Origin of the sequence: Caballeronia sp. NCF2, assembly GCF_023631205.1 — a bacterium.
Taxonomy (GTDB): Bacteria; Pseudomonadota; Gammaproteobacteria; order Burkholderiales; family Burkholderiaceae; genus Caballeronia; species Caballeronia zhejiangensis.
Genome location: NZ_JALQDN010000079.1, coordinates 1 through 57,007 on the forward strand (window position 1 = coordinate 1; position 57,007 = coordinate 57,007).

The window sequence follows — 57,007 nt, forward strand, 5'->3', positions numbered from 1 at the left end:
GAAACGGCCGGTCACGTTGCCGAAATCGCCGGTCACGATCCCGAAACGGCCGGTCACCTTCGTCCGAAATACGCAGCTTACCGTGGCGCGACCGTAGCGGCGCGGCGACTCCCTGCTGCGTCAGCCGCAACTTCAAATCGCAGGCCATGACTGATGACCATGTGCTGGAGCTTGCTTATGCGAGGCGACCGCGGATACTTTCGTGTGGTGCTAATCTGCTCCGTCGCATGATCAATGCGCAATACTATTCTTTCGCTCGAATGTGGCCGGTCGATGACTTCCTCGACATTGTCCGCAGCAGCGGCGGCGGCTACGGCGCGCGTCAACCGGCCAATACTTCAGCCTACCTTGTTCGGCTTTGCCGGACATACGCTCAAAAAAGAGCCCACTCTCGAAGGGCGGGCCTAAAGTCCACGCTCCCCGAGAGAGACGGGAACGGAGCAGACGCCTTCGTGCTCGCAATCGTCGTGCCCATAGCTAAGGGCGGTCAAAAGGTCAACGCCGGCAGCAGGCGACGCAAAGTTGCGCATCTCTCGGAGCTCGGTCCACACACATAGTCGGCGCAGTAACGCCTAATCATGCGCCGGGCGAGTTTTAAACACCGGAACCCTTGGCGCCCGACGCGCGATACTGCGATGCTCCGTATTCCTTGCCTCCTTTTTTGCAGCCGGGTATCGATCTGCATCCCGGTTTCCTGGCGAAAGATTGCGCCGCAGGGTTGGAAGCGCTTGCCCTACGGTACTTGGAGAAGAGAACGACCGCGAAGCCTCGCAACATGACGACACTGGAGGGTTGGCGTCGATTGACATGCGATAAGTGCCCCACCTCCGTGCCGGGGCGCGTCCCTTTCTGTGCGGCGAGTTACCGGGAACGACTGCGAATGCGCGCGCGGGATACGAGTGAATCTATCGTGGCCTTCGCCTCTGCGCGCCGATTGTCAGATTCCATGTTTTTCAACCGGATCGGGCTGTCTGGGTGTAACGCCCAATAGAGCGCCGCGAACCAGCCTACAATCGTCCATCCCAGTAGCACGTTGAACAATGCGAGCGGAAGAACTGAATGTCGTTTGGTCCGATCCGCGAGGATCGCAGGCAGCAGGTAGACTGCAATGACCGCGACGGCCAGCAGGATTTCCCGAAGTAGTAAAAGTCTCATCATTTTCATCCACCCCGGCGGTGGCCTTTGCGCCTTGAGCGCGTCAAGTCAACGACGATGCGGACACTGAGCTATTGTGAAGAGCAATTGGACGTCTTCATTACTATGAACACACGGCACGACTAAAAAACGGAGCGCCGGCCATCAGCCAAGGTGTCCGGTTTGCGACCGTTTTCGATCACCGAGCTTCATCGCCCGCCGCAGACGGCCAAGAGCAGATCGGACTGAGTGAGCATTCCGACCAACTCCGCGTCATTGCGTACGACAGGAATGTGATGATGTCCGTTTGCCATGAAGCGCGGAATCACCTCGGAGATGGGTGTATCGACATCGACTGTACTGACGTCTGATTGCATGACCGTCTGAACCCGTTGCCCTTTGTCTTCTAACTCGCCGCCCGGCCGGTCTTCCTTGAGTTCAGAGGTAACGCGAAGGTCGCGCTTAGGCGGCGAAAAATCTTCCCGCGTAACGACACCGACAAGCCGCCCTTCGCGATCAGTCACAGGAAGCAGTTTATACCCCGTTTTATCCAGTAATGCGCGTGCCTGGTGAATGGTCGCATCTGCAGTGATGGTCGTTACGGGCGCGTGCATGACCTGTGCGCACCTCATGTCCAAAAGCATCCGGAAGCGTGCTTGCTGTTCCAGTTGCTCAAGAAGCGCATCACTCCGGCCTCTCGGATTCGGTGACGTGAAGGCGTTTCTGATGCGCGGATACCGGAAACGAAAGCGGAAAACCGCACTGTGGAGAAGCGCTCGCCATCTTGCAAAAATGAGGGTCGACATATTTACCTCGTACTCGTCGGCGTGTAGGCCGCTAATAGCGGTAACTGAATCCCAACTGTGGAGCGCCGGACCTCTTTCAGGCTGAGCGATACAGCGCCCGTCCGTCGCAGTGTCGTGACACGCGTGACGGCCATCGCTGCCATCCCACGACGAAGATCGTCTGCAGACCTGCGCACCCTTCAGAGGATTAGTCGCGTCAACTACGACAATATTGAACGCCCGGCCGTAGCTCGGTCGACATGGGGCGGTAAATATCAGCTGGGTCAACACGGCGATCCGTCTTCCACTCTTATATCACATCGTGATATATTTAGGTTGCGTCACAAAGAACAGGAGGGGCTATGTTGATTAACAGCGATTTCGAGATTGGCTACCTGATCGTCGTTTCTGCGCTGCTCGGTATCGTCCTTTTCGGCGCGCTCCTGAACGCCTTGCATCTCGACGGCTGGCACCCCAAGATTGTCAGCGCAGTGGTGGGCGCATTAATAGGTGTGGCGTTGATCGAAGCGGTACCGGCGATCACATAGCGAGCACAGCTTCTGACGCACTGGCGGCTTTGAAGGGCGCAAGCCGTCTTCGGACGGGCGGACGGATCGAACGCTCGTCGAAAGTAGTCGCAATGCGTTCAAGCCACTGGCGCGAACTTCTTTGCGGAAGCGTTCTGCCCGAGATGCTGAGCACAGATCGTTGTCGCGCCACTAGTAGCCGTCGCCGTCAACACGCTTGAGAGGCGGCACCTTCATTGCTGAACGCTTTGGCGGGGTTTCTGAGCTGCACGGTCGCGTAACGGTCTCAGCTTAGATAGTTTTTCGGGCCGAACTGCCTTGGGGCCAGCGCGATGCAAACTATCGACGTTGCGGAAACCGGATTCGAAATTGGTTGGGATTTCGCTCGATTTGGCCGTGCATTGGATCGCGCGTCCAGCGAACAGAGCCTACTGGCCGGATACCGGGCAGGTCGTGAGCATTTTCGCGTTCCGCAGCATTTGCCCGATCGCTTCGTGTCGAAATGGTTGCAACTTCGGCTCAACGCATTTCGACGCCGCCGGATTCTCGACCGGGAAGTCACTCCTGCCTACTTAAGAAAGATCGACTGCGCCATGTGTCCGATCACGCTGATCTCCATGACGCATGCCGCCTTGACCGAAAGCGACTGGTCGGTCGATAGGATCAACAATAACGGAGCCTATGCGCTCGGCAATCTCATGGTGATGTCCGTCAAAGCGAACCGAGCCAAGGGAGCAAAGAGCTTTGAAGAGGTCATTGAACTGGCGTCCACGAGGGCCGAAGGCGCAGTGCTCGGTCTTTCGAAGCGCGAGTGGGCACGCCTTGCTTGCGTAATGGTGGGCGCGACGAGTTGGAGCAGAGGTAGTCCCCCTCTTCTCCCGCTTCTCACTCGGCTTCCGGAGGATTCACGGGCGCCGTTGTACTTCGTTTTCCAGCAAATGCTCCTGCTTACAGCGCGTTGCGCGGCGGAGCGCAATCGGATCATGAAGGCACTGTGTAGATTGCACCCCTCCGGTGAGCGATCCGCTGTCTTGAGATGTGCAGTGGAAAGGCTGGCAGTGAACATGAGGGATGCCGCCTACCCGTACGACGCATTGGCTGACGAAGGCGTGCAGCGTCCGATGAGAAACTGGTTCACCACTGTGCCGTCAGCGAGCGTCCCCGGATTGCTCCAAGTTTGTTTCCACTACGGCGCCGGGCGATGCGAAACGACGCCTCCAGTTGCGTGGGCGCTAGAAACAAGCGGCCGCTTCTAACACCATTTGAAGACCCGCGGGACGCCGTCACTCGAAAAGTATCTGCCCAACAATAGATGGAAGGGCATCGACGATCCTCGTGTGAGTAAACGCGCCCGTGATACAGATCGAGCGCGCCGTAGCCGCTGCACCATGCGCACTGGCCTGTCTGATAACGACGGCGCAAGCGCACTGGTCGTCCCGGCGACATCGCGATGCGCCGCTATTATGAGCAAGGCGCGAGCAGGGCGAGTTATACCGCTGACGGACCTAACCGGCTGGTAAGCAGAATGATCATCAAACCGGGTTAGACAATGATGACTAATTTTTGACGAGCGCGCCACTCGGCCGCGTCAGCGCACGCCTCCGGACAATGTTGCCGACGCACAGTTGTTCCCACATGCCGATGCGACTGCAGAAGGATAACCGTGCCGAAAGCGTGGCGAGTGCCGTGTCCCTATGGCGCGAAGTTTGCGTCCCTGCATGCACAGGCGATCCGGACGCAAGTTGCTACCCAGCGGAACCCGGAGTACTAGATTGGAGGACATGATGAAGACGCTAAAAATCGATCAGCTCCGTCCAACCCAACTGACGCATGGCTTACGAGAAGTTTTGAAAAAAGCCGAGACTTATCGGAAGCTCAAGGGTCACGAACTTGAAATGGCCATCGCGGAGAAGCCTGTTCCGATTGTATATGGTCCGAGAGGCGACGCGTATGCCATCGACCACCACCATGTCGCGGCCGCGCTTTGGCGGGCGGACGTTAAGCGCGTTCCTGTCGTTCTTGTCCGAGACTTCTCGACGCTTTCGCCGGCCGAGTTCTGGCTCACGCTCGAGAACAATCGTTGGGCCTACCCCTACAACGCTCTCGGTCAGCGCATGACGTTCGTTGACGTCAACGCGTGAAGGCCGAGCGGCTTCTCCCGATATTGATTGCCGGTGCGCAGCCGATCGGCACTGAGCCCTTGCATGCAATCAGATCGCACGCCAGGTGCGCTTACTGCGCCACGTCGAAGGCGCTCCTCATCTGAAAGGACAGCCGCCCGCTGCAGACAATCGCTGTGCTTCGGGAGCTAGGCTGCGACGCCTGTATATTCGGCGATCTTGTCAACATCCAGCAGATGTTCGTGCGGAATTTCACCGACGAGCCGACCTCGCCGGATGACCAGCACGCGCTGCGACACGGCCGCAATGAAGTCGAGATTCTGCTCGACGAGCACGATGGTAAGGCCGCGCCTTTCGCGTAACGCGACGAGGGTTTCTCCGATCTCCTCGATGATAGAAGGCTGGATGCCTTCCGTCGGTTCGTCGAGCAGCAACAGCGACGGCTCCCCCGCGAGCGCACGCGCGAGTGCGAGCAATTGCTGCTCGCCGCCCGACAGCGATCCTCCGGCGCGGTCCAGCAAGGGCTTGAGACGCGGAAAGTCTTCGAGCAGCGCGCCCAGCGCATCGTCGGGCTTGCGGCCGGTCTTGACGAGTCCGAGCCGCAGATTGTCGTAGGCCGTGAGCGTCGGAAAAATCTCGCGCCCCTGCGGCACATAGGCCATGCCGCGCCAGGCACGTGCGTGCGGCGGCAGCCTGGTTATGTCCTCACCTTTGAACTTCAGCGTGCCCGCGGTCGCCGGCAACGCGCCGATCAGCGTGCGCAGCAGTGTCGTCTTGCCCATGCCGTTGTGCCCCAGGATGCCGACGGACTCCCCGCTGCCCGCCGTCAGCGTGACGTTGAAGAGCACCGGTATCGCACCGTATCCGGCGCACAGGCCTGTTGCATCGAGCATCGCGACTCCCCTTCAGTGCGGCTTTTTGCCGAGATAGATCTGCTGAATGAACGGATCGTTCATAATCCGCTCGGGCGTATCTTCGCGAACGATCGCGCCCTGATGCAGCACCGTCACCGTCTTGGCGATGCGTCGGATGAAACTCATGTCGTGCTCCACCACGACGAGCGCATGCCGCCGGTTGATTTCTAGGATGAGGTCCGCCGTGCGCGCAACTTCCGCATCGCTCATACCGGCAGCGGGTTCGTCGAGGAGAATGAGCGGCGGGTCCGCTGCAATGACGACGGCCAACTCCACCCACTGCCGTTCGCCGTGCGCCAGCAGCCCGGTAATCGCATCGCGATGCGACAGCATGCCGACGCGCTCCAAGACCTCGCGCGTTACACGTTCGGTTTGCCTGGGCGTATTCACGCGCCGCGCCGCGAGCCAGACGTTTTCCCATACGGACAGCCCGTTGAAGAGACTCGGCACCTGCGTCTTGATGCCGATGCCGAGACGCGCCGGCTCGTGCGGCTGCATGCCCGCGATATTGTTGCCGCGAAAGAGAATCTCTCCCGATGTCGGTCTGACCTGACCCGTCAGCAGCTTGAAGAACGTGCTCTTTCCTGCGCCGTTCGGGCCGATAACGCAGCGCAGTTCCGCTTCCGCCAGCGAGAAGTTGATATCGCGCGTCGCATGGACACCGCCAAAGCGGACATTCAGTTGCCGCGTTTCTAGCAGGGGCGTCGTCATGCGGCTCCCTTGTGCGTCTCGCGCTGCTCGTTCGCCTCACGCGCCGTGTTCGACGCGGTCCGCTTGCGCCGTGCCGCACCGAACAGCTTCATGCCGATATCGCCGATGCTGGGGACAATGCCCTTGGGCACCATCAGCACGAACACGACGAGGATCGCGCCGAGCACCAGATTGGAGTTGACGGTCTGCTGCGTGCCGATCTGCGTGGTGAGCCATTGGATGGCCACGCATCCGACAACCGGCCCGACGAGCGTGCCCAGCCCGCCGACGATCACCCAGATGATGATCTGCGCAGACTGCGCGAGTCCAAAGATGCCTGGACTCGTGAATGCCCCCCAGTTCGCAAAGAGACACCCCGCCAGGCCGGCGATGGCCGCGCCCAGCACGAAGGTGAAGAGCTTGTAGAGGCGTGAGTCGTAGCCGAGCAGCAAGAGCCGCTGTTCGTTCTCCTTGCTCGCCACGATCACCCGCCCGATCTTGAACGCGATCAGTACGCGCAACAGCAGGTACACCCCGAGCAGCGCGCCGAGCGACAATTCGAACAGGCCGCGCGGGCTGATGACATCGTCGATATTGCCGGGCGTGTTGAGCGGTGCAATGTTCGGAATGCCGTTGAAACCGCCGAGCGGCGCGTTGCCGATCTTCCATTCGGGACCGGCGGTCGAATTAATCACGTTGAAGAGAATCAGCGTGACGGTGAGCGTGATGACGCCCATGTACACGTCCGACAGACGCCCGTAGAAAATCAGATAGCCGAGCACCGCCGCGAACGCCGCAGGCAGCATGATCGCAAGCATGAACGGCACGGTGCTGTCGCCCATGTTCGTCACGGCGATGGCATACGTATAGGCGCCGAGACCGAAGAACGCCGACTGGCCAAAGCACAGGATGCCCCCGAAGCCCCACACGAAGCCGAGGCTCAGTGCGAGGATCGCCATGACGGCGTAGACCGTGGCCTGAACGAGCGAGAAGTCATCGAGCACGCGCGGCAACACGATCAGCATGACGAGGCCGATAGCGAGCGAAACCGCAGCGCTCTTCCACGACTTGGAGAAACGCGAGAGCGCGTCGTGCACGGGGATGGCGCGGCTTGCCTTAACGGGCATCATTACAACGCTCCCTTGAAGAAGCGGCCGGTGATACCGCGTGGCAGCAGCCGCAGCATGACGATTGCGCCGATGAGCAACGCCACTTCACCGAACACAGGAGTTGAAGCGAACGTCGCGATCTGGTTGATGGCACCGAACAGCGCCGACGAACTGACGAGTCCAGCCACGATCGCCGGGCCGCCGCCGATCACCGTAATGAACGCTTTCGCCACGAAGGCGCCGCCCATCGTGGGGACCACACCGGTCATAGGCGCGAGCAGGCCGCCCGCGAGACCCGACAACGCCGCGCCGACAGCGAAGGTGATCGAGTACACGCGGCCCGGCGCGATGCCGAGCGCATCGGCCATTTGCGGGTTCTGCATGGTGCCCCGCGCGATAAGCCCGAGGGACGTATGCAGCAGCACGCCACGCAGCGCCACGCCAATCAAAACCGCCACCGTGATGATGACCAGCGTATAACTGCTGACCGAATAGCTTCCGATGGCGAAGTTACCGAGCGGCGCGGAGATGCCCGCCGTTGTGTTGCCAGCGATTGACGTGACGATGCCGATGAGCAGCAACGAGAGGCCCCATGTCGCGAGCATGGTGTCGATCATGCGGCCATACAGACGCCGGATGACCACGCGCTCCAGTATTACCCCGATGATCGCGACCACGCACGGCGCGACGACGAGAATCGCGATCCACAGATTCACCCCAAACCGGATCGCCGCGATCGCAGCGTAGGCGCCCAGCATCATGAATTCGCCATGCGCCAGATTGATCACCTTCATCATGCCGAAGATGACCGCGAGGCCCGACGAGATCACGACTAGGCTTGCTACCGCATAAAGCACTTGTATCAGGATGATAGCGATCAGATCCATCGTCGCCCCTCTGAATGACGGCGCACGGCGCGCCTCACAGTTTGATCACATACTGCTGGTTGTCGCGCGGGTTCTTGATGAGATTGCATACCGCGCTCGTGTCGACCGGCGGCTGATTCTGGAACGTCTGCACGATCTCGAGCTTGTGATTCTTTACCTGCGCGATGCTGACATTGAGCACGCAATGATGTGTGGCCGGATCGATGGACACCTTTCCGCTCGGCGCATCGATGCTGATACCGGATTCGAGCGCCTCAATAACCTTCGTGCGTTCGATGGCGCCCGCCTTCTTGACACCCTGCGCCCAGAGATTGAAGCCCTGATACGTGCCCATCGCAAGCTCGGTGATGTTCGGGTAGTTCGCACCGAAGCGCTTGTGAAAGCGCTCCTTGAATGCCCTGTTGACCGGGTTGTCGAGGTTTTCGAAGTAGTTGTATGACACGAGGAAGCCGTCGCATTCCTCCGGCGACAGAATGATCTGCTCGTTGCCGCCGGCGAAGGTCGTCGAGGCGAGCGGAATCTTCTTGTGCAAGCCTGCCGCCGCCCATTGCCGGTAGAACGAGACATGCGACCCGCCGACGAGCGCGGACACGAGCATGTCTGGCTTGGCCGCTTCGATCTTGGAGATGGTCGAGCCGAAGTTGGTGACATCGAGCGGAAAGAAGTCGATGGACGTCACCGAGCCGCCGTTGTCCTGAACGAACTTCTTCACCCATTGCGAAGTAATCTGCCCATAATTGTAGTCGGCCGCGACGACGTAGACTTTCTTGCCCCACTGCTTCATTGCATAGGGAATCAGCTTGGCGACGGTCTGCCCCGGCGTGACGCCCGTGCAGAACGTATTCCGGTCGCACACGCCGCCTTCGTATTGCGTGTTGTAGAAATAGAGCGTGCGATAACGGTCCAGCACCGGCCGCATGACTTCTCGGGAAGCGGACGTGATGCCGCCATGCACGACCGCAACCTTGTCTTTCAGCGCCGACTGCTGCGCGAACTGTGTGTAAAGCTGCATGCTCGACTGCGGATCGTAGTTGAGCAGCTTGATCTGCTTGCCGAGCAGACCGCCCTGCGCATTCCATTCCTCGACGGCGATACTCAGGCAATCCGCCATTGGCTTGCCGTAGATGTCGAGACCACCCGACTGATCGGTGATGCCGCCGACGAGGATTTCGTCGGCGGCTTCGGCGATGAACGGGAACAATCCCGCCATGCCCGCGGTTACCGATGCCGCGGACGACTTCAGAAACGAACGTCGGTCCATATTGAGTTCCGAAAAGAGAGGCGAGAGAAAGCGCGGAGCATTCCGTTCACAGCGATGATTCAGAGCTTCATCCAGTCGACGGATTGCTCGAATGCGTAGGCGCCGCGATAGATCGTGGCTTCGTCCCAGTGCTTGCCAACCAGCATCATGCCGACGGGCAGGCCATCCACCATGCCGCATGGCACACTCATGGCGGGATGGCCGGTGCAATCGAAGGGACACGTGTTCGGCAGCATCTCGAACGCGCGCGCGATGACCTCTTCCACGCTCGCGCCCGGCTTCGGCAGCGGCGTGGCGACGAGCGGAAGCGTGGGCATCAACAGAAGATCGCAGTCGGCGAAGGCGGCGTCGTACGCTGCTTGGAGCTGACGCGACAGGTTCTGCGACTTCGCATAGAAATGACCGCGATAATGTTGGATGAAGTACTCGCCGAGCACCATCGTGATTTTGAGCGTTTCCGACAGTTCGTCCGCGCGCTCGCGCCATCCGGCGTGATAATCGACCAAGCCGGTCACGTACAGACCCTTCCAGTTGAAGCCGTGGCCGTTGTTCTTCATCATCTGCTGCGTGGCGCCCTCGGCAGCGATAGGCATCCAGATCGCCGGGCCGATCCGATGCATCGGTATTGAAACCTCGCTGACCTTCGCGCCGAGTTCGGCGAGATGATCGGCAGCAGCGCGCACCTTCGCGTCCGACACTTCGAGCGATTGCGGCCAGCCGAAACCTTCCTTCACCACGCCGATGCGCAGGCCGCGAACGCCTTCCTTCATCAGCTCCGAATAAGGCTTCGCGACCTGCCCCGCATGCTGACGCGGATCCAGCCCATCGGGGCCGGCCAGCACTTCCAGCATCAGCGCGTTGTCAGTCACGTTGGCGGTCATCGGCCCGGTGTGATCGATCGTCAGTTCGATCGGCATGACGCCCGTGTAAGGCACGAGGCCATGCGTGGCCTTCATGCCGTAGATGCCGCAATACGAAGCAGGCATTCGAATCGAGCCGCCCTGATCGCCGCCGATGGCGAGGTCGACTTCGCCGGAGGCCACGAGCGCTGCGCTGCCCGATGACGATCCGCCCGCCGAGTAACCTATCTTGCGCGGGTTGTGCACCGGTGTCGGCGAACTGGTATGCGAGCCGCCCGAGAAGCAGAAGTATTCGCACGTCGCCTTCCCGACGATAGTCGCGCCAGCATCGAGCAGGCGCGTGACGATGGTGGCGTCGACATCGGGCACGTAGCCTTCGAGCGTGGATGCGCCGTTCATCATCGGCACGCCCGCGAGGCACACGTTGTCCTTAAGCGCTACGGACTTGCCCGCGAGCTTGCCGGTCGGCGCGCCCTTGACTTCGGTCTTCACATACCACGCGCCGTAGCGATTCTCCTCGGCCGAGGGGCGGTAGCCAGGCGTGCGCGGATACGTCACGCGCGGAAGGTAGTCCGGGAGGGAATCGATCACATCGTAGGCGTCGAAATTCGCCTGCAACAGCGTGTGATAAGTGGCGAGTTGCTCCTCGGACAGATGCATGCCGAGACTGGAGGCGACTTGGTCAAGCTGGGCCGGCGTGGGACGTTTCACTGCCATGACTCTTCCTCACTCGAACGGATTCATAACGGACGCGCGCCTGTGCTCCCGTGTTCAAGCGACGCGCGTCGAAGGTAACCGGGGTGCGCCGCAAGGCAAGGCCCCGATCTGCGAACCATGGTAGGAACACATATTTTCCACGTCAACTATTTATTTTCCGTGGAAACTAGATGGGAACATGAAGACACATCGGCGTCGATCGCCTCACATCCGCGAGATCACTTCGAAATGGTGTCCTTCTGCACGCGCAAGATAGATCGGTACGCGATTCACGCGGCCGCCTGCATAAGCCGCATCCCGCGCGCTGCGGTACGCCAGCGGCGCGATGCCGAATTGCGCGAGACCGGCATCGCAAGAGAGGCGACGGCGCTTTGCATCGTCGATGAGCGCAGCAAGAAAATGCACCCCCTCATAAGTGGACTGGCCGAAGGTGTCAAGCGTCGGCGCGCGTGCGCCGTAGCGCCCGCGATAGCGCTCCTTGAAAGCGAGATTCGCATCGGTTCGCAACGACGCAAAATAACCCGATGCAACATAAAGCGAAGCTGTGTTGCGCGCGCCTATACCGAGCAGTTCGTTCTCGCCCAGTGCACACGAGAGACGCAGGATGCTCCCCGCCAGACCTGCTTCGCCGAACGCGCGGTTGAACTCGATCGTATCCTGACCGATCAGCGACAGCAGTACCGCATCCGCACGATGCTTACGGATCGTGTCGAGAATCTCGCTGTAATCGCCCGTGCCAAACGGCACGAGGCGCTCGCCAACGACCCGGCCGCCCGCATCGTCGACGATGCGATGCGCGAGCCGATGCGTCGCGCGTGGCCACACATAATCGTTGCCGACAAAGAACCAGCGCTTCGGCCGGTGCCGCGCATGCAGCCAGTGAATGGCTGGATGAAGCTGCCGGCCCGTGGTCTCGCCGATGGCGAATACACCCGGCGTGCGCTCGCCTCCTTCGTACAGCGGCGTATAGACGAATGGGAGCTGGCCGGCGACGGCCCTGATGAGATCGAGCCGCACCGCGCTCGTGTGCATGCCGACCAGGGCGTCGATAGCATCGTCTGCGATCAGCGCGTCGAGCGCGGACTGAAGATCGCGTGCGTCGTCGCCCGCGTTGATGGTGAGCAGCCGGCAGGGGCGCCCTGCAATGCCCGCTGCGGCGTTGAGTTCGTCCACGGCGAGTTGCGCCGATGCAAGCGCGCAAGGTCCCCACAAACCGGCGGAACCGCCCAGGGGGACGCACAATGCGATGGTCAACTCCTGCCTGGAGCGGCAGAGCCGGTTGCGATGCTTCATCGAATGGTCCGCCGCCGGGTCGAGATGGTTCGGAATGCACCAAAGCATGGCGCGCACGCACCATCACTTGCCGGAGCCGACGTCTCCGGTGCACCGATACTTTCCGAAGAAAATTTAATTGGGTAAGATTTGATTCGTTCGCCCTAGCCAAAGCATCTACCATGCCGGAATCCGATCTGTCTTCTTACCTCGCCTGGCTCATCGCGTCCGCGCACCGGCAGATGAAGTTGGGCCTCGCACAACTCACCGCTGAGGAGGGCGTCAATGAAGAGCACTGGCGTATCCTGCACGCGGTGTCGGATGAAGCCGGCCATTCGATGAGCGAGCTCGCCGAACTTGTACTGATGAACCTGCCCGCGCTCACTAAGAATGTAGACAAGCTCGTAAGTCGTGGACTCGTGCTGCGCGCCGCCGACGACGCCGACAGCCGCAAGGTGCTCGTCTACATCACGGACCGGGGCATCACGTTACTGGACCGCCTTCAACCCGGCGTGGACGCGCATCATGCCGCAATCGAGGACGCGCTCGGCCAGCGCAACGCCAAACAACTGAAGCGCCTGCTCGAGCGATTCATTGAAGAGACGCGACCGCGCTGATCATGCACATCTGGCCGAGTATCCGGCCCGTCTAGACCGCCTATGTCATCGCCATCAAGCAGTAAGGATCGGCCAAAATGAGTACCCGATACCGTGTCATTCGTGAGCCGATCGCAGACGGTCTGGTAATCGCACACACCTCGTTAGAGGCCAACAGCGGTGCCAAAGCTCCTCTATCCGTTCGCATTTTCGTTCGACCACGACCTGAGCGGCGACGACTCCGCAATGATTGTGTTGAAGAAGCTGTATCGATGAAGCTCAATGTTGGCGGCGGATTCATCGCTGCTGATTTCGCCTACTCAGTTCATAGCGCGAATCGCATCGGCAACGCCAATATCCAGGGCTCGAGGCTCACCGGCAACGGCGAAGACCGCTTCCGGGTGTGGCTGCGAAAAGTTGGCGATTTCCAGCGGGTGCAAGCCCTTCCGCCGCAGTTTCACGAGTGGTTCGTCGGTAACCACGCGTGGAATTTGGTACTGGCAGGGCTCCACTCGGTCGCGGCGGACGTTGAACAGGTCCTATCAGGTCGCAGAGTTGATGTTTTTTGAGGCCCTCACACGTCTCGTAGGTTTGCAATGTGGACTTTGCTGAGGCGATGTCAAAGGAGAGCTCGACGGTCGTTCGCAGCTCGACACGTGCTCGAACTCATTGCGCCGCGTGCCTTACTAGAGCGGAGGCTTTTTAATCTGTTCGTGTTGCAGAGCTTGGTTCAAGAGCCTTATTTCGAGCAGGCTCCAACGCCGTCATACCCGCTGGTTAGACAGCATGCGCCTTTCGCTTAGGGCTATCACCCGCTTTTTGCGGGTGCTTACGTTTTCCCTCCGATTCGCTGTTTGGATGTGCAGTATCCGCCGACATCGCGAAGAGATTTCGAAAATAGACGTCAACGCCCTTGATGTGCTGCCGAAGGAGGGCCTCGCCAGCATCTGCATCGCGAGCAGCGATTGCCGCGAGGAGCTTGCGATGATCGCTAATTGAATTCCGTCGGTGTTCATCCGCCGAGAAATAGATCTCGCGCCTTTTCCTGGACATCAGATAGAAGACGTTCACAAAGCGAACGAATACCTCGTTTTGGGTCGCAGAAACGATAGCTAAATGAAAGTCCGCATCGAGTGCTGCAAGCGCTTTATGATCGCCTCGGGCATCGGCGCAACGCTTCACAATGCTCGACAGCCGTTCGAGATCGGAGTCTGTTCGACGCTCACACGCTAGTCTTACTGCCTGGACTTCCAGAAGACGTCGCAGCTCTACCGCCTGAATTACCTCATCGGGCATCAGAGGCGCATCGGCTTCGGCGAAAAGAACCATTGCTTCAATACTGCGTTCAGCGGACCCCTCCCGCAGATAGATTCCCGACTTGGGCCGCGCATCGATAACGCGGAGCGTGTCGAGCCGAATTAATGCTTCCCGCAGCGCGCCTCTGCTCATACCAAACAGCTCGACCATTTCACGTTCGGAGGGCAGCTTGTCACCCGGCTCGAAACCGCGCTCTTGAATGAGGCGCACCAATTGTCGGACATTTTCCAGCATTCATTCACCAAGTTCTTTGAACGCAGACTCCCGCCGCTGTATCGAGACGGCGGGGACTAACAAGGTGATTTTACATCTGGTCAAACCAGAAAACCAGAGGTCGGCCTTAGCAGCGCGTTCGGTCAAAAAAGGCAGCATTTTCATGCGGTGGACTGGCCCGATCGCCGCGACTACTCTACGTGACGTGCAAGACGTCGCGAGGCAATATCGGATCCGCGAGAAATTCGTCCACGATCTGGCGATCACGTCCTGATCGAAACAGGAGCAAGAAGACCAGTGCGCACACCATGGTTGCGACGGCGGAACAGATTATCGCTGGAGTATATGACCTGAACCATTGAAACGAATAACCCATGGTTAAGGGCGACACAATCCCACCAAGAAGTCCCAGAGAATTCATGATCGAGCAGACAACGCTCGCGCCGCTCTGGCCACCAATTTCCGGCGCCATCGCCCACATCGGACCCAAGATGGACATCACAAAGGCGTAACCAAGTGACATGGCGGTCACAGAAAGGTAGAGGTTCTTTGCACTTACGGCGAGAAACAAACAGACAGTGCCGAACAACAAGCCGCTAAATATGACTCGTCGCGTCGCATTCTCAATAGTCCTCCCGCGTTCAACAAGCCGCCTGACAAGCCAACCCGCACCCACAACCGAAACGATCGCAAATAGGTACGGTTGCGCCGCTAAGACGCCCATTTTGGACATCGACATCTGGTAGGTATCGGTGAGATAAGTTGGATACCAAGAGAGGAAGAGAAAATTAATCAGGTTTAGCCCGAAGCAGGACAGAGCACAAGCCCACACCGAAGGCCTCGTCGCAAGCAGCCTCCAGAAGCCCGGAGGAAGAGAGGCGTTCACTCCCACGAGCCTATCGTGATAAATCCAGTCAAGCTCATTCTTCGACACTCTAGAGTCATTATCTGGGTCATCTTGCAGATAGAACCATATCCACGTGCCCAACGCCGCGGCCATCAGTCCGGTTGCAACGAAAGCAGCTTGCCAGTGTGCCTTTACGATGATGGCGGACACAAGAGGCGGCGCAACAGCGGAGCCGATTACAAGACCGAGGTTCTGAATGGACGACACTTGAGGGTACTCGATCCGCGGGAACCACTTACTCATAAGGAAGGCAAGTGCGGGCCAACTGACGGCCTCCGCGGCGCCAAAAGGTATGCGAAAACCCAGCCAACTCCCGAAGGTTGTTGCTGTCGTCGTCGCCACCAGCAAGATACACCACAGCCACATGAAGAAAAAAAAGCATCGACGTGGCCCGAGTAGATTGGCCACAAACGCTGCTGGAACTTGGGCGGCCGCATAAGCGAAAGTGAAAGCGCTAAGAATGAAACCCATCTCGCCGGAGGTAAAGTGCATTTGAGCTCGAATTACCGGCGCGGCAACAGCCAAGTTCGCGCGATCTAGATAGCTGACCGCCGCGATCAGAAACATCAACCCCATTACCTTCCATCTGAATTTGGATTCCACGCTGTCTCCCGTCGGTTTAACCTCGCGCAGTGTCGAAGCCCGCGACTCGATAGTCGGCGTCGATCTGCTTGTACCAGATTCTAAATAGATTCGACGGTGACGGTCAACCGCCGAAACCGCCGCTCCCGGGTGTTTTCGGCTTGAAGCATGGCTTTGAGGGCCCCGGGGAGCCGGAAAATGATGCGTCACGGAGATGCTTGTTTGGCCCGACCAGAAAGTGGGTAGGCGGCCGCTCCACCGGCACCGGGCGAAGCACGCATCGAAACAATCTAGAGCTGGACCACTGCTTCTCCACGGCTCAACCTCGTAACTGGCTCAGTGCACGGCGCGAGTTGGCGATCGACCCGCCGTCCTGGGTCGCCAGTGTCGCAGCCATGCACGGCGATGCGTCAAGATGACCGGTACATTGCTGCTTCGTTGTCAGGCTGGTACCTGAATCCGACCCGGGGACGTTCACGGCCCTGCTTCTGACGGTCGCCTGGAGCCGGCGGTCGCGGGAGAGGAGGATTTTGCGCGACCTCCGGATCGCCGGAGCCGGTGGTCGCGGCGGTGGAGGATTTTGCGCCATCCGCCCGCCGCGCCTCATACAGCGCTTGATAGCGGCGAATCGTCTTGCGATCGATACCCGTGAGCTCGTGGATCCTGTGCTGGCTCACGCCGCGCTCAAGCAGCGTGAATATCGCGCTTTGCAGATGCTGCTTCAAGACATTCACTCCCGAGTCTCCTTCTTCTCTGAAGGAGACGACAATAACTGTCCTGCAGCACCGCTAATGACCGCTCAGCCGGCGGTCGTTAACTGGGGGATTTTGAAGTGACCATACATGGGGGAATTTGACCGACCGTCGGGGCTTCTGACCGCGCCCGAACTTGCCAGCGTCTGTTCTACTTTGAACAACGACAGTCCCGACCATTATCCATGCACGGCTGCCCGCAATACGGGCAAGAGGTTGGGCGAGGCGATCTACCACGGGATGCCGTCGATGCCTAGCCCCAGAGACGCAACCTCTGCATCCCGGGCGGCGGCTAACTCAGCCAAATTCTCGGGCCTCAACGCGCATTCGAGGATTCCCGCGTCAATGCAGAAATGCTCGCTGATTGCCTCGCATGCATGTACAAGCGCGAACGACACTTGCTTTTCCTCGTCTAAGCCTTTGCGCTTAGGGCAGAAATAGCCCGCGTACAGAACGTCGCCGATTATCTCCGTTGCAACCAGTCGTTAAGGTCTTCTTCGAACGCTCGCGTGTCGCTGCTGGCTGAAGCAAACATGCGCAGCGCGTCCGCCTTCGATACCTCTCGCGAATAGATCTCGACGCGTCCACCGCCGGCCACCGCGTCGACCCACACAACGGCGCTATTGGCGTTTAACATGTTTGCGCCTCCTCGACGGGATCAAAAAAGTTCCTTCTGGGCGAGCGCCAGACCTATCGCTTCATTTTGTTTTGGCGTCAGGTTTCTCGCTTCGACGCGCTCTCGTTGATAGTAGATCATCGTCCCATACACGTCCGCCAGTACTCTCGCTCGTGGGCAGACAGCGAAGTCATCCGTCGCCGCCTGCCGCGATCGCCAGTAGTTGATGGCGTTCTCAATATCAGTGATCGTGTATTAAATCATCCTAATAGTTGCCGTTGCTCTAAGATCCGGATGAAATTCCTCTTCGTCGGGTCTTGTCGCCCGAGCCTCGACGAGCGCATCGCATTTTGCCGGTTCAGCGTGAGAGCAACGGCTTTGACAGAGGGCTGGGCGACACCGTGCTAGTGCTTTACTTCCCCTTCCAACTCTAGGGCCAGTTCCGCCGCCAACGCCGCCTGCAAGTTGCCGTGCTTTTCACGGAATGCTTCGGCGCCGGCTAGCATTTCCGGATGGTCCTTAAGGAACGAAGCCAGTTCCGCGTCTCTCGCGGAACTGAGCGCGGCGACGTTCGCAGGTTCAAGCGCGCGGTCCAACGTCGCGGCGTCGACGCCGAAATGCTCGCTGATAGCAGCGACCGCGTGGACAATCGGGAACGCTACATCCTCGTGCGCTTCTTTGCAACCCTCGACGAAGAAGTAGCCTGCGCAGAGCAGGTCGCCCTTGACCTCCCGCGCGACCCACGAGGCAAGATCGTCCTCAATTGCTCAGCCCCTCTCCAGCGCCGAGTTCAAACTGCAAGTCTCAACGATCGTCAAAGCGAAGGCAACGACGGACGGTGCGCGGACAACACAATCAATAACGGTCCGTATCCGCTACTTCCCCAGCGTCAGACTGTCCGCGACCGCCTCATCCGCGCACCGCAACAAGCCCATGATCAGCCGCGCTCGCGGTGACGCCCGTTGCCACACGACGCCAAAACGGCGAGCTTCCGTCTGAACGGGCAGCGCGAGCCGCGCGATGGAAAGCGCCGAAGTCATCGGCGAGACGATATCCGGCACGAGCGACACGCCCAGCCCGCGATCGACCATCATCGCGATCGCCATCAGTGCGTTTAGCTCGAATAACTCGCGCGGCACGATGCGCGCCGCTTTCAAGTACAGGTCAGCCTGCTTGCCGCCGCCGAGCGTCCGGTCATAACGGATGTACGGCTCGCGCCGCAGCAGTTCATGCGGATCTTCGTGCGCAAGCCGCGCGGGCGCCAGCACGACCAGCGGCTCCTCACGCAGCAGATGCCAGTCGTAGGCCTTCGGCAGCGCGAACGCGGGATGCAGGCAGATCGCGACATCGAGATCGCCGCGCTGCAGCGTGTCGTAAAGCTCCATCGAGGTGCCCGCGCGAATCAGCAGCTTCGCGCGCGGAAACTCGCGAGCGAAATTGGCGAGCACATCTGGCAGCAGGCTCAATAGCGCCGTTGTAATGGTGCCAATGCGCAATTCGCCCATCGCTTCCCCTTCCAGCGCCCGTGCCTTCAGATCCGCGAAATTGGCCACCAGGCCGCGCGCGCGCTCGATCACGCGGTCCCCTGCCTCGGTCGGAATGACCGTGCGGCCGGAGCGCACGAAAAGCGCGATGCCAAGCTCGCGTTCGAGCGCCGACATTTGCTGCGCGATGGCCGCCGGCGTCACGCCGACGCGGCGCGCGGCTTCCGCCATGGATCCGGTATCGACGACGAGCAGCAGATTGGACAAAAACGCTGTATCCATCGGATACCTTTTCTTAACGTTGAAGATAGCCGCACATAGTTTATCTAAAACGTTCGCGTCCGTAGACTGGTCGGCATATCAAATAATCAGGGAGACATATGCGAAGCAAGCTTTTCGTGCCGGCCTCGCGTCCGGAACTGTTCGCCAAGGCGCTCGCGAGCGCCGCCGACGCCCTTTCCTTCGATCTCGAAGACGCCGTCTCGCCAGAGCGCAAGCCGCAGGCGCGCGCCGATTTGCGCGTGTTACTCGCCACCGACGACGCACTCGCGAGCGACAAGACGCTCATCGTGCGCGTCAACGCGCTCTCGACGCCGCATTTCGCTGCCGATATCGATGCCGTTGCGCGCAACGGCGTGTCGCTGATCAATCTGCCGAAGCCCGAGCATGCGGACGACGTGCTCGCGGCCGCCGCCGCCCTCGATGCCGCCGAGCGCGCGAACGGCGTCACCACGCCGATCGGCCTCTTGCTCAATGTGGAGTCGCCGCGCGCGCTGCGCATCGCGGCGGAACTCGCGCTTGCGCACCCGCGCGTCGCCGGTTTGCAGCTCGGTCTCGGCGATCTCTTCGAGCCGCTTTCAATCGCGCGCCGCGAAACGGCCGCGATCCAGCAGGCGATGTTCGCGCTGCGCATCGCGGCGGGTGAAGCGAACGTCTTCGCCTACGACACCGCCTTCGCCAACATCAAGGACAGCGACGGCTTTCGCGCCGAGGCGCAGATGGCGCGCGCGTTCGGTTTCATCGGCAAGAGCTGCATTCATCCGAGCCAAATCGCCATCGCCAACGACGTGTTCCGGCCATCCGATGACGACATCGCGCATGCGGTGCGCGTGGTCGAAGCCGCGCGCGATGCGGATGCCAACGGCATCGGCGCATATGTCGTCGATGGAAAGATGATCGATCCGCCCTTCGTCGAGCGGGCCCGTGCACTGGTCGCGGACGCAGCGCGGCTCGGGCTGCTTTCGGAAGCACAGCGCGCTTCGGCGAACATTTGACAGGAGAAGGTTTCATGGAACAGAACGCCGGACGCGGCGGGCCGCTTTCGGGCGTGCGCGTGCTCGACCTGAGCGCCTATATCGCCGGGCCTTATGGCTGCACGCTGCTTGCGGATCAGGGCGCGGAAGTCATCAAGATCGAACCGCCCGCAGGAGACAACCTGCGCAAATATCCGTCGACGCTCGAAGCGGAAAGCCGTGCGTTTCTCGGCGTGAATCGCGGAAAGCGCGGGCTCGTGCTCGATCTCAAGCAGACGGAAGGTCTGGACGTGCTGGTCGCGCTCGTAAAAGAAACCGATGTGCTCGTGCATAACTTCCGGCCGAGCGTGCCGGCGCGGCTCGGCATTGCCTACGAGCAGTTGCGCGAGATCAACCCGCGCCTCATCTACTGCGCGGTGACGGGCTATGGCGAAACGGGTCCGAACAAGGACAAAGCGGGCTACGACCAGGTGCTGCAAACCATGACGGGCATATGCACGCTGCAAGGTCCGGTCGGCGGTCCGCCCGAGGTCGTCTATGGCTCCGTCGTCGATTACTACGCGGCGGCGCTGGTCGCATCAAGTGTGTCGTCGGCGCTGTTCGCGCGCGAGAAAACGGGCGCAGGGCAATACGTCGGCGTGTCGCTGCTGCGCAGCGCGCTCGCGATGCAATCGGCGCGCATGATCTGGGCCGACAGCGAAACGAAGAACGTCGGCCGAGACATGCGTTCCGGCGGCATCACCGGCATTCACCCGACGCGTGAGGGCTACCTCTACATCTCCGCGAACACGCCGCAATTCTGGAAGTCGCTGTGCGCGCTGACCGGTCTCGACGCGCTCGCCAGGGACGAACGCTACGACAGCGTGCGCAAGCGCGCCGTGCATCGCGACGAGATCGTGCCGAAGCTGCACGCGGCGCTTGCCCAGCGCACGGCGCTCGAATGGGAAGCGCATTTCGGCGATGCCGTGCCGTGCGCCGCCGCGCGCAGCGTCGAGGACATGTTCGACGATCCGCAAGTGCTTGCCGAAGACATGGTCTCGCGCTTCGACTGTCCGGGCGTGGGCGCGTATCGCGGATTCAAGCACCCGGCGTGCTTTTCCGCGACGCCGCTGCCCGAACCGTTCGCTGCGCCCGCTTTCGGCCAGCATACCGATGCGTTGCTGCGCGAAGCCGGCCTAGGCGACGATGCCATCGAAGCGCTGCGTGCGAAGCGCGCGGCGCTCTGAGCGGAGCCTTGGCGATGAAATGCGATTCTCACATTCACATCTATGACCGCGCGTTCCTGAAGCCGGGCGAGCACCCGGTCTTCGTCGAGAATGCCGACGTCGCCGCGTATCGCAAGGTACAGGCGAAAATCGGCACCGAACGCGTGGTGATCGTCACGCCGCGCGTGTACGGCACAGACAATGCCGTGACCGTTGACGCCATCCGTCAACTCGGCATCGAAAACGCGCGCGGTGTCGCGGTGCTCAATCCCGATGTCACCGACGACGAACTGGATGCGTTAAACGAGGGCGGCATTCGCGGCATCCGCTTCACGCTCTACACAGCGAAGAACGCGGCGGTCGGCTTCGACATGGTGGAACCGCTGGCCGCGCGCGTCGCGGAACTCGGCTGGCATGTGCAGCTTCACTGGACAGCGGAGCAGATCGTCGATCACGAGGCGCTCGTGCATCGTCTTCCCGCGGAGATGGTCTTCGATCATCGCGCGCGCCTGCCGACGCAAGACGGCGTGCAGCATGCAGCGTTCGACATCGTGCGCCGTCTCGCCGATGCGGGGCGCGCGTGGATCAAGCTCTCCGGTCCTTACCTCGACTCGTCGTTAGGTATGGGAAGCCGCTACGCCGACATCACGCCGATGGCTCGCGCCTGGGTGCATGCTGTGTCCGAGCGCCTCGTGTGGGGCAGCGATTGGCCGCACGTGACGGAGAGGCACAAGCCCGACGACGCGTTCCTGCTCGACCTGCTCGCCGAATGGGCCGAGGACGAGGCGACGCGCGAGCGCATTCTCGTGACCAATCCCGCCGTCCTTTACGGCTTCGCAATCTAAAAGAAAAAAGACATTCTGGAGACACCGCATGAAACCCGCCGCCGCGCCGACACCCGTGCGCAAGACGCGCTTCGCGGAAGCAATCATCCGCCTCTTCGAGCGCACCATTCCCGACCCGTTCGTGCTCGCGATCCTGATCACCGCGATCGTCGCCGTGCTGTCGTTGATCTTCGCGCCGCATGCTTCGGTGCCGAAATTGATCGGCGGCTGGTACAAGGGCTTCTTCGACATCTTCACGTTCGCGTTTCAGATGACGCTCGTGCTCGTCACGGGTCATGCGTTCGCGCACGCTCCGCCGGTGCAGCGCATGTTCCGCGCGCTGGTGTCCGTCGCGCGCACGCCCGCGCAGGCTGGCGCACTCACTTTCGTGCTCGTCGCGCTGACCTCGTTCTTCAACTGGGGCATGGGTCTCGTCGTCGCCGCCTTGCTCGCGCGCGAAGTGGCGAAGCGCATCCGAGTGGATTTCGCGTGGAACGTCGCGGCGGGCTTTTCGGGCTGGGTCGTGTGGGCGAGCGGCATTTCGAGTTCCATCGCGCTCGCGCAATCGACGCCGGGCAGCTCGATGAATGTGGTGCAGAAGCTGACGGGCGCCGTGCTGCCCTTCGGCGAAACCGTATTCACGCGCTTCAACCTCGTGCCGACGCTCGTCATGCTGATTGCCATACCCTTCGCGCTCGCCTGGCTCAGGCCGCGCGACGAAGTTGCCGTCGTACTCTACAACAAGCAGCATCCGGACACACCGCTGCGCAAGAAGCCCGACGGCAAACTGAGCTTCGCGCGCTGGATCGAGCATTCGTGGATTGGCAGCGCGTTTATCGGTGCGGTCGGCATTGCGCTGATCGTGTTGACGCATTTTCAGCACATCGCGTTTTCAGGCGTGAATGTGGTGATCTTCGTGATGTTCATCGCCGGTGTGATTCTGCACGGCTATCCGCTCGCCTATGCGGACGCGATCAAGAACGCCGCGAAGCTGACGGGCTCGATGATGCTTCAGTACCCGCTCTACGGCGCCATCATGGGCATGATGGACGTGACCGGCCTGCCCGATGTGATCTCGCACTTCTTCATTGCGATCTCGAATGCGCACACGCTGCCGTTCTGGAGCTACGTGTGCTCGGTCATCGTCACGTTCTTCATCCCGAGCGGAGGCGGACACTGGGCCGTGCAGGGGCCGTTCGTCGTGCCCGCAGCCGTCGCGCTGCACGCCTCCGTTCCCGCGACGACGATGGCTGTCGCGATGGGCGAACAGGTATCCAATATGATGCAGCCGTTCTGGGCCGCGCCCGTCGTCGCGATGGCGGGCGTCGGCGTGCAGCGCGTCCTCGGCTTCACGGTGATGACTTTCGCGGTCGGTGCGATCGTGTACGGCGCAGCCTTGCTGATCTTCATCTGAAGCGCGATGATCGGAGACGAACCGATGAGATCCGCTTCCCGCCCACTCGACGAAGACCAGAAAGACACCGAGAGCACGGGCCTGAAAGCGCGCTGGTGGCGCGTTTTCGATGTGCGCATCGGCGCGCTTCCGCTACCGGTCTATGCGGTGCTTATCGCCGTGCTTGCCGCGATGAGCGCGCACGGCAAGCTCGCCTCCGATCTGCCCACGGGCATCGCGCTCGTGACGGTGGGCGGTTTCACCTGCGCCGAGCTTGCAAAGCGCATTCCGTGGATCCGGCATATCGGGGCGACGTCGATCTTCGCGGCCTTCCTGCCTTCAATGCTGGTCTATTACCAGCTCATGCCCGCGCCGGTCACGAAGGCCGTGACGACCTTCACGAAGCAGTCGAACTTTCTGTATCTGTTCATCGCCGCGATCATCGTCGGCAGCGTGCTGAGCATGGACCGGCAGACGCTCGTGAAGGGCTTCGTGCGCATTTTCGTGCCTGTGGCGAGCGGCTCCGTGGCGGCCGCTGTCGTCGGAACGGCTATTGGCATGCTGCTCGGGCTCGACGTGAAACACGCGCTTTTCATGGTCGTCGTGCCGATCATGGCGGGCGGCATGGGCGAAGGCGCGTTGCCGCTCTCGGCAGGATACGCGCAGATTCTCGGCGTTGAGCAAGGGCCGCTGTTCGCGCAGGTACTCTCCGCGGTGATGCTCGGCAATATCGCGGCCATCGGCTGCGCGGGCGTGCTGAACTATCTCGGCGCGCGGCGTCCGCATCTCACGGGCAAGGGACGTCTCACCGTGGCGCAAGCTCGCGACGACATGACGGACGCGCAGTCGCCGTCGTTCGAGTTCGACGTGAGCTCGGTCGCCGCCGCGGGCGCCACCGCCATCGCGCTGTATCTGGTCGGCGTCCTGAGTCATCAGTATTTCGACTGGCCGACGCCCGTGGTGATGCTCGTGCTCGTCGTCGCCGCACAGTATTTCCAGCTTGTGTCGCCGCGCGTGCGAGGCGGAGCGCGCTTCATGTACGGCTTCTTCTCGACCGCCGTCACCTATCCGCTCATGTTCGCGATCAGCGTCGCCATGACGCCGTGGGGAGAAATCGTTACCGCGTTTCATTGGGTCAACATCGTGACGGCCGTATCGACGGTGCTCACGCTCACTCTGACGGGCTTTCTTGTCGCGCGCCGCCTGGGGCTGTATCCGGTCGAAGCCGCCATCGTCAACGCGACGCATAGCGGACTGGGCGGCACCGGCGACGTGGCGATTCTGACCGCCGCCAATCGCATGGAACTGATGCCGTTCGTGCAGATCGCGACGCGCATCGGCGGCGCGATTACGGTCATGATCGCGCTTGCGGCTTTCGCGTGGCTGCGCTGAGTTACTCGTAGCGCCGCGCGTCTTCCATCAATGCCGGCGTGCCGATGATCGCGTTGAGCTCGTCGAAGTCGGCCATGCGCTCTTTCCACGGCGCAGTCGTGCGATGCTCGCGCAGGCTGCCGTAGAAGCCCTGCAGCGTATGCGCGACGGCTCGCGCCGCGCCGCCCGGAAAGATCACGATGCGAAAGCCGCGCGCCGCGAGCGCATCGGCGCTTTGCACCGGCGTCTTGCCGCCTTCAACCATGTTGGCGAGCAACGGCACGCGGGAGGCGAAACGCGCACACGCCGCATCCATCTGTTCAGCCGAGCGCAGCGCTTCGATGAAGAGCGCATCGACGCCCGTTTCAAGGTAGCGTTCGGCGCGGTCGAGCGCGGCATCCAGGCCTTCCATCGCGAGCGCGTCGGTGCGGGCGAGGATCAACGTGTCCCGGTTCTGGCGTGCATCGAGCGCGGCGCGCAGCTTGCCGCACATTTCCCCGACGGGAACCACGCTCTTGCCGTCCAGATGACCGCAACGCTTCGGGAAGGTCTGATCTTCGAGCTGGATCATCGCGGCGCCCGCGCGTTCGAAGCCGCGCACCGTGCGCTTCATATTGAGCGCATTGCCGAAGCCCGTGTCGCCATCGACGATGATAGGCAGCGTCACGCGCTCGGTAATACGCGCAAGCGTATCCGCGACTTCCGTGTAGGTTGTGAGTCCGACGTCTGAGCGCCCCAGCCTGGCATAGGCAATCGACGCGCCCGACAAATACAGCGCATCGAAACCGGCCTGCTCGGCGACCAGCGCGGATAGCGCGTCATAAACGCCGGGCGCGAGCACGGTCTTGCGCGCGAGTTGTTCAGCGAGAGTCATGCGTTCACCCCTCCTTGACGCCGTGGCGCCGCTTCAGCAGATTGAAAAGCCCGCCTGCTTCCGCCATGTCGAGTAGAAACGACGGCAAAGGATCGCAGACGAGCGTGTCGCCGCCGGCGCGCGTGATGCGTCCGTGCAACGCATCGATGGCGATACGCTCGCCCTCCTCCAGCGTCTCGGCCTGAGCACACGTGAGCAGCACGAGTCCCACATTGAACGCATTGCGAAAGAACAGGCCGCTGAATGCTGGCGCGATCACAGCGCGCACGCCGAGCCGCACGAGCGCGGCCGGCGCCTGCTCGCGCGAAGAGCCGATGCCGAAGTTTGGCCCGGCCACGATGACGTCGCCGGGCTGGACGTTGCTTGCAAACTCCGGCCGCTGCCGTTGCAGGCAATGCCGCGCGATCTCGTCGATGCCGAACTTCATGTAGGCGCCGGGCGCGAGCGCATCGGTGTCGATATCCGCGCCGACACGCCACACGCGATGGGTTTCGACGGCTTCGCTCATGCGATCACCTCGCGCGGGTCCGTGATGCGCCCGCGCAAGGCGGACGCCGCCACGGTGAAGGGCGAGCCCAGATATACCTGTGCCGTTTCGGTCCCCATGCGGCCCTTGAAGTTGCGCGCCGTGCTGGAAATTACCGTTCTGCCCTCGGCGATCTGCCCGCCGTAACCGGAGCATGCGCCGCAAGATGTGGCGAGCACCTGTGCGCCTGCGTCTTCGAGAATCGACATCACGCCTTCGCGGCGCGCGGCTTCGCGATCACGCACGCTCGCGGGTGCCACGATAAGCTGCACGCCGTCCGCCACGCGCCGATGCGCAAGCACGCTGGCCGCGGCGCGCAGATCGTCGAGCTTGGCGCCCGTGCATGCGCCGATATACGCGACCTGCACCGCGACGTCGCCGAAGGCGTCCGCCGCGCGCGTATTCGCGGGACTGTGCGGCGCAGCGACTTGCGGCGCGAGCGCGGCGGCATCGAAGTCATGCGTTTCGGCTGGCGCGTTGCCGTCGCCTTGCCAGTGCGTGATGTCGATATCGCCGTGCACGCCGGCTTTTCGCAGATAGTCGAGCGTTATCGCATCGGGCGCGATCAGTCCGGTCTGCGCGCCCATCTCCGCGCTCATGTTCGACAGCGTCATGCGCTCCTGCATCGACAATGCGGTTACGGCTTCGCCGCAGAACTCGACTGCCTGATAGCGACCGCCGTTCATGCCGAAGCGGCCGATCATGTGCAGCATCATGTCCTTCGCCGTGACGCCCTGCGCGAGCCTGCCGCGCCAGCGCATGCGCAGCGTCTTCGGCACCTTGACCCAGATCTGCCCCGAGACCGCGACGCCCAGCATCTCCGTGCTGCCTATGCCGAACATATAGGCGCCGAACGCGCCGCCTGTCGGCGAATGCGAATCGCCGCCGACGCAGAACATGCCGGGCCGCACGTGGCCATGCTCCGGCAGCACCACGTGACAGATGCCGACGCTGTCGTACACGTGAGGCAAGCGTTGCTCGGCGGCCCAGTCGCGCGCGATGCGCACGATGCGGCGCGATCCCTCATCGGCTTCGGGCACGTAGTGATCGATCACGAGCACGATCTTCGAAGCGTCCCAGAGCGGTGCGCCGAGTTCTTTGAGCATCGGCTTCAGGCGGCGCGGACCACTCGAATCGTGGAACATCGCAAGATCGACATTGCAGGTCACGATCTCGCCCACCGCGACTTCGGCGCGCCCGCACGCCTTCGCGATGAGCTTTTGCGCGAGCGTCTGGGGCGCGGTCGAGGGCGTGCTCATGACCAAGCTCAGTCGACCATCTGCGCGACCTGCCCCGCTTCAAGCAGCAGGCGGTCGTGCGTGGACGGCAGTTCCGCGAACGGGCGCCGGTATTGCGCCCACATGCGCAGATCCTCTGGCTTGTGAAAGACCTGTGCGTCGGGCATCGCGGGCCAGTCGGACACCGTGAGCCACAGGCGCAACAAATGACGACGCTCGTTGAGCGGCTGCGCATCGACATAATCGGTGCGGCCGTGCACGAGCACGCGATTGTTCAGGAACTGGATGTCGCCGTCGCGGAAACCCATGTCGAGATAGAACTCGGGCGACGCCGCGATCTTGCGCAACATGTACAGCGCCTCCGACTCCAGCTCGCTGAACGGAACCTGACCGCTCTTCTCGGCCAGACGCGCATAGCCCGTCGGCAGATAACAGATCACTTCGCCCGCGCTGTCCGTGAAGAACGGCACCTTGTGCTCGCTGAACGTGCGCGTGGCGCGACGGCCATCTTCGTCGGTGCGCTTGCACCAGAGGCCTTCGCGCAGCACGTCGAGCAGATCCGGACGGGTGCGCAGCAGTTCGTTATGCACGGCGAGCGCGCTGGAAATACGGCTCTCGCCGCCGGAAATCGCGGTACGCAAGCACATCAGGCCGATGATGTCGCATGAATCCGTGTGCATGAGCTGGCCGCCGCCCTTGCGATAGCCGCGTGATTTCGGCTCGTAGTCGCTCACGTTCACCACGTGGCCGAGCACGTCGCCCAGATACGACTGCGTCACCGGCTTGCTGACGTATGAGCCGAGGCCGAAATAGATGCGTGTCATGTCGTCGTCGGAGTAACGCTCGCGCGGCAGGCCGCGCAGCATCATGAATCCGCGGCCGTTGCGCAAGAACGCAGGCAGCTCGCGCATGAAGCGGCCCATCGTGTCGAGCGGGAAAGTCTCTGGGCTGATATCGGGAAAGTCGATGTCGCCGAGCGACAGCAGATGCGCCAGCGCGGCATCGATTTCAGCGACCTCCGCAGCGGTCAGGACGTGCAGTCCTTCGCGCGTCCAGTCGAGCTCGGGGCCTTTCCAGACGGCGGGCGAATCGATCAATTGTCCTACTCGGTTCATCTCATGCTCCTTGATGGAAATGGTTCAGGCGCGCACAGTGTCCTGGTGAGCGTCGATCACGGCGCCGCAGCCGATGAGCTCGTCGAGCGCGCAGTCGCCGATGAGCGGCGCCAGAATCTCGCGGGAATGCTCGCCCTTCTTCGGCGCGGGACGAACGAAGCCGCCCGGCGTTGCCGAAAGTCGCGCAACGACGTTATGCACGGCGACGTGGCCGAGCTCGTCGTCTTCGATCTCGACCAGCGCTTCGCGACCGGTCACATACGCGTCCCCCGCGAGGTCGCTTGCGTCGAGCACCGGGCCCGCGGTGACTTCGGCGCGCTCGAAAAACACGAGATTCTCGGCGAGCGTGCGGGCGCGGATGAACGAGCCGACTACGCGATCGACTTCCTCCACATGCTGCAGACGCGCGCTGTTGGTCGCGTAACGCGGATCGGTGTTCATGTCGTCGCGGCCGATCGCGGCGAAGAGGCGCTGCGCCATGCTTTGCGTCGACGTCGAAATGCACAGCCACTTGCTGTCCGCCGTTTGATAGGTATTGCGCGGACACGTGGTGCTCGAACGGCTGCCGGTGCGCGCTTTCACGTCGCCGGTGAGCTGATAGTTGGCGACCTGGGGGCCGAGGATAGACAGCATCGGATCGAACAGCGACAGGTCGATCACCTGCCCATTGCCGCCGTTCACGCGCGCTTCCCAGAGCGCGACCATCGCTGCGTGCGCGCCGTACAGCCCCGCGGTCATGTCGCCGAGAAACATCGGCGGCAGCACCGGCTCGCGATCGCCGAAGCCGTTCATCGCGGCGAAGCCCGAGTACCCCTCGACCAGCGTGCCGAAGCCCGGGCGCTCGCGGTATGGGCCCGTTTGTCCCCAGCCGGACACACGGAGGATGACGAGCTTCGGATTGACCGCGTGCAGCGACCGAGGCGAAAGGCCCATCTTCTCCAGCGTGCCGGGCCTGAAGCTTTCGACGAGCACGTCGGCGTGAGCGGCGAGGCTTGCGATCAACTTCGCGCCCGCCTCGTGATGAAAGTCGATGCACACGCTGCGCTTGTTGCGCGCGTACGCCTTCCAGAACACCTCAGCGCCCTGCGTGCGGAAGGCGCGCAAGGTGTCGCCCTTCAGAGGCTCGACCTTGATGACGTCCGCGCCGAAATCTGCCAGCTGCAACGTCAACATGTTTCCCGCGACGAGACGCGACAGGTCCACGACCTTGATGCCGCGAAGCGGTCCGCTGTGCGATGCGTCGAAGACTTTGCGATGCATGATTCGGGTTCTCCGTTTCGCTCGTGGCGCGCCGAAAACATCGGCGTGAAATCATTATCCTCTAGAATAGACATTGTGTCTATTCAGACGTTCCGACGCCGTCGACACGATCGGCCTTGCAGGCCTCATGCCTTACACTGCAAGATACGCGGCAACACGAAGACAACGGCGCAATCAACCGGAAACAGCAATGGCAACCGAAGAACCCGGCGTCGCGGCGGTCAACCGCGCGCTTTCTATCCTCAAGGCCTTCGAGGACAGCATCGACGGCATGACGCTGACCGATCTCACCAACGCGACAGGCCTCTACCACAGCACGATCCTGCGCCTGTGCGAATCGCTCGAACATTTCGGCTATCTCAAGCGCCTGGAGGACGGCCGCTACATGCTGGGACCGATGCTGTTTCATCTAGGCATGATTTATCAGAGCTCGTTCCGTCTGCGCGATTACGCGCTGCCGGTGCTGCGCACGCTCGTTAAGGAGACGGGTGAAACCGCCGCGGTCTACGTGCGGGAAGGCGACGAGCGTCTGTGTCTTTATCGGGTGGAATGGCAGCGCTCCGTGCGCATGCATGTGCGCGAAGGAGAACGTCTCACGCTCGAGGCCGGCGCAGCGGGTCATGTGCTGCGCGCGTTCTCCGAAGGCGCGCTCAAAGGGAACCTGAAGAAGGTGCGCGAACACGGTTATTGCGTGTCGCTCGGCGAACGCGAGCCGGAAAGCGCCGCGATCGCCGTGCCGGTGTTCCGCACGGGGCAGGAACTCGTCTGCGCCATCTCCCTGGGCGTGCCGCGCTTTCGCTTCAATCGCAAGTCCTTCGAGGTCTATCTGCCGAAGGTGATGGAAGCCGGCGCGGCGCTCACGAAGGCGCTGGGCGGCGACACGTCCCTTTTCGAGCCGCCCTTCGCGCATTTCAGCGGGATCTGAGTGAATGCGCGCGGGCGCGCGTCAGACGTTTTGCTGGATCGCAGGGCTCGGACCGTCCGCCTCCGTTTCGCGCCCGTTAATACGCGATTGCAGCGCCGCGAAGCAGCAGGCGCCGATAACGAGCGCCGAGATCATGAACAGGAAGCCATTGTTGTACGAGCCACTCGCCTTGACGAGATAGCCCACGCCGAGCGGCGCGAGCAGGCCGCCGATCTGCCCGCCCGTATTGATGACGCCCGCGAAAACACCACGCGCGCCCTGCGGCGCCAGTTGCGCGACGAGCCCCGCATACGGCGACAGACAGCCGTACAGCAAGAACGCCGCCGCCGAAAGGCCGATCAGGCAGGCGACGATAGTCTCGGCGCTGTAGGCGAGATAGAGCGCGAGTCCGGTGCAAACGTAGCCCACGGCGACGAGAGTCGGACGCTTGCGATGCAACGGTCCGCTACCGAGCCACCCGAACACCACGATGCCGAGGAAGCCGAACAGATACGGCACCGATGCGGCAACGCCGAGGGCTTTTAGATCGATGTGCCGCTGATTGGCGAGATACGAAGGGATCCAGCCAAGAAATCCCCAGTAGCCGACGCTGAACGTCATATAGCCGAAGAACAGCAGCCAGGTGCTCTTGCGTCCGGCGAAGAGACGCCATTGCGCGGCGCGGCTTGCCTTCATCTGCACGGAGCGTTCCTTCGCTTCGATCGCCTTGCCCGGAATCATCACGAGGATCAGCAGCGCAACGATCACGCCGGGAATCGCGAACACGTAGAACACGTTCCGCCAGTCGCCGTGCATCAACAAGCTCGTGACGACGGGAGCTACGACCGCAGGACCGATCGCCAGCGCGGAAAGCCAGACGGCATGCGCTTTGGCCGCGTCCTTGTGACTGAAGTTGTCGGCGACGGCCTTGTACACCGCCGCGTTGCACGATCCCTCGGCCAGGCCGAAGCAGAAGCGCGCGCCAATGAGCACGGCCATCGACGTGGCGAGACCGGTCATACCGGTGAATACCGAAAACAGGACCGGCGCCACGACCAGCAGCGCCTTGGTCCCGAAACGGTCGGCGAGGAAGCCGCCGGGCAACTGCATCAGCGCATAGCCGAGCGCAAACGCTGCGAGCAGGATGCCGAACTGAGCGGCGTCGAGATGCAGGGCTTTCACCATCGTCGGTCCGGCAACGGAAATGCTTACCCGATCCAGATAGTTCACGAACTGCAGCAGCCAGGTCAACGCCAGCAACCGGTATCTCAAGCTCATTTTGTCTCCCTTCGCTTGGCGCGAATGCCTCGCATACGAGAAATAGAAATCATGTCTATTATCGGAAAGGTAACGGACGGGCGCGAAGTACACAACAAAAGTGAGATCGGGGATTTCCCGTAGCGCAACCGAACGACCGGCGAAAAGACGCAGCAGTTACCGTAAAACTAACTCATGAAACGGCGGCAACACGCAACGCGTGAAGGGCCCGTCTCGCCGTGTTTTGGGCGTGAGCATCGGGCGGACGGCTCCTCTCGAAGCGCTGCGGATCATTTGTCCGCCTTCCCTGTGTCGTTGGCCGGTTCGGCATTCCGTTTCTGCAGCAATTCAGTTGACCAGGCATATCATTCCACTGTTAGCCGGGCAAACGTATCGCTCTCGAGAAAAGCGGTTGAGCGCCGCTGCACGGCTTCGACAAGGTACGGGCGACCCCGGGAACAACGTATCTTTTGCGATCGATATCGATAAGCAGACGCAAGGCGGCCTCAAGTTTTCGTACACGATTTCTAGCCTCAACGCCAAGAAAACCGCCGACAATGACTAAGTGAACAAGATTGAGATCGACTTTGCCCCAGAGCTTGGTCCGGATCGCTCGCCAGAGCCGCGAGCCGGTAGAGCAAGTGGTGCGGCGGACAGTGGAAACAAGTCCCCCGGCGCCACGCCACCCCCATCTGCGTCATGACCCCCGCCTTGGAGGAAAGGGAACGACGCCAATACCGAGCCCAGGACAAGTGCATCCGCGCCATCACCGGCATCAGCGTCGACCAGCAGCGGCCAATAAAAGTGGTCGCACAGCGGCGCAACCGCGGATGAACTGAGCCAAGCGGCAAAAAGCGTCCACCGGTCTAGTGCGGGCGGATCGCTTCAATCAGTGCGCGTTATTGTTAGAACGCAGTGGTCTTAGAAAAACGGGCAGGTCACGTGATGGGCCAAGGTCGGGATCGTCTCGGCAAGAAGAGGTGCAGCCGATTTAGTCAACCCTTCAGCCTAAAGCACATGCATGACGAGCGGCAACAGCCGATCCGCCCATTGAGATGCCAACTCCGGCGCCACGCACAAGCTTCCCCAATGTTCGCCCAGGCTTTCGATGTAGGGCACCTGATCGTCCTGCAACGCCTCAAATAGTCTTTCCAGCCAGCGTTCGCGGACTGCCGACTCAACGTCGGCGGCGGCGATCAGTGGGACGAGCGTCTCAATCGCTCGGTCGACCGCGCTGCCCAGTGCGCCCGAGGAACTATCGACCTGCTCGAGTGCGGGTGACAGTCTTTCAAGCAGAAGCACGCCCCTTCGGCAGCGAGCGCGCGGTCGGCGCGGGAGACCGAACGAATCTCGGATACCGCCTCCTTCAGGCGTTGGATAGGGAGCGACGATCTCGATCCGAATGCGTTGCGCCGGAAGCGCGAAACGAATGTCCATTTCGATGAGGGCATGACAGTCACGTTCGGTAAGCATCGTCGAGGTCGTCGCGGTCGCCAGCAGGTGCCGTAGGCGAGGTGCCATCTTCAGAGGCGCGTTGACATAGAAGTAGACTTAGCTTGGAGGGACAGCAATCGACTTCGAAGGTAATATGCGCTAACGCGGCCCTTTCTGCCCTTGACAGAATGCCGCTCGGCACGTTTGTCAAGGCATTTGCCGTGGAGATATAGGCTTCTGCACAATTCTCGGCACATTACCGCGCCTGTCGAGTAATCCATCGTTCGTCAAGACGGGTTCGCTGGCCGTACATGGACGCCCCCAGTTTGCCAAGCTTTCATTCGATGACAGCAAGTGAGGAAGATTGCATCCGTACATTCGGACTTTTAGCGCGAGACGCATTTGCTCGCTGTCCCTGATGGGATGTGCTGGTTGGCGCCTCGATCGCTTACACGCACTCTGGGTGCCTCGGCCAGCGCGGGCTGTGCCAACCACGGTCTTACCTGCTTTGCCATCACTTCGTGATTGCCTGAGCAATCGGTGGTGTGATCCTATCCTGACAAGGTCTGTCTGTCTTGAGTGCCCGGGCTGGTTACACGGCTGCGGAATCAGGCGTGTAGCCAGCTCGGAACTGTCGGTCGTGGACGAGCAGAGCCCAAACGATTCGAGCTGTCTTGTTCGCCTGCGCGACCGCTGCGACATTTGCGTTTCGACGCATGGTCAACTTGACCAACCAACTGTCTGGGTCGTTCCTCTGCGTCGCTCGGTAAATGACGGATCGCGCTCCATGGACGAGTAGGGTTCGAAGGTACGCATCGCCTCGTTTACTCATGCCAAGCAGCTTTGCCTTACCACCGCTGGAATGCTGTCGCGGTACGAGTCCCAACCACGCGGCAAGCTGCCTCCCGCTATCGAAATTCTTTGCATCGCCAACCGTCGCAGCTAGGGCGCTCGCGGTAATCGGGCCGATCCCTGGCACTTGTTCAAGTCGGCGACTGGTCTCGTCGTCACGATGCCAGGCCTTGATCTGAGTCTCGATCTCGCCAACCTGTCGGTCGAGTAACTTGAGGTGCTCGAGCAGTCTTTGGATAAGCTGCCGGAATGCTCCCGGCAAATCATTCGTCGCATCTTCGATGAGCTCCGGCACATGACGGGCGATGTGGGCAATGCCTTGCGGCACAATCAGTCCGTACTCGCCCAGCAGGCCACGAATTTGATTGGCTTGAGCGGTGCGAGCCTTTATGAAGCCTTGGCGCACGCGGTGCAGTGAGAGCACAGTCTGCTGCTCGACGTTTTTGATCGGCACGAACCGCATCGTCGGCCGCGTCACAGCCTCGCAAATGGCTTGAGCATCAGCCACATCGTTTTTGTTGCTTTTCACATAAGGCTTCACAAACTGCGGTGCCATCAATCGGACCGTATGGCCAAGCGCCCGCAACTTGCGAGCCCAGTGGTGTGCGCTGCCGCAGGCCTCCATCCCGATCAGGCACGCCGGGAGGTTGGCGAAGAATGCCATGACTTGCTCGCGCCGCAGTTGCTCACGTAAAACCGCCTTCCCGTGCTCGTTCGCCCCGTGAACCTGAAATACGTTTTCGCCAGGTCGATGCCAATCGTCGTAATCTGCATGATGACGCCCCTTCCGGTTTGAGTGGTCGATGACACTTCCACTCTGGCACATCGGTGCAGTCATCGGGTGGGGGCGTCCATCCCATTGCTTACCGAACTGTTTGGACGACGGAAAGGACGGCTGAGCCGGTATTCGACGACGCGCGAACTCGCCGAACGGGACGCGATCGAAACGGCGTAGCGCGGTAGGCGGCGGTTTGAAGGCGATGCAGATCAAATTCCGTTCCGGGCGTTGGCCCCGTTCGTCATGGCATAGCCAACCTTTCAGACGGTGCGACGCGCCAGAAGTTTAACATGTGTGGGCACACCGATTAAGGCAAAGCATCTTCGACGAGTTCAATCCAGTGTCGCACGCCGGTGCGTTCAGCCGCCGCTAAGTGGGTCTGGCAGCCAACATTTGCCGTGGCAATCAATTCGGGCCCACCGCTTTCCAGCGCATCCATCTTGCGATCACGCAACTGCTTCGATAATTCCGGCTGCGTTAGCGAATACGTACCCGCGGAGCCACAGCACAAATGTGCATCGGGCACCGAAGTCAGATCATAGCCGAGGCGCGTGAGCATCGATTCGACCGCACCGCCGAGCTTCTGGGCGTGCTGCAATGTGCATGGGCAATGAAACGCGATACGCCGCCGTTTTGCCGATTCAAGCGCTTCGAGGGGCTCGCCAGCGAGCACTTCGACGAGATCGCGCGCCAGTTCACTGACGCGCGCGGCTTTATCGGCGTAAAGCGGATCATCGCGTAACAGATGCCCGTATTCCTTCACGAAGGCGCCGCACCCGCTTGCCGTCTGCACGATTGCTTCGGCACCGGCTTCGACCGCGGGCCACCATACGTCGATGTTGCGGCGCGCGCGCGTCAGGCCGATTGCCTGCGCATTGAGGTGATAGTCGGTCGCGCCGCAGCAGCCTGCCTTCGGCGCGTCGACGACGCTGATGCCGAGCCGGTCCAATACCCGCGCTGCCGCAGCATTTGTATTCGGAGACAGCGAAGGCTGCACGCAGCCTTCGAGCATCAGCACGCGCCGTGCGTGTCTCGCGGGCGGTCGCGGCTTGGCGGCGATGATGTCAGCCGGAATCTTCTGACGCAGCGATGAGGGCATCATCGGACGTGCGAAACGTCCGACCTTGAGAAGCGTGTCGAAGACGGCCGTACGCGGAATAACGTGACGCAAGCCGGCTCGCAAAAACCGCTCGCGGGCGGGACGGGACACGCGGCGCTCTACTTCCGCACGGCCGATATCGAGCAGCGCGTGGTACGTTACGCCCGACGGACACGTCGTTTCGCAATTCCGGCAGGTGAGGCAGCGGTCCAAATGCAATTGTGTCTTGTGGGTGACGGGCGCGCCTTCGAGCATCTGCTTGATCAGATAGATGCGCCCGCGCGGTCCGTCGAGTTCGTTGCCCAGCAATTGATAGGTCGGGCACGTGGCGTTGCAGAACCCGCAGTGCACGCATGAACGCAAAATTTCTTCTGCTTCGTTTGCGCGTGCGAGCGTCTTGGCTTCGTCGCTTAGATTGGTTTGCATGGCGTGTCGTGTCGATGGCGTCAGTAATCCGCGTACATGCGGCCAGGGTTGAAAACGCCGTGGGGATCAAGGCGTTCCTTCAACTGCTGATGAATGCGCATTACCGGTGCAGGGAGCGGCTGAAACGGATAGGCGGAAACGCCAGGCGTAAAGCACGTCGCATGACCGCCCGCCGCGCTGGCGATGGCGCGGATTGAGTCAGCATCCGCATCGCTCTTGAGCCAGCGTTGCGCGCCGCCCCAATCCAGGAGGGTCGCGCCAGGCAGGTCGACGAGCGGCGTGTTGTTCGGCAACGACAGACGCCAGAGCGGGCGGTCGTCGTCGAAGAAAGGCAGACGCAGCTCGCGCAGATCGGCCCAGAATTCTGCATGGAGATGCTCTCCGCCGATGCGATCGACAGCGGCACCCACGGAACCCGCGCCGCCTTCGAAACGTACGTGGAGATACCCGTCGACATGACATGCGCCAGCTACGGGCAATGACGCCTTCCGCCATGAATCGAGTTCGCGCATCGCCTCGCTCGCCTCCAGCGCGAGCATTATGCTTTTTGTCTCGCGCGGCTTCGGTAAGACTTTTAGCGAAACTTCAGTTATTAGCCCCAGACAGCCAAAGCTGCCGCTCATCAAACGTGATACATCGTAGCCAGCGACATTTTTCATAACCTGACCGCCAAAGCGCAGATGCTTTCCTTGTCCGGTAACGATGCGACAGCCCAACACGAAGTCGCGCACCGCGCCGGCCCATGGACGGCGCGGACCTGACAGCCCCGTCGCTACTGTGCCACCTACGGTCGCCGTCGCGCCGTGGCTGGGCGGTTCGCACGGCAGCATCTGGCCAGCTTCGTCGAGAATCTCCTCTAGTTCTGCGAGCGGTGTTCCCGCGCGCACGGTGACCACGAGCTCGCTCGGATCGTAGTTGACGATGCCGCGATGCCCTCGCGTGTCGAGCGCCTCCGCCTCCACCGCTCTGCCGAGAAATGCCTTGCTGTCGCCGCCGCGAATGCGCAACGGCTCTTTGTTTGCGATAGCGCGCTGCACCTGATCGACGAGGCGCGCGCTGTTGTCGATGGAAACATGATCGTGTCGCATTAAAAGCGCTCCAGTTCGGGATGCGGCAAGGCGCCGTTATGAACGTGCATTGAACCGAACTCTGCGCACCGATGCAGCGTGGGCACGTTCTTGCCCGGGTTGAGTAAGCCGAGGGGATCGAATGCGGCCTTGAGCGCGTGAAAGAAGGTGAGTTCATCGCCGTTGAACTGCACGCACATCTGATTGATCTTCTCGCGCCCGACGCCGTGTTCGCCGGTGATGCTGCCGCCCACTTCCACGCACAGTTCGAGGATGCGCGCGCCGATTGCTTCGGCGCGCTCCGTTTCGCCGGGCGTGTTCGCATCGAAGAGAATCAGTGGATGCATGTTCCCGTCGCCCGCATGAAATACGTTCGCTACGCGCAATGCAAATTGCGCCGACAAGTCCGCTATACCGCGCAGCACGCGCGACAACTCTCGGCGGGGGATCGTGCCATCCATACAGTAGTAGTCGGGCGAGATGCGACCGACGGCAGGGAAGGCGTTCTTGCGCCCAGCCCAGAAACGCTGGCGCTCGGCTTCATTCGCGGCGAGCCGAACCTCGGTCGCGCCTACATCGCGCAGCAGCCGGCCAACACGCTCACAGTCATCTGCAACGTCGGATTCGGCACCGTCGACTTCGCAGAGCAGCAGCGCTTGCGCATCAACCGGATAGCCAGCGTGGATGAAGTCCTCGGCGGCACGAATCGCGAGGTTGTCCATCATTTCGAGGCCGCCCGGGATCACGCCTGCCGCGATGATCCGTGCCACCGCGTCGCCGGCTCTTTCAATGTCGTCGAAGCTCGCGAGCAGCACCTTAGCGCTTTGGGGTTTGGTCAGCAGCTTGACCGTGACTTCGGTCACAACGCCGAGCATGCCTTCCGAACCGGTGATGAGAGCGAGCAGATCGAAGCCCGGGGAATCCAACGCTCGGGAACCAAGTGTGAGCTTCACACCATCGATCGTGACGATTTGCACGCTCAGGATGTTGTGAACCGTCAAGCCGTACTTGAGGCAATGCACCCCCCCCGCATTCTCGGCGACATTGCCGCCGATAGAGCATGCGATTTGCGACGACGGATCAGGCGCGTAATAAAGGCCGTGCGGCGCGGCGGCCTGCGAAATCGCAAGATTGCGCACGCCGGGCTGAACGCGCGCCGTACATCCATCAGGATCGAGATCGACGATGCGGTTGAAGCGCGACATCACGAGCAGAATGCCCTTTTCCAATGGCAGCGCGCCGCCCGACAAGCCCGTGCCCGCCCCACGCGCGACAATGGGCACGCCGCGCGCATGGGCGTACTGCAGGAGGGTTTGCACTTCATCGACCGAACTTGGTAGCGCGACGAGCATTGGCGTGATGCGATAGGCCGACAGGCCGTCGCACTCGAACGGGCGCAGATCTTCTTTTGCGTGCAGCAGTTGCAGCCCCGGCATCAGCGCCTGAAGTTCGCGGACGATGGCGGCCTTTTCGTGCGTGGGAAGCGGCCCGTCGATCAGTTCGTCGTAGGCGTAGGTCATGCATGTCTCCGTTTCACATCCAGTTTGGCAGTATTCTTTCGTGTGCGCCGGTGCATGTCGACCGATATCGCACTGGTATTACCTCTTTTTGAGACGCGGGGCCATCATAAGACTCAGCCCAGAGGCCCTTCACAGAAAAGCCGTGGTAGCATATAAATCTGGTACTACCAGTGGTGCTGAGGGCAATGGATAGCGAACGCAAACTCGCCGATGTCGTAGTTGAGCGTATCGAACGCCTAATTGTCGATGGCGTGCTCAAGCAAGGGCAGACGCTGCCGTCGGAACGGCGACTCACACAAAAGCTCGGTGTGTCGCGTACCGCATTGCGCGAAGGACTGAAGATGCTACGTGCGCGCGGTCTGATCGAAACCGAGCAGGGGAAGGGATCGTTCGTCGCAAAGCTCACCGCCGAACCGGTCCAAACGCCAATGATGCAGCTACTTACGACTCAGCCGCGCACCCTTTACGATCTCCTTGAAGTGCGCGAGATGTTGGAAGCTGAGTCCGCGCGGTTAGCCGCTTTGCGCGCCACGGCTGCGGATCGCATCCTCATCTCGCGGCGCTTTGAAGACATGCTTGCGGCCGGCGCGCGCGGGGCTGACCCAACCACTCATGCGCGGCTCGATCATGCTTTTCACCTTGCGATTTGCGAGGCATCGCATAATCCGATGCTCGTGCACACGCTCGGCATGCTGAACGAACTCATGCTGAGCGCAGTGTTTGCGTCGGTGAACAATCTCTACCATCGAGAGCCGCGAAAGCGCGAGATCGACCGGCAACACGCAAGACTGTATAACGCCGTCACGGGCGGCTTGCCGGAACAGGCTCGCCGCGCGGCGAGTCACCATGTGAGCAGCGTGCGTGAGAGCCTGAGCGAGATCGAGCAGGAAGAACAACGGCTCGTGCGGGCGACGCTGAGGCTCGAAGGATGGAAGTGACTGCCCACCAGGAATTCCTTCAAGCGTCTCTCTGCGTTGCTCTCGCGTGATCTTCGACGAAACTCCCGTTCCGGCCACAGAGTGCCTGATGTGAGCGCCTTCCACATGAGGCGAGATCACAGATCCGCGTTCGACGACGACATCAGAGTGGGGCGTGGCCGACGCATGCCAAGGAACTGGCCAACCATGGAAAGCGGCGTGGAAACCCGCTCGCCGTCAGCATCGACGGCAGATGGACTTCTCGATTGCTTGGGACTCGCGAGTTCGTAGTGCCACACATGCGTCGTTGATCCTCGCAGGGCGATTCCGTGCGCGCAGCGTCCGGTTTGAACGCCGATCGCCAACAGATGGCGTGCACCTTGACATGGATGGCATCATTGCAGTAGCTTATCACCTTGTGACTGAGCGCTCAGTTTAGAAACGACCACGTTTCGACTTCGTTGTCCGATGTAACCGCATATTCCAGCTCTCTCAGGGCTCTCTCGGGGCTCTTTTGCCGACGCTTACCGTCGGCTTTTTTTTGCGAATCTCGGAAGGACATCTATAGTGCTTTTCGGCGGCTTAGCGATTCGCGTCGGGACTCGTCTAAAGGGTTCGGAAGTATTGTGACGATAATGTATAGGGCAGTAACTCGCGCCCCGGCAAGCGTCAATCTGTGGTGGAGAAGTCCGTTGAGCGATTTGCTGCCACAGCCAACTTGCGTTCTTGCGCGGGGCTACGTGGGCTGTTGACCCACGTGCGGTGGTAAGGCTTGCGACTTTCGGTTGTCTGAACTCACATTTGTGTTATTCAGTGGCATAACGCATACAGCACGCTGGTCCACCTTGCCGGGATGCCATTTGTTGCCGAACAATCGAGGGCCGCCTCCCCTCGTCACAACCTGAAGCACGACCGCAGCCGATACCTCGGTCGATCGCAGCACGAGCAGTTGGCGAAGATTCAAAGCGACGTGTCCATCGAATGAAGCGCATCAATGGCCCGACAAGCATCGGCAGGCAGGATTGCGGTGCGAGTAGACTACTGAATTGCACCCTGGCGCAAATACGGCATCCTCTTAAACTACTTCGGGCACGCGAGTCCGCGCCCGCCCACAGCCAGAGGTGGCTTCGGGAATTCGGACAGTTCGTTGAGTGGAAAAGCTGGGGCGTGAGTCGGCCATAATGGCCGGCAACAAGGAACCAGAAGATGACGAAACGAAACCGACGGACCCACTCGCAGCGTTCAAGGCAAAGGTGGCCCTGGCAGCGCTCAAGGGCGACAAGACGCTGGCAGAGCTGGCCCAGCAGTTTGATGTCCATCCGAACCAGATTACGGACTGGAAGAAGCAACTGCAGGAGCGGGTTGCCGATGTCTTCGACGCGGGCAACTCGGCGCCAGCGGCACCGCCAGTCGACGTGAAGGTACTGCACGCGAAGATCGGGCAGTTGACGCTGGAGAACGATTTTTTAGAAAGCGCGCTCAGCAAGGCGGGACTGCTGAGCGTAAGGCGATGATCGATCGTGATCACGCCCTGCCGGTGACACAGCAGGCGCGGCTGGTAGGCATCAGCCGGTCGAGCGCCTATTACCAATCGCGCGGGGTCAGCGAAGCGGATCTGAAATTGATGCGCCGGATTGACGAGCTTCACCTCGAGCATCCATTTGCGGGGGCGCGAATGCTGGCACGGCTGCTGCGTCGTGAAGGCATCAAGGTCGGGCGCAGACACGTCAGCACCTTGATGAAGCGCATGGGTGTCGAAGCGCTGTATCGCAAGCCAAACACGAGCCGCAAGCATGCAGCCCACAGGATCTGGCCGTACCTGCTTCGCAACCGGAAAATCGACCGGGCCAATCAGGTCTGGGCGCTCGATACGAGCTATATCCCGATGGCGCGCGGCTTCGTATATCTGACGGCTGTCGTGGACTGGGCGAGTCGTCGGGTGCTGGCACACCGGGTGGCGATCACGCTGGAGAGCTGCCATGCTGTCGAGGCGCTGGAGGAAGCGTTTGCGAAATACGGCCTGCCTGAGATCGTCAACACGGATCAAGGCAGCCAGTTCACCGCAACCGAATTCACCGACGCGGTGCTCAGCCGGAGCGTTCTTCTGTCCATGGATGGAAAAGGCGCCTGGCGTGACAACGTGTTCGTTGAACGGGTGTGGCGCAGCGTCAAATATGAAGAGGTCTATCTGAAAGCCTACGACTCGGTCAGCCACGCCCGCCGCTCAATCGGCAACTACCTGAGCTGGTATAACCAGAATCGGCCTCATTCCAGGCTGGCCGATCAGACACCGGATGAAGCATACTTCGCCACGCTGCCAGCGATAAAATCGGCAGCCTGATTGCCTCAGCGATTCCACTTAAAAACTGGCGGATCCTGTCCGAACGAATGAGGCCACCTCTGCCCCGCCGGTGATGCATGACCCATCTGCACAAAAAAGTTCATATCGGGCGATATTTGATCGCCTGATATGAACGCCCAGCTTCACGCTAAAAATCGGGCTCCCCGCCCGCTCATTCTATGGTGGTTAGCGGCTGCAAAAGCGTACGGGAAGAACCTGCTCCCTCAACCCGTCTTCCCATCTGATCGCTCTAAACTTCCCGGAGCGTCTCCTTATACCGCCCAGCCTTGGACTCATAGTCCTTCGCGTTCATGAGAACCGCCTGTATCTCGGCGTCAGTAAGTTCGCGTACGGCCTTCGCGGGCGAACCGATGATTAGCGAACGAGGCGGAAACACCTTGCCCTCAGTAACCAACGCGTTGGCCCCAACAATACAGCCTTCTGGGATATAGGCATCGTTCAGAATCGTCGCGTGGATTCCGATCAGGGTGCCGCTTCCCACTCGACACCCGTGCAACACGCACGCATGGCCCACGCTCACATGGTTGCCAATGTCTACGGGATGGCCAGGGTCGGCGTGCACGACCGCTCCGTCTTGGATGTTGCTGCCGTCGCCGATTGAGATCGCATCATTGTCACCGCGTAGAACGGCTTGCGGCCAAACGCTGCTGCCGGCACCGATGCGCACATCGCCGATCACGACGGTATTGGGTGCAATGTAAGCGTCGGTTGAGACTCGGGGTCGCTCATCGGCGAAGGAAAAGAGGGTCATGTCAAAGGGTCCTATTCGACGTTGTGTGTAATGGGTGCCGCGTGGCCTTCGTTTGCCGCTTTCGGAAAAATTCGATCAAGCGCCATCACGACCGGCGGCGCTGCCAGCGCGATGTAGATATTGTCGACGCCATATGGATCGCCCAGTGCGTACCACGCCGTGGTCGCAAGCACTGCGCTTAGCAGCCCCCATGTTGCACCCCGGCTACTGCTGAACCACGGCAGGTAGAAGCCGAGCACTGCCACCACCGCTATTGACAGGCGAATTGCGCGTGTGAAGAAAGACAGGTGGAGAACCTCGGGAAAGAAGAACACAAACGCGAGCGGTACGAAACCAATTGGAATCGACAGCAATCGAGACATGCGAAACTCCTGGTCAGGCGTGGGGTGACGCATCGGGCTATAAAAATCCTTGATGATTAACGAGGAGATGGCAAGACATACACTGCAGACACCGACGAATACCGATGCGGCCAGCGATATTGCAACTATTGCGGCGAGCACCGGCGACATGTATGTCATGAAGACCGGAAACGCGTAAAGGCTCTTCATTCCGGGAAACAGATACTTCGCGGCCACTCCGATTAGCCCGAGTGCAATACTGACGGGTATGCACAATGCACCCGCGATGTATGTAGAAGTACGTGCGCTGTTCGCACTCTTCAGAGAAGACACCGCCTGAATGATGTACTGCGTCGAAAAGATCGCGCCGATGTTTGCGATAGACCAAGCGAAGATGGTCGGAAAGCCAATTTTACCCGTGGCGCTGAAGTTGAACTGCGGCATGTGTTCCACCATTGGTCGAATGCCACCGGACAACGACAGCGCGACGCCCAGCACAACGAAAACACCGACACACTTCACCCCTGTGTGGATCACCGATACATAAGCGACGCTCTTCATCCCGCCAATCGCGCAATAGAAGGTACTCACCACCGCGGTGACGATCGCCGCTGGTCCGAGCGGGATGTTAAGAATCGTCGATAGAGCGGCAGCGCCGCTCACGTAGTAGCCGACATTGACCAAGAGCAGTGCGTATATCATGATAAGCGACACTGTTATCTGCGTCGATCTGCCATAGCGCTTCGCAACTGCGCCGGAAATCGTGAATTCCCCAGACGTATAAAGTTTTTTGGCCAAAAAGAGACCAAACAGCGGAAAGCCGATCGCGGCGCTGAGTACCGCCCACATCGCAGCGGAGCCGGACTCGAACGCGGCTTGTGCAGTACCAATGGTCGATTTCGCGCCCACAAATTCTGACATCATCAAAATACCAACGACAATCGCCGGCATGGAACGTGCGGCGACCATGAAGTCGCTTGAGTCCCTACTTCGCAATTTGACGGTCACCAACGCGGTTGCCGCAATGTAAGCGATGAGTGCTCCGATGATGATGTAAGTTACAGTCGGGTCTATCTGATGCATGTCTCGTCTCCACCATTTTCAGTACTACATAATTTGTTCAGAGCCGATATCCAGGTAGTTGTTGTAAGTGCGGATGAAGGCGCGTGGCCAAACTTGTTACTGACGCGACCAGGAACCGATTCTCCGTGGCCGCGTCGTCGGTGAAGCATTGTCAGTGCTGCGCCGATTTTGAAACCTCTATTTCTTCGTCGCTTTGCGAGGCCCAAGTCAGCTGGGAACAGGCGTCCGCAGATGACTTGGCCCGACTACGCCGGATTCTCTGAGGCCCGCGATCGCTGCGTCAGAAAGACCTGCCGCTGTTAGCACCTCGTCTGTGTGTTCGCCGAGAGCGGGCGGCGGACGGTTGTATTGGACCGGCGAGCGAGAAAACTTAATCGGATTGGCGATTTGCGGCACCTCCGAACCCATCGCATGCGGTAAAGAAAACGTCATACCCCGCTCGAGAACATGTGGATCCGCAAGCGCCTGCGCAACCGAATTGATCGGCCCAGCCGGCACACCCGCTGCTTCGAGTTCGGCAAGCCATCGTTGACGTGGAGCGCGACCCAGCGCGCGCTGGATCTGCCCGACCAAAAGTTCTCGATTAGCCAAGCGCCCGCTGTTCGATGCGAATTCGGGCAACGACGCAATCTGCTCCAGTCCAAGTACCCGGCAAAGAGACTGAAACTGACGGTCATTACCAACGGCAACGATCATCGCACTATCGCTTGCATCGAACGACTGATAAGGACACAGATTTGGGTGAGCGTTACCCCAACGCTTAGGATTGTCGCCCGAGACGAGATAGTTCAGCCCGTGATTGGCAAGCCAGCCGATCTGCGTATCGAGCAGGCTCATGTCGATATGCTGGCCGCGCCCGCTCACATGGCGTTCGTTTAGCGCGCCAAGGATCGCCACTGTTGCATACATGCCTGTCATCAAATCAGAAATTGGCACGCCGCATTTCTGCGGGCCGCCGCCGGGGAGATCGTCGCGTTCTCCAGTGACGCTCATTAACCCGCCCATCGCCTGGATTACGAAATCATAGCCGGCACGTTCACGATACGGTCCGCTCTGTCCGAAACCCGTGATCGAGCAGTAGACAAGCTTCGGATTCACCGCGTGCAACGTCGAATAGTCGAGTCCATATCGGCGCATGTCACCGAATTTGAAATTCTCTATTACGACGTCGACGTCGGCTGCGAGTTTTCGCACTACATCTTGCCCGGCCGATACGCTAAAGTCGATCTCGATCGAACGCTTGCCGCGATTCGCTGCGAGGAAATATGCAGACTCACGGCTCGGCGCGCCATCGAGGCCACGCGCAAACGGCGGCCCCCATGCGCGCGTATCGTCGCCACTGCCAGGGCGCTCGACTTTGACAACGTCGGCGCCGAGGTCAGCGAGAACCTGAGTACACCAGGGTCCGGCAAGAATTCGGCTAAGATCAAGTACCCTGATACCGGAGAGCACGCCTTTCATTGATACCTCCAAATTGACGCATCCTTGTTGGCGCCTGTTACGACGGATCGAAGAGAATTCCGGGGTTCAAGATTGCACGAGGATCGAGGGTCTGCTTCGCCGCGCGCAGTGCTGAGCAAAATAATTCAGGACGCTCCTTGTCGTACCAGGGGCGATGGTCTCGTCCGAGCGCGTGATGGTGCGTAACGGTACCGCCTGCATCTACCATTGACTGTTCGGCGATCTGCTTGATTGCCGTGTATTGTTCAGGAATGCGGCGTTTATCGCCGTATGCGAACCACGTGAAATACGGCGCGGGACCATCTGGATAGATGTGTGTGAAACGGCAGGTCACCGAACCGGGACGGCCGGTAACTTCCTTGATCGCGCGGTGCGTCTCAGACTTCACATGTTCGCGCAGTTGCGCGAAGCGATCCCACGTGATCGCGGTCTCCATCGTCTCGCGCATCACGCCACGCGCGATTGCGTGTTCGCGCAATGCGGGTCCGCGCAAAAACTTATCGCGCCAGCTCTTTGCCGACGCATCGCGCCCGACGTCGTTGTCTGCAAGCCCACCGCGGTCCCATTGACCGCCAAAATCGCCGCAAATTTCGAGCGCGCGGTGCATCCACACGTCAACGGCGTGGTCGGCCGATTCGAAGCCAAGCACCAGAATGTCATAGGTGCCGTCACTGGAGCCTGTGTACTGTGCTTCTTCCCGCTCGACGAGGCGTGCATTCGCCGGATTAAGGCCAGACTGTGAAATCGCGCGCACCGCATCGACGGCGCGATCGTAGTCTGCGAAACGCACGGTCGTCATGCGGCGATGCGTCGGCCGGCGATGCAGTCTGACCCATGCCTCGGTGATGATGCCAAGTGCACCCTCTGAGCCGAGGAACATCCGGTCGGGATTCGGGCCCGCACCGGAGACTGGAAAACGACGTGATTCAATGTTGCCCGCCGGCGTCACGACCCGCAGGCTCTCAATATGGTCGTCGATTTGCGTGTAGGCCGTCGCAAAATGGCCCGCAGCACGCGTCGCGATCCAGCCACCGAGCGACGAGAACTCCCACGCCTGCAGGAAGAAGCGCATCGTCAGTCCGCTGGCCTTCAACTGCTGCTCGAGGTGCGGGCCCAGCACGCCTGCCTGGATGCGCGCGGCCTGCGATTTGTGATCAATCTCGAGCACCTTGTCAAAGTTCTGCATGTCGATCGTCACCACGCCGCGGTACCGGTCATGCGTCGGCGGATTCACGCCGCCGACCACGCTGGTGCCACCGCCGTATGGAACCGCCGCGAGGTTCGCGTCTTCGCACCAACGGAACAGCGCCACGATATCGTCTTCGCTGCTTGGATAGGCTACAACGTCCGGCGGATTGTCGAATTCGCCGCGGATCGCACGAGCAACATCAATCGTCGACGCTCCGTATGTGTGGTAGAGCCGCTCGTGATGATCGATCGTGCAGATCGACTTTAGCGATTCGGGCAGGGCTATCCGTGGGGCGCGCAGCTTGATCATTTCGGCGCTCGGAAAGGTGACCGGTTCAAAATCTGACACGCCTAGCAAGCGGGTCCATGCTTTTTCGAATTCGGCGATCTCGTCGATGGACACTTCTTCACCCTCGTATCCCCAGCCATAAAACTTGCGACGTCGCTTCTGCATGTGCATCTCCTTCTCTATGGTTGCAAACGTTCTCATTTAAATGACCAATGCGTCGTTTTCGCATGCAAAAACAAGGCTTTATGCTTTTGCAATCGTTGGCATAAAGTATCGGCGCGGGCGGAATGGGTGTCAACGCTAATCGCGTTAGGGTTTACATGGGAGGCGGTCGCGCTGGCTAGGGACGAGTCGCTCCGCCGGAGGCTAAGGACTGCTGATCGGCGAGACGGGCACTTCGATCGACAGATCGGAGGAAGAGAAGAGAAAGCCCGCGCACCCGTATGGCGTCACGGCCAGATAGAGGAAGACTTACATTGATAAAAAGCGCCGGCAGACTGCCACGCAGAGCGAGTGCGACGCATCAGCGCGCATCATGCAGCCCGTGCGGTGCTCTGCCTCACGATCAACTCGACTTCAAATTGGTCTTGGTGACATTCGGACACGGCCGTGGCGTTGATCTGGCGCAAAAGGTTCTGTGCGCTGAGTTTGCCGATCCGAACCGCGTCGGAGCGAATGGTAGTGAGCGGGGGGAATGTCAGAGATGCGATGTCCCAGTCACCGAATCCTGTAATCGACACCTCCGAAGGCACGTCGATTTGGAGTTGCCGACATTCGGCCAATACCGTGGCAGCAATCATATCGTTGCCGCAGACGAGCGCGCTGGGCCGCGCCCCTGTGCGCATCAGCCGACGAGTCGCCTCACGGATCTCTGCAGGATCGTATCGTGTCGGGACCACGTCTCGCGCCTCTAGGCGTATTCCGTGGACAGCCAGTGCCTGTCGCACGCCGTCAAGCCGCGTAGCCGCGAGCGGCACTTCAATCGGTCCTGGCAGCACAGCGAAGCGTTGATGCCCGAGTTGCACTAGGTGCTCCGCGACGCGAGCCATGGCCAAACGGTTGTCATAACCGACGCTCGGATGAACAGCGGAGCCGTCGGTCGCCCACATAAGCACGTACGGGAGCTTCTGTTTGCGCACAAATGCCAGAAGATCGGGATGGTGGTTCGTCCCGATCAACGCCAGACCATCGACTCGTCGTTCGATCAGGGTGCGTACGATGGTCAGTTCGAGATCGGGATTGTCGCGATGACAGGTCAGCAGCCCCGTGTAACCGATGCGAAGAAATTCACCTTCCAGCGTGTCAACGGCGCGCGCGTACAGCTCGTTCATCAAGGTTGGCGCCACAATGCCGATTGACTGAGAACGCCCGGAGCGTAAGACCCGTGCGGGCGCATAAGGTACATAATCGAGCGACTCAATGGCGTCCTTTACTTTTTTCAGTGTCTTCGGATGAAGACGCTCTGGTGCGGCCAGCGCTCGCGACACAGTCGACGTTGACACGCCCGCCAGCGCGGCTACCTGTTTGAGACTGATCATCGGCTATTCAGATCCGCGTAGGGCGAAGCCCGCCTGACCCGCACGGGATGCGTGGATCGAAGGCGGCGACTCCAATTTTATCCGAGTCGTCAAAATGCCGATCGAGGTGGCCGATCCGCTCCAAGGACGTAGCCGGGCCGCAGCTGATACCTCAAGGAGGCAGCAAAAATTGTCCTCGGACGCGCAATGGCATACACTGTAGTGACTGACCCCTCAGTCAGTCACTTGTTACCGACCGCTGCCCACATTTTCTCGTCGAGTAGGCAAGCCCGCGAGATGCTGCTCGCACAAACTCTCCATTCGCATAAACGCATGAAATCCGATGCATCCTCCTACGACCAGTCTTCCGCAGTCCGCAAGCCTCGCGCGCGCACCGTCAAAACCAATACTCGCGACGAAACGCTCGTGCAAGAGCGCCGCGACGTATTAGTCCGTGCGGCTATAAGAGTTTTTATAGAAAAGGGGTTTCATGAGGCGACGGTTCGCGACATTGGACGCGCAGCCGATATGACACAGGGGACGATCTATAACTATGTGAAATCGAAGGATGACATCTTGTATCTTGTCTGCGATCGAATCATTGCCGAGTACCAGTTTAAGGTGAAACAGGCACTTGACGAATCCGCAGCGCCGGCAACGCAGGTTTCAGCGGCACTGCGTACGGTCGCACGAATCATGTACGAGCACCAGGACGAGATCATGCTGATTTATCAAAATAGTCATCTGCTCGACAAGCGGTCTCGTAAAGTGATCCTCGCGCGTGTCGAGGAGTTCATCGCAATGTTTGAGGGGATTCTTTCGACGGCCAGTTCTGAGACCCGACTCGACTTCGGCAACCTCCACATCGCTGCAAACATTGTCACATTCCTGCCGACCATGATCGCGTTGCGCCGCTGGTCGTTGCGTGATCGCGCTGAGCCGCAAGAAGTAATCGAAGCACTTAGCACCTTCATGGCCCGGGGCCTTGGCTTCAAGTAAATCTCAGTCAAATTTCCACAAAATCGCCAACTCCCGGCAAATCGGGGTAAAAGCGACGCGATCCGAACATCGTCGACACGGCGGTCCAGTCGAGTGTCCTGTCGAAATGCTGGCAGTAGATCCTGAGCAGGTTCTCCGCGACGTTATGTAGAGGGGTGATCGCGTCTACGCCGCGCGCCGCATCGAGCGCGCATCGCATGTCCTTCGCCATGCCGGTCACTGGAAACGTCGGTTGGCCGAAGCGCCGGCTCGCGGCGGCGCCGGGCACGACTCCTGGCAAAGGGTAGTATGCGTCAAATACCCAGCTTTGACCGGTGCCGTTTGCGATTACGTCATACATTGACTGCGCGTCGAGTCCCAGCTTGAGCCCTAATGTCAGCGCTTCCGCGGCGACCATCAAGTTGGTTGCGCAGATCATGTTGTTCACGAGTTTCATTTTGCTGCCGCTACCGAACGGCCCGGTGTGGACAATGCGCTCGCCCATTGCCTCCAACACAGGGCGGATGCGCGTGACTTGGGCGACCGTACTCCCCACCATGAACGTTAGCGTCCCGGCTTCCGCACCTTCTACGCCGCCTGTCAGTGGAGCATCGACGAGCTGCGCGCCCGCGCGCGTCGCGCTCTTGCCGAGTCGTTCAACCGTGACGACGTCGACAGTCGAGCATTCGAGCAGCAACGTTTCGGGTGGCGCGAGCGCAAATAGACCAGCGGCGCCCTCGTACACCTGCACCGAGACATCCGGCGTCGGCAGCATCGTAATTACGATTTCCTGACGCGCAACCTCGGCGAGTGAAGCAGCCGCCGATGCCCCACGCGCTGCGACGCGTCTTAGCGCGGCCTCGTCACTGTCAAATACGCACACCTCATGGCGGTGGTGCAGCAGGTTCCCGATCATTCGGAACCCCATCCGGCCAGCACCGACGAAACCGATTTTCATATTGCTCCCTTCCATTCAATCGGCTCGAGTCAGGGCGCGGATCGCGCAGAGTGAGCCCGGGTTTTCCGGTGACGCAATGTCACCGAGCGGCTGCCGCTCGTATGCGCGTTTAATGAGACGCCGCATCGCCTTTCCGTTGCGTGTCTTTGAAAGTTCGCCGACGACATGCACCTCCGATGGCGCGAACGCCCGACCAACTTCTCGCGCGACGATCCTCTTGATTTGTTTGCTAAGGTCGTCATCGCATTGCGCCTCTGTTGACATTTTGACGGGAACGACGAATACGACGAGCCGGTGCCCCGTTTGCGGATCTGAGATGCCTACCGCCGCCGCTTCTGCCACTGTTTGTAAGCTCACGACGACCTCTTCGATCTCTGCTGGCCCTACGCGCTTGCCCGCGATCTTAAGCGTGTCGTCGGAACGGCCGTAAAGGAAGAACATGTAATTCATACTGGATCGCAAGATCGCCGTGAATCCAGATGTCGGGCACGCTACGCCCGCTCCGAGATGCACTGCTTGAAGCCCAGCCGCGAACGCCCGGACATCTTCGTGCAATTGGGCGAAAGTGCGTGCGACGACCCCGCCCGCCCTCGTCCTCCGCCACGACTGCGAGTCGTTCGCTGCGGGCGTCGTCCATGCAAGGCGCAAAAATGCTCTCGACCCAGTCGATCTTGCGGCCCGGGAACCAACGGGGAAACGCCTTACCCTCAGACAGGTCAACATATGATGAGTAAGGCGCCCGCCAACGTATGCCCAGCCACCGCATCATGCCTTCCCAACACGCATCTGGATGGGCGATCGACCACGCGTACAAGCTGTCAAAATCCTTGTGTCCTAGCGTTTCCGCAAGCGACGTAACCTGCGCAGTCGTGACATCATCGTCAGTAGGTGCCCAAACCGGATTCGGTCGTTGATCCATACGCGCTCCGATATGCCTGTTTGCCGTCCTTAAAGACCTAGGTAAGCGGCCTGGACCCGGTTGTCGTGTTTTAGGATTTCCGATGAGCCCTGCATGACCACGCCGCCGTCATCAATTACGTAAGCGTAGCTCGCAAGATCGAGCGCCACCGACGCGTTCTGTTCGACTAGGAGTACGTCAACTCCATCTCGATTAATTGCGCGAATGGTTGTACCGATCAGATCGACGACGGCTGGTGCGAGTCCGATGGTCGGCTCATCCAGCAGCAAAAGGCGCGGCGACGTCATCAGCGCGCGGCCGATCGCGACCATTTGCTGCTGCCCGCCGCTCAGCGACATCGCCGGCTGATTGAGCTTCTCGCGCAACGCAGGGAAGACCTCTAATACGCGGTCCCTATCGCGTTGGATCGCCGCCGAGTCGCGACGCAGGTACGCACCCATCATGAGATTCTCCGCAACCGTCATGTACGGAAAAAGCCGCCGCCCTTCAGGCACGAGCGCCATTCCGAGACCGACGATCTCGTCTGTCCGCATTTTGGAAATGTCAGTGCCGTCAAAGACGCGGGCGCCGGAGCATTCTCCCGCGAGATTCATCACCGCGTTCATCACAGAAGTCTTACCGGCCCCGTTTGAGCCGATCAGCGCGACTACTGCGCCACGTGGCAAGTCGAGACCGATGCCGTCAACGGCCGTGACGCCGCCGTAACGCACACGCAGATCACGCACTGAAAGGGATGTCGTCGCCGTCGTCGTCACTGTGCTGTCCCCAGATAAGCGCCAATCACCTCGGGGTTATTGCGAACTTCTTCTGCGCTGCCCTGTGCCAGCATCTTTCCGTATTGCAGCACGATGAAGCGATCGCATATGCCCATCATCGCCTTCATATTGTGGTCGACGATTAAGATGGTAGTGCCGTCTTCCCGGCACAGGGTGCGAAGTAGGTGGAGCACATTCGCGACCTCAACAGTATGGAGCCCGGTCAACGGCTCGTCTAGCCCGAGCAGCTTGGGTGTAGTCGAGATCGCAATTCCGACGCTGAGCAGCCGCTGCATTCCATGCGGCAAACCGCCTGCTGCCACGTCGAGATACTTTTCGAGACCTACTCGGGCAGCAATCACATGCGCGCTTTCTAGCCGCTCCCTTCGTTTTCGCGACTGTCGGTTTGCGGCAATTACGAGGTTTTCAAGCACTGTCATGTCACGGAAAAAACTATCGTGCTGGAAGGTGCGAACCAATCCACGTCGGCTGACCGCGTGCGGGGCGAGACCTGCGATGCTGGCGCCGTCGAAGATCAGCTCTCCGGCGCTAGGTTTCACGTGACCAGAGAGCAGGTTGAATGTCGTTGTCTTCCCTGCGCCATTCGGACCGATCAGCCCGAGGATCTCGCCAGCGCGAACCTCAAAAGTCAGATCGGAAACCGCGACGAGTCCGCCGTAGCGCCGTGTCAGGCCTTTCACAGTCAGCAATGGATTTGCGCTGTACAGGATCGACGACTGTATGTCTTGGTTATTCATCCGAGTTCTCCGCTCGCCCGGTCTTTAGAAACGCCAAGCCGTCCGCCAATTGGGCACAAGCACCCAACCCTTTTTACAAGGTCAATCAGTCCGCCGCGCACGCCTAGCATAGATAAAATGATGACGCCGCCGAACAGCGTGTACTGCAACGCGCCCGAGCCTTGCACCAGTTGCGAGACGACCGTGAGGAAGATGGCGCCGATTACCGGTCCAGCGATATGACGCTCACCGCCAACTTTCGCGTATGCAAGAGCGTAAACCGGAATGAGGAAGCTGAAATCGCCAGGGCTGATAACGTGATAGCTGTATGCGTGTATCGATCCGGCCGCGCCGACCACCAACGCGGCGATTACGAAGCACAGGAGCTTCACGCGCAGAGCGCTAACGCCCAGCGTTTCAACGACCTTATCGTTGTTGCGGATGGCGCGCATTAACAAGCCGAACGACGACTTCTCCGCGGCGAAAAGACCCGTTAGCAGTATGTAGCAAACCGACACGCTAAGCGCCGGCATCCACGGTTCGAGCAAAGTTGGAGCATAGATGCCAACCATGCCAGAGTTGCCGCCGACAAAATCGATACGCGTGTACGCTAGACGGATGACCTCCGTGAACGCGAAGCCGATCAGCATGAAATACGGCCCCTTCACGCGCAGGGTCACCCAACCGAACAGCAGGCCAAGTAGTCCCGCGCCGACGCTCGATCCGATAAGCACAAGCGGCACCACGTCGAAGCCGTTTGTCACGGCAATCGCCGTCAGATACGCGGCGAAGCCATAGATTGCCCCGCACGCCATGTTCGTCTCGCCTATGAGCAATACGAAGCGCATACCGGCGGCGAGCACGGCATTGATCGCAGACCAGACGACCAGTTGAGTGAGATACGTCGGCTCAAAAAGACTGAGCGCCCCAATGGCCACGACCAACAGCACGGCATTCAGCACAATGATTTTGCGGTCAATGCTGTACATGGCCGAGCATCCCCCGTGGTCTGAACAGAAGTAGCGCGGCCACCAGGCAGAACATGCCGATCGTCGCCACGGTGCCGTCAAGGTAATAACCGACGACGCTTTCGAGAAACGCGATCGTTAGTCCGCCAAGGATAGCCCCAGGGATTGAGCCCAATCCGCCGATGATAATCGTGATGAAACCCTTGACTAGATAGTCGTTGCCCACCGCCGGGGTTATCACCGTGATGGGCGCGATTAGACAACCGGAGACAGCCGCAAGAAATGACCCGGTCATAAAGCCATAAAGCAGTGTCCGCTTGTATCGCACGCCTTGGAGCGTGGCAGCGCCGGCGTCTTCAGCGGTTGCTCGGATCGCGCGGCCAAAGCGCGTATACCTGAGCATCGCATACAGCCATATTGCGACCACGAACGCAACCGCGCACACGATGAGTCGTTGCAGTTCGACTGCGGCGCCGAGGATGCGTAGCTCGCCGGGTGCGATGTTCGGGACCACCCGCGGCACGCCGCCGAAGATCCATAAGAAAGTGCCTTCTAAAAACAGCAGCATGCCGACCGAGAGGATGAACGAGCCGACCATATCCCTGAGATACTGTCGAAAGCCCCACTGGTAGGCAGCGAATGCCAACACAAGCACGACGGCGATCGAGGTCACGCTCGACAGCACGAACGACACTGCGACGCCGACGTCCAGCGCATGTTGCAGCGACGGCACCAGTACGCTCGTTAGTAAAGCGCCAAGCGTGAAGAACTGGCCGTGCGCGAAGTTCACGACGCCCATCACGCCAAAAATCAGCGTGAGGCCGAGCGCAAACAGCACATACACCGAGCCCGCCTGCAGCGTGTTCAATGCAAGCTGAATAAATATTGCCATGGAGATCACCCTTCCTGTGCAGATTTGCGGTAGGTTCCGCGAACGGTGCAGCGCCGATCTGAGGGTCGTCAAATCACTACGCGCTTAACTGCCGCTGGCGTCCGGCGAATCCACTCGACGAACTTCGACGGTGTTGCCGTTTTGGATCTGGGTGATGATTACGGGTACGAGCAGTTGCTGTGGCGAGCCATAGGTCGCCTTGCCTCCATAACCCACCGCTCCATACGACGTGTCCGGCTTCGTTGACGGCAGTGCTCGGGCTACCGCTTTTGGATCAACGCTGTCAGCTTTTTCAATACCGGCCTTGATCGCCATCACGCCGTCCCACACGCCCATCTGTAGGACGTTGAGCGGCTCTCTTAGCGCCTGTTTAGCCTCGGCATCCAGGGCACGTTGCAATTTAGTCGCGGTTGGGCCGGAGAAGTCGGCCCCTTGGCCCATGTAGACGCCTTCGACGCTCTTTCCGCCGACCCTCACGAGCGTGTCGCTTCCTGTGCCGGCTGGATACAGCTTTACTCCTGCCCAGCCCTGAACCGCCAGTTCTTTCAGAACGCTGCCGGCGTCGCCAGGTGCCGATCCGCCGAGATCAACAGCATCGGACTTCGCAGCGGCCACCTTAGTCGCAATGGATTGAAACTCGGTCGTGCCGCGCTCATAGAAACTGGAGCTGACTACCGTCACGCCGAGCCTTGCCCACTCTTGCTTGGACTGCGCTTCCGCCTGCTGCCCGGTTGAGTCGTTTGGGTTGAGCAACGCCACAGACTTGACGTTCGGATGCTGTTGCTTTACGAGCGCAAAGAGTGGTCCAAAGATCTCGTATGGTGTATTCGAATTCGTGAAGGTCAGTGGGAACTTTGGGCCTTTAATCGTCTTGCCCCACGCAGTTGTCAGGAGGACTACGCCCGAACGTTCTGATAGGCTCTGCGTAGCCTGCACAGGCGCCGTTCCAACGCTCTGGACAATGTAACGTACGCCATCCCTGTTGATCATCGCCTGTGCGCTCTGCGCGCCGCCAGCGGCAGTGTAGAAATTGTCGTAAGTAGTCAGTTGCACTTTGTAGGACTTGCCGCCAGCACGAATGCCGCCGCTGTCATTAATGTGCTTTGCGACCTTTTGGCCAACCCAATCGCAACCGATGCCCCAGTTCGCCGCGGCACCTGACATCGGTGCGCTTACGCCGAACTTGAGCACGTCATCCGCATGTGCCGGTACCACTGCCATTGAGAGAGTGACGCCAAGGAAAAAAGCGCCGAAATCGTTTCGTCGTTGCATCTTCCGTCTCCTGAGATTTTTCTAATTTTTCGTTTCAATTTCGCTAAGCGATGGATGCACCGGTATCGACTGACAGGACTTGTCCCGTCGTCATCCGTGATTCATCCGACGCTAAGTAGACCACCATAGGCGCGATGTCGATCGGCTCGCCCGATCCCGCTCCCATCACCCGCGATAAAGGCAGTCGCCTGCACTAACCAATCCCAACGCCTCCCTATCTTCCAAAACTGAGCGCTCAGTCACCTTTCAGTTGAGTATAGCAGTCGAACTCTCGCTGTCAATGTAAAGCGCCGCGTTTCACATCCGGAAAGACCCCAAGAGCAGAGGCCGAAGAAGAAACACCTTTAGCGACTCGTCAGGGCGCGCAATTGTGCAGCGTCGTCAAAAATCTTGACTACAGACGTATCGTCTTCAAGGCCGTAACCAGCCTTGGCCGCCGAAACGAACATTCGGTAGGCGCACTCGGTCAGAGGCGCAATG

The 57,007-nt window shown here is 60.4% G+C and carries 52 protein-coding genes and 3 pseudogenes (1 of these 55 cut by a window edge); 14 read left to right on the forward strand and 41 right to left on the reverse strand.

What is annotated here, in order from left to right:
• Window positions 1–861: 861 nt before the first annotated feature.
• Window positions 862–1,164, reverse strand: coding sequence for a superinfection immunity protein (locus tag NCS02_RS30640; protein ID WP_342346288.1), 303 nt, complete (start codon window positions 1,162–1,164; stop codon window positions 862–864).
• A gap of 179 nt (window positions 1,165–1,343) precedes the next feature.
• Window positions 1,344–1,940 (reverse strand): CBS domain-containing protein, encoded by a 597-nt coding sequence (locus NCS02_RS30645; protein WP_244808668.1) that lies wholly within the window; start codon window positions 1,938–1,940, stop codon window positions 1,344–1,346.
• 341 nt (window positions 1,941–2,281) lie between these two features.
• On the opposite strand from NCS02_RS30645, the gene NCS02_RS30650 reads away from it, so the two are divergent.
• The 3 genes from NCS02_RS30650 (at window position 2,282) to NCS02_RS30660 (ending at window position 4,587) form a co-directional block, all read left to right on the forward strand.
• Complete coding sequence (locus NCS02_RS30650; protein WP_244808669.1) at window positions 2,282–2,467, forward strand: hypothetical protein; 186 nt, start codon at window positions 2,282–2,284, stop codon at window positions 2,465–2,467.
• Window positions 2,468–2,778: 311 nt separating this feature from the next.
• Window positions 2,779–3,702, forward strand: coding sequence for a hypothetical protein (locus NCS02_RS30655; RefSeq protein ID WP_244808670.1), 924 nt, complete (start codon window positions 2,779–2,781; stop codon window positions 3,700–3,702).
• 525 nt (window positions 3,703–4,227) lie between these two features.
• Window positions 4,228–4,587, forward strand: a complete 360-nt coding sequence (locus tag NCS02_RS30660) for a ParB/Srx family N-terminal domain-containing protein (RefSeq protein ID WP_502800915.1) — start codon at window positions 4,228–4,230, stop codon at window positions 4,585–4,587.
• 167 nt (window positions 4,588–4,754) lie between these two features.
• Here the strand turns inward: NCS02_RS30660 and NCS02_RS30665 are convergent, their stop codons facing one another.
• The 7 genes from NCS02_RS30665 to NCS02_RS30695 all read right to left on the reverse strand — a co-directional run bounded on the left by NCS02_RS30665 (window position 4,755) and on the right by NCS02_RS30695 (window position 12,297).
• Window positions 4,755–5,459, reverse strand: coding sequence for an ABC transporter ATP-binding protein (locus tag NCS02_RS30665; RefSeq protein WP_250520594.1), 705 nt, complete (start codon window positions 5,457–5,459; stop codon window positions 4,755–4,757).
• Between the two features lie 12 nt (window positions 5,460–5,471).
• Window positions 5,472–6,191, reverse strand: a complete 720-nt coding sequence (locus tag NCS02_RS30670; protein ID WP_250520595.1) for an ATP-binding cassette domain-containing protein — start codon at window positions 6,189–6,191, stop codon at window positions 5,472–5,474.
• Window positions 6,188–7,300, reverse strand: coding sequence for a branched-chain amino acid ABC transporter permease (locus NCS02_RS30675; protein WP_250520596.1), 1,113 nt, complete (start codon window positions 7,298–7,300; stop codon window positions 6,188–6,190). The genes NCS02_RS30670 and NCS02_RS30675 overlap by 4 nt, the downstream gene beginning before the upstream one ends.
• On the reverse strand, window positions 7,300–8,166 hold the full coding sequence (locus NCS02_RS30680) for a branched-chain amino acid ABC transporter permease (RefSeq protein ID WP_250520597.1): 867 nt from the start codon (window positions 8,164–8,166) through the stop codon (window positions 7,300–7,302). The genes NCS02_RS30675 and NCS02_RS30680 overlap by 1 nt, the downstream gene beginning before the upstream one ends.
• A gap of 34 nt (window positions 8,167–8,200) precedes the next feature.
• A complete protein-coding gene (locus NCS02_RS30685; protein ID WP_250520598.1) occupies window positions 8,201–9,427 on the reverse strand; it encodes an urea ABC transporter substrate-binding protein in 1,227 nt (408 codons plus the stop codon).
• Window positions 9,428–9,486: 59 nt separating this feature from the next.
• On the reverse strand, window positions 9,487–11,004 hold the full coding sequence (locus tag NCS02_RS30690; RefSeq protein WP_250520599.1) for an amidase: 1,518 nt from the start codon (window positions 11,002–11,004) through the stop codon (window positions 9,487–9,489).
• A gap of 204 nt (window positions 11,005–11,208) precedes the next feature.
• Window positions 11,209–12,297 (reverse strand): substrate-binding domain-containing protein, encoded by a 1,089-nt coding sequence (locus NCS02_RS30695; protein WP_250520600.1) that lies wholly within the window; start codon window positions 12,295–12,297, stop codon window positions 11,209–11,211.
• Between the two features lie 161 nt (window positions 12,298–12,458).
• Between NCS02_RS30695 and NCS02_RS30700 the strand changes: the two genes are divergently transcribed.
• Both NCS02_RS30700 and NCS02_RS30705 read left to right on the forward strand, forming a co-directional pair.
• Window positions 12,459–12,893 (forward strand): MarR family winged helix-turn-helix transcriptional regulator, encoded by a 435-nt coding sequence (locus NCS02_RS30700; RefSeq protein WP_250520601.1) that lies wholly within the window; start codon window positions 12,459–12,461, stop codon window positions 12,891–12,893.
• A 251-nt stretch (window positions 12,894–13,144) separates the two neighbouring features.
• Window positions 13,145–13,441: a hypothetical protein gene (locus NCS02_RS30705; RefSeq protein ID WP_250520602.1), complete on the forward strand. Its 297-nt coding sequence runs from the start codon at window positions 13,145–13,147 to the stop codon at window positions 13,439–13,441.
• 208 nt (window positions 13,442–13,649) lie between these two features.
• On the opposite strand, the gene NCS02_RS30710 is transcribed toward NCS02_RS30705, so the two are convergent.
• From NCS02_RS30710 to NCS02_RS30735, 6 genes are all read right to left on the reverse strand, one after another.
• Window positions 13,650–14,423, reverse strand: a complete 774-nt coding sequence (locus tag NCS02_RS30710) for a FadR/GntR family transcriptional regulator (RefSeq protein WP_250520603.1) — start codon at window positions 14,421–14,423, stop codon at window positions 13,650–13,652.
• Window positions 14,424–14,598: 175 nt separating this feature from the next.
• Window positions 14,599–15,912, reverse strand: coding sequence for an MFS transporter (locus tag NCS02_RS30715; RefSeq protein ID WP_250520604.1), 1,314 nt, complete (start codon window positions 15,910–15,912; stop codon window positions 14,599–14,601).
• Window positions 15,913–16,301: 389 nt separating this feature from the next.
• Window positions 16,302–16,616: a hypothetical protein gene (locus NCS02_RS30720; protein ID WP_284504487.1), complete on the reverse strand. Its 315-nt coding sequence runs from the start codon at window positions 16,614–16,616 to the stop codon at window positions 16,302–16,304.
• A 490-nt stretch (window positions 16,617–17,106) separates the two neighbouring features.
• The gene (locus tag NCS02_RS30725; protein WP_250520605.1) at window positions 17,107–17,280 is read right to left on the reverse strand and encodes a hypothetical protein; all 174 of its coding nucleotides are present in this window, start codon (window positions 17,278–17,280) and stop codon (window positions 17,107–17,109) included.
• 21 nt (window positions 17,281–17,301) lie between these two features.
• Window positions 17,302–17,508: a DUF3717 domain-containing protein gene (locus NCS02_RS30730; RefSeq protein ID WP_350029917.1), complete on the reverse strand. Its 207-nt coding sequence runs from the start codon at window positions 17,506–17,508 to the stop codon at window positions 17,302–17,304.
• A gap of 626 nt (window positions 17,509–18,134) precedes the next feature.
• Complete coding sequence (locus NCS02_RS30735) at window positions 18,135–19,025, reverse strand: LysR substrate-binding domain-containing protein (RefSeq protein WP_250520606.1); 891 nt, start codon at window positions 19,023–19,025, stop codon at window positions 18,135–18,137.
• Between the two features lie 98 nt (window positions 19,026–19,123).
• Here NCS02_RS30735 and NCS02_RS30740 point away from each other — a divergent pair, with 98 nt between their 5' ends.
• From NCS02_RS30740 to NCS02_RS30760, 5 genes are read left to right on the forward strand one after another with little or no spacing between them, the layout of a single operon-like run.
• Entirely contained in the window at window positions 19,124–20,017 is an 894-nt protein-coding gene (locus NCS02_RS30740; RefSeq protein ID WP_250520607.1) for an HpcH/HpaI aldolase/citrate lyase family protein, read from the forward strand.
• A gap of 14 nt (window positions 20,018–20,031) precedes the next feature.
• Window positions 20,032–21,222: a CaiB/BaiF CoA transferase family protein gene (locus NCS02_RS30745; RefSeq protein WP_250520608.1), complete on the forward strand. Its 1,191-nt coding sequence runs from the start codon at window positions 20,032–20,034 to the stop codon at window positions 21,220–21,222.
• A 14-nt stretch (window positions 21,223–21,236) separates the two neighbouring features.
• On the forward strand, window positions 21,237–22,046 hold the full coding sequence (locus tag NCS02_RS30750) for an amidohydrolase family protein (RefSeq protein ID WP_250520609.1): 810 nt from the start codon (window positions 21,237–21,239) through the stop codon (window positions 22,044–22,046).
• A 28-nt stretch (window positions 22,047–22,074) separates the two neighbouring features.
• Window positions 22,075–23,439 carry a short-chain fatty acid transporter gene (locus tag NCS02_RS30755; RefSeq protein ID WP_250520610.1) on the forward strand — a complete coding sequence of 455 codons (1,365 nt, stop codon included), beginning with the start codon at window positions 22,075–22,077 and terminating at the stop codon, window positions 23,437–23,439.
• A gap of 24 nt (window positions 23,440–23,463) precedes the next feature.
• The gene (locus NCS02_RS30760; RefSeq protein ID WP_250520611.1) at window positions 23,464–24,810 is read left to right on the forward strand and encodes a 2-hydroxycarboxylate transporter family protein; all 1,347 of its coding nucleotides are present in this window, start codon (window positions 23,464–23,466) and stop codon (window positions 24,808–24,810) included.
• 1 nt (window position 24,811) lies between these two features.
• Here the strand turns inward: NCS02_RS30760 and NCS02_RS30765 are convergent, their stop codons facing one another.
• Genes NCS02_RS30765 through NCS02_RS30785 form a run of 5 tightly spaced genes read right to left on the reverse strand, consistent with a single transcriptional unit; the run spans window position 24,812 to window position 29,802 of the window.
• Entirely contained in the window at window positions 24,812–25,663 is an 852-nt protein-coding gene (locus NCS02_RS30765; protein WP_250520612.1) for an isocitrate lyase/PEP mutase family protein, read from the reverse strand.
• Between the two features lie 4 nt (window positions 25,664–25,667).
• Window positions 25,668–26,171, reverse strand: a complete 504-nt coding sequence (locus NCS02_RS30770) for a LeuD/DmdB family oxidoreductase small subunit (protein WP_250520613.1) — start codon at window positions 26,169–26,171, stop codon at window positions 25,668–25,670.
• Window positions 26,168–27,448, reverse strand: coding sequence for a 3-isopropylmalate dehydratase large subunit (locus NCS02_RS30775; RefSeq protein ID WP_250520614.1), 1,281 nt, complete (start codon window positions 27,446–27,448; stop codon window positions 26,168–26,170). Before NCS02_RS30775 ends, NCS02_RS30770 begins: the two co-directional genes overlap by 4 nt.
• Window positions 27,449–27,456: 8 nt before the next feature.
• Entirely contained in the window at window positions 27,457–28,542 is a 1,086-nt protein-coding gene (locus NCS02_RS30780; protein WP_250520615.1) for a TauD/TfdA family dioxygenase, read from the reverse strand.
• Between the two features lie 24 nt (window positions 28,543–28,566).
• Complete coding sequence (locus tag NCS02_RS30785) at window positions 28,567–29,802, reverse strand: CaiB/BaiF CoA transferase family protein (protein ID WP_250520616.1); 1,236 nt, start codon at window positions 29,800–29,802, stop codon at window positions 28,567–28,569.
• A gap of 190 nt (window positions 29,803–29,992) precedes the next feature.
• Here NCS02_RS30785 and NCS02_RS30790 point away from each other — a divergent pair, with 190 nt between their 5' ends.
• Complete coding sequence (locus NCS02_RS30790) at window positions 29,993–30,727, forward strand: IclR family transcriptional regulator (protein ID WP_250520617.1); 735 nt, start codon at window positions 29,993–29,995, stop codon at window positions 30,725–30,727.
• 21 nt (window positions 30,728–30,748) lie between these two features.
• Here the strand turns inward: NCS02_RS30790 and NCS02_RS30795 are convergent, their stop codons facing one another.
• From NCS02_RS30795 to glcD, 6 genes and pseudogenes are all read right to left on the reverse strand, one after another.
• Window positions 30,749–31,984 (reverse strand): MFS transporter, encoded by a 1,236-nt coding sequence (locus tag NCS02_RS30795; protein ID WP_250520618.1) that lies wholly within the window; start codon window positions 31,982–31,984, stop codon window positions 30,749–30,751.
• Window positions 31,985–32,977: 993 nt separating this feature from the next.
• Window positions 32,978–33,414 (reverse strand): annotated as a pseudogene (locus NCS02_RS30800) (hypothetical protein); the annotation flags it as partial.
• Between the two features lie 575 nt (window positions 33,415–33,989).
• Window positions 33,990–35,023, reverse strand: a pseudogene (locus NCS02_RS30805) (IS110 family RNA-guided transposase).
• A gap of 311 nt (window positions 35,024–35,334) precedes the next feature.
• A complete protein-coding gene (glcF, locus tag NCS02_RS30810; RefSeq protein ID WP_250520619.1) occupies window positions 35,335–36,552 on the reverse strand; it encodes a glycolate oxidase subunit GlcF in 1,218 nt (405 codons plus the stop codon).
• A gap of 20 nt (window positions 36,553–36,572) precedes the next feature.
• The gene (glcE, locus tag NCS02_RS30815) at window positions 36,573–37,640 is read right to left on the reverse strand and encodes a glycolate oxidase subunit GlcE (RefSeq protein ID WP_250520620.1); all 1,068 of its coding nucleotides are present in this window, start codon (window positions 37,638–37,640) and stop codon (window positions 36,573–36,575) included.
• Complete coding sequence (gene glcD / locus NCS02_RS30820) at window positions 37,640–39,139, reverse strand: glycolate oxidase subunit GlcD (protein ID WP_250520621.1); 1,500 nt, start codon at window positions 39,137–39,139, stop codon at window positions 37,640–37,642. The genes glcE and glcD overlap by 1 nt, the downstream gene beginning before the upstream one ends.
• A 185-nt stretch (window positions 39,140–39,324) precedes the next feature.
• Here glcD and glcC point away from each other — a divergent pair, with 185 nt between their 5' ends.
• Window positions 39,325–40,077 carry a transcriptional regulator GlcC gene (gene glcC, locus NCS02_RS30825; protein WP_250520622.1) on the forward strand — a complete coding sequence of 251 codons (753 nt, stop codon included), beginning with the start codon at window positions 39,325–39,327 and terminating at the stop codon, window positions 40,075–40,077.
• A 1,185-nt stretch (window positions 40,078–41,262) separates the two neighbouring features.
• Window positions 41,263–42,397, forward strand: a pseudogene (locus tag NCS02_RS30830) (IS3 family transposase).
• 250 nt (window positions 42,398–42,647) lie between these two features.
• Here the strand turns inward: NCS02_RS30830 and NCS02_RS30835 are convergent.
• The 5 genes from NCS02_RS30835 to NCS02_RS30855 all read right to left on the reverse strand — a co-directional run bounded on the left by NCS02_RS30835 (window position 42,648) and on the right by NCS02_RS30855 (window position 49,069).
• On the reverse strand, window positions 42,648–43,169 hold the full coding sequence (locus NCS02_RS30835) for a gamma carbonic anhydrase family protein (protein ID WP_250520623.1): 522 nt from the start codon (window positions 43,167–43,169) through the stop codon (window positions 42,648–42,650).
• Between the two features lie 11 nt (window positions 43,170–43,180).
• Window positions 43,181–44,593, reverse strand: a complete 1,413-nt coding sequence (locus NCS02_RS30840; protein WP_250520624.1) for a sodium:solute symporter family protein — start codon at window positions 44,591–44,593, stop codon at window positions 43,181–43,183.
• A 207-nt stretch (window positions 44,594–44,800) separates the two neighbouring features.
• The gene (locus NCS02_RS30845) at window positions 44,801–46,054 is read right to left on the reverse strand and encodes a CaiB/BaiF CoA transferase family protein (protein WP_250520625.1); all 1,254 of its coding nucleotides are present in this window, start codon (window positions 46,052–46,054) and stop codon (window positions 44,801–44,803) included.
• Window positions 46,055–46,091: 37 nt separating this feature from the next.
• The gene (locus NCS02_RS30850) at window positions 46,092–47,696 is read right to left on the reverse strand and encodes an FAD-binding oxidoreductase (protein ID WP_250520626.1); all 1,605 of its coding nucleotides are present in this window, start codon (window positions 47,694–47,696) and stop codon (window positions 46,092–46,094) included.
• Between the two features lie 368 nt (window positions 47,697–48,064).
• Window positions 48,065–49,069, reverse strand: coding sequence for a LacI family DNA-binding transcriptional regulator (locus NCS02_RS30855; RefSeq protein WP_250520627.1), 1,005 nt, complete (start codon window positions 49,067–49,069; stop codon window positions 48,065–48,067).
• Window positions 49,070–49,381: 312 nt separating this feature from the next.
• Between NCS02_RS30855 and NCS02_RS30860 the strand changes: the two genes are divergently transcribed.
• Window positions 49,382–50,047, forward strand: coding sequence for a TetR/AcrR family transcriptional regulator (locus NCS02_RS30860; RefSeq protein ID WP_250520628.1), 666 nt, complete (start codon window positions 49,382–49,384; stop codon window positions 50,045–50,047).
• Window positions 50,048–50,054: 7 nt separating this feature from the next.
• Here NCS02_RS30860 and NCS02_RS30865 read toward each other — a convergent pair whose 3' ends face one another.
• From NCS02_RS30865 to ltnD, 10 genes are all read right to left on the reverse strand, one after another.
• Entirely contained in the window at window positions 50,055–50,999 is a 945-nt protein-coding gene (locus NCS02_RS30865; RefSeq protein WP_250523512.1) for an NAD(P)-dependent oxidoreductase, read from the reverse strand.
• Complete coding sequence (locus NCS02_RS30870) at window positions 51,000–51,434, reverse strand: AMP-binding enzyme (protein ID WP_250520630.1); 435 nt, start codon at window positions 51,432–51,434, stop codon at window positions 51,000–51,002.
• Entirely contained in the window at window positions 51,388–51,903 is a 516-nt protein-coding gene (locus NCS02_RS36505) for an acetyl-coenzyme A synthetase N-terminal domain-containing protein (protein ID WP_350029915.1), read from the reverse strand. Before NCS02_RS36505 ends, NCS02_RS30870 begins: the two co-directional genes overlap by 47 nt.
• Before the next feature lie 29 nt (window positions 51,904–51,932).
• A complete protein-coding gene (locus NCS02_RS30875; RefSeq protein WP_250520631.1) occupies window positions 51,933–52,658 on the reverse strand; it encodes an ABC transporter ATP-binding protein in 726 nt (241 codons plus the stop codon).
• The gene (locus NCS02_RS30880) at window positions 52,655–53,416 is read right to left on the reverse strand and encodes an ABC transporter ATP-binding protein (protein ID WP_250520632.1); all 762 of its coding nucleotides are present in this window, start codon (window positions 53,414–53,416) and stop codon (window positions 52,655–52,657) included. The genes NCS02_RS30875 and NCS02_RS30880 overlap by 4 nt, the downstream gene beginning before the upstream one ends.
• A complete protein-coding gene (locus tag NCS02_RS30885; protein WP_250523513.1) occupies window positions 53,413–54,384 on the reverse strand; it encodes a branched-chain amino acid ABC transporter permease in 972 nt (323 codons plus the stop codon). The genes NCS02_RS30880 and NCS02_RS30885 overlap by 4 nt, the downstream gene beginning before the upstream one ends.
• A complete protein-coding gene (locus NCS02_RS30890) occupies window positions 54,371–55,255 on the reverse strand; it encodes a branched-chain amino acid ABC transporter permease (RefSeq protein ID WP_250520634.1) in 885 nt (294 codons plus the stop codon). Before NCS02_RS30890 ends, NCS02_RS30885 begins: the two co-directional genes overlap by 14 nt.
• Before the next feature lie 84 nt (window positions 55,256–55,339).
• The gene (locus NCS02_RS30895; RefSeq protein WP_250520635.1) at window positions 55,340–56,527 is read right to left on the reverse strand and encodes an ABC transporter substrate-binding protein; all 1,188 of its coding nucleotides are present in this window, start codon (window positions 56,525–56,527) and stop codon (window positions 55,340–55,342) included.
• 43 nt (window positions 56,528–56,570) lie between these two features.
• Window positions 56,571–56,693 (reverse strand): SDR family oxidoreductase, encoded by a 123-nt coding sequence (locus NCS02_RS36365; RefSeq protein ID WP_284504488.1) that lies wholly within the window; start codon window positions 56,691–56,693, stop codon window positions 56,571–56,573.
• Window positions 56,694–56,871: 178 nt separating this feature from the next.
• Window positions 56,872–57,007, reverse strand: partial view of an L-threonate dehydrogenase gene (gene ltnD / locus NCS02_RS30900; RefSeq protein WP_350029918.1) — the end only. The gene runs 779 nt beyond the window's last position; the window shows 136 of its 915 coding nt (coding positions 780–915); the start codon falls outside the window, past its right edge; its stop codon occupies window positions 56,872–56,874.

What these genes read in the sequence shown, in the direction of transcription:
- NCS02_RS30640 (WP_342346288.1), bottom strand. Translation starts at nt 1,164, where the DNA reads ATGAAAATGATGAGACTTTTACTACTTCGGGAAATCCTGCTGGCCGTC.
- NCS02_RS30645 (WP_244808668.1), bottom strand. Translation starts at nt 1,940, where the DNA reads ATGTCGACCCTCATTTTTGCAAGATGGCGAGCGCTTCTCCACAGTGCG.
- NCS02_RS30650 (WP_244808669.1), top strand. Translation starts at nt 2,282, where the DNA reads ATGTTGATTAACAGCGATTTCGAGATTGGCTACCTGATCGTCGTTTCT.
- NCS02_RS30655 (WP_244808670.1), top strand. Translation starts at nt 2,779, where the DNA reads ATGCAAACTATCGACGTTGCGGAAACCGGATTCGAAATTGGTTGGGAT.
- NCS02_RS30660 (WP_502800915.1), top strand. Translation starts at nt 4,228, where the DNA reads ATGATGAAGACGCTAAAAATCGATCAGCTCCGTCCAACCCAACTGACG.
- NCS02_RS30665 (WP_250520594.1), bottom strand. Translation starts at nt 5,459, where the DNA reads ATGCTCGATGCAACAGGCCTGTGCGCCGGATACGGTGCGATACCGGTG.
- NCS02_RS30670 (WP_250520595.1), bottom strand. Translation starts at nt 6,191, where the DNA reads ATGACGACGCCCCTGCTAGAAACGCGGCAACTGAATGTCCGCTTTGGC.
- NCS02_RS30675 (WP_250520596.1), bottom strand. Translation starts at nt 7,300, where the DNA reads ATGATGCCCGTTAAGGCAAGCCGCGCCATCCCCGTGCACGACGCGCTC.
- NCS02_RS30680 (WP_250520597.1), bottom strand. Translation starts at nt 8,166, where the DNA reads ATGGATCTGATCGCTATCATCCTGATACAAGTGCTTTATGCGGTAGCA.
- NCS02_RS30685 (WP_250520598.1), bottom strand. Translation starts at nt 9,427, where the DNA reads ATGGACCGACGTTCGTTTCTGAAGTCGTCCGCGGCATCGGTAACCGCG.
- NCS02_RS30690 (WP_250520599.1), bottom strand. Translation starts at nt 11,004, where the DNA reads ATGGCAGTGAAACGTCCCACGCCGGCCCAGCTTGACCAAGTCGCCTCC.
- NCS02_RS30695 (WP_250520600.1), bottom strand. Translation starts at nt 12,297, where the DNA reads ATGAAGCATCGCAACCGGCTCTGCCGCTCCAGGCAGGAGTTGACCATC.
- NCS02_RS30700 (WP_250520601.1), top strand. Translation starts at nt 12,459, where the DNA reads ATGCCGGAATCCGATCTGTCTTCTTACCTCGCCTGGCTCATCGCGTCC.
- NCS02_RS30705 (WP_250520602.1), top strand. Translation starts at nt 13,145, where the DNA reads ATGAAGCTCAATGTTGGCGGCGGATTCATCGCTGCTGATTTCGCCTAC.
- NCS02_RS30710 (WP_250520603.1), bottom strand. Translation starts at nt 14,423, where the DNA reads ATGCTGGAAAATGTCCGACAATTGGTGCGCCTCATTCAAGAGCGCGGT.
- NCS02_RS30725 (WP_250520605.1), bottom strand. Translation starts at nt 17,280, where the DNA reads ATGTTAAACGCCAATAGCGCCGTTGTGTGGGTCGACGCGGTGGCCGGC.
- NCS02_RS30735 (WP_250520606.1), bottom strand. Translation starts at nt 19,025, where the DNA reads ATGGATACAGCGTTTTTGTCCAATCTGCTGCTCGTCGTCGATACCGGA.
- NCS02_RS30740 (WP_250520607.1), top strand. Translation starts at nt 19,124, where the DNA reads ATGCGAAGCAAGCTTTTCGTGCCGGCCTCGCGTCCGGAACTGTTCGCC.
- NCS02_RS30745 (WP_250520608.1), top strand. Translation starts at nt 20,032, where the DNA reads ATGGAACAGAACGCCGGACGCGGCGGGCCGCTTTCGGGCGTGCGCGTG.
- NCS02_RS30750 (WP_250520609.1), top strand. Translation starts at nt 21,237, where the DNA reads ATGAAATGCGATTCTCACATTCACATCTATGACCGCGCGTTCCTGAAG.
- NCS02_RS30755 (WP_250520610.1), top strand. Translation starts at nt 22,075, where the DNA reads ATGAAACCCGCCGCCGCGCCGACACCCGTGCGCAAGACGCGCTTCGCG.
- NCS02_RS30760 (WP_250520611.1), top strand. Translation starts at nt 23,464, where the DNA reads ATGAGATCCGCTTCCCGCCCACTCGACGAAGACCAGAAAGACACCGAG.
- NCS02_RS30765 (WP_250520612.1), bottom strand. Translation starts at nt 25,663, where the DNA reads ATGACTCTCGCTGAACAACTCGCGCGCAAGACCGTGCTCGCGCCCGGC.
- NCS02_RS30770 (WP_250520613.1), bottom strand. Translation starts at nt 26,171, where the DNA reads ATGAGCGAAGCCGTCGAAACCCATCGCGTGTGGCGTGTCGGCGCGGAT.
- NCS02_RS30775 (WP_250520614.1), bottom strand. Translation starts at nt 27,448, where the DNA reads ATGAGCACGCCCTCGACCGCGCCCCAGACGCTCGCGCAAAAGCTCATC.
- NCS02_RS30780 (WP_250520615.1), bottom strand. Translation starts at nt 28,542, where the DNA reads ATGAACCGAGTAGGACAATTGATCGATTCGCCCGCCGTCTGGAAAGGC.
- NCS02_RS30785 (WP_250520616.1), bottom strand. Translation starts at nt 29,802, where the DNA reads ATGCATCGCAAAGTCTTCGACGCATCGCACAGCGGACCGCTTCGCGGC.
- NCS02_RS30790 (WP_250520617.1), top strand. Translation starts at nt 29,993, where the DNA reads ATGGCAACCGAAGAACCCGGCGTCGCGGCGGTCAACCGCGCGCTTTCT.
- NCS02_RS30795 (WP_250520618.1), bottom strand. Translation starts at nt 31,984, where the DNA reads ATGAGCTTGAGATACCGGTTGCTGGCGTTGACCTGGCTGCTGCAGTTC.
- glcF (WP_250520619.1), bottom strand. Translation starts at nt 36,552, where the DNA reads ATGCAAACCAATCTAAGCGACGAAGCCAAGACGCTCGCACGCGCAAAC.
- glcE (WP_250520620.1), bottom strand. Translation starts at nt 37,640, where the DNA reads ATGCGACACGATCATGTTTCCATCGACAACAGCGCGCGCCTCGTCGAT.
- glcD (WP_250520621.1), bottom strand. Translation starts at nt 39,139, where the DNA reads ATGACCTACGCCTACGACGAACTGATCGACGGGCCGCTTCCCACGCAC.
- glcC (WP_250520622.1), top strand. Translation starts at nt 39,325, where the DNA reads ATGGATAGCGAACGCAAACTCGCCGATGTCGTAGTTGAGCGTATCGAA.
- NCS02_RS30835 (WP_250520623.1), bottom strand. Translation starts at nt 43,169, where the DNA reads ATGACCCTCTTTTCCTTCGCCGATGAGCGACCCCGAGTCTCAACCGAC.
- NCS02_RS30840 (WP_250520624.1), bottom strand. Translation starts at nt 44,593, where the DNA reads ATGCATCAGATAGACCCGACTGTAACTTACATCATCATCGGAGCACTC.
- NCS02_RS30845 (WP_250520625.1), bottom strand. Translation starts at nt 46,054, where the DNA reads ATGAAAGGCGTGCTCTCCGGTATCAGGGTACTTGATCTTAGCCGAATT.
- NCS02_RS30850 (WP_250520626.1), bottom strand. Translation starts at nt 47,696, where the DNA reads ATGCAGAAGCGACGTCGCAAGTTTTATGGCTGGGGATACGAGGGTGAA.
- NCS02_RS30855 (WP_250520627.1), bottom strand. Translation starts at nt 49,069, where the DNA reads ATGATCAGTCTCAAACAGGTAGCCGCGCTGGCGGGCGTGTCAACGTCG.
- NCS02_RS30860 (WP_250520628.1), top strand. Translation starts at nt 49,382, where the DNA reads ATGAAATCCGATGCATCCTCCTACGACCAGTCTTCCGCAGTCCGCAAG.
- NCS02_RS30865 (WP_250523512.1), bottom strand. Translation starts at nt 50,999, where the DNA reads ATGGAAGGGAGCAATATGAAAATCGGTTTCGTCGGTGCTGGCCGGATG.
- NCS02_RS30870 (WP_250520630.1), bottom strand. Translation starts at nt 51,434, where the DNA reads ATGAATTACATGTTCTTCCTTTACGGCCGTTCCGACGACACGCTTAAG.
- NCS02_RS36505 (WP_350029915.1), bottom strand. Translation starts at nt 51,903, where the DNA reads ATGGATCAACGACCGAATCCGGTTTGGGCACCTACTGACGATGATGTC.
- NCS02_RS30880 (WP_250520632.1), bottom strand. Translation starts at nt 53,416, where the DNA reads ATGAATAACCAAGACATACAGTCGTCGATCCTGTACAGCGCAAATCCA.
- NCS02_RS30885 (WP_250523513.1), bottom strand. Translation starts at nt 54,384, where the DNA reads ATGTACAGCATTGACCGCAAAATCATTGTGCTGAATGCCGTGCTGTTG.
- NCS02_RS30890 (WP_250520634.1), bottom strand. Translation starts at nt 55,255, where the DNA reads ATGGCAATATTTATTCAGCTTGCATTGAACACGCTGCAGGCGGGCTCG.
- NCS02_RS30895 (WP_250520635.1), bottom strand. Translation starts at nt 56,527, where the DNA reads ATGCAACGACGAAACGATTTCGGCGCTTTTTTCCTTGGCGTCACTCTC.
- NCS02_RS36365 (WP_284504488.1), bottom strand. Translation starts at nt 56,693, where the DNA reads ATGGGAGCGGGATCGGGCGAGCCGATCGACATCGCGCCTATGGTGGTC.